Source organism: Kitasatospora sp. NPDC001660, from assembly GCF_053596725.1.
On sequence record NZ_JBSFGU010000036.1, the window covers coordinates 1 to 55795 of the forward strand.

50 protein-coding genes, 3 pseudogenes and 1 riboswitch (1 of these 54 cut by a window edge) are annotated in these 55795 nt (G+C 73.1%); of the genes and pseudogenes, 26 read left to right on the forward strand and 27 right to left on the reverse strand.

Annotated elements, in window-relative coordinates; genetic code table 11:
- Nucleotides 1-168 precede the first annotated feature (168 nt).
- Entirely contained in the window at nucleotides 169-1209 is a 1041-nt protein-coding gene (locus tag ACWCXH_RS29370; RefSeq protein WP_449804507.1) for a zinc-dependent alcohol dehydrogenase family protein, read from the reverse strand.
- 492 nt (nucleotides 1210-1701) lie between these two features.
- Between ACWCXH_RS29370 and ACWCXH_RS29375 the strand changes: the two genes are divergently transcribed.
- From ACWCXH_RS29375 to ACWCXH_RS29390, 4 genes are all read left to right on the forward strand, one after another.
- Nucleotides 1702-2073 carry an STAS domain-containing protein gene (locus ACWCXH_RS29375; RefSeq protein ID WP_449804508.1) on the forward strand — a complete coding sequence of 124 codons (372 nt, stop codon included), beginning with the start codon at nucleotides 1702-1704 and terminating at the stop codon, nucleotides 2071-2073.
- Between the two features lie 171 nt (nucleotides 2074-2244).
- Nucleotides 2245-6366, forward strand: coding sequence for a HAMP domain-containing protein (locus ACWCXH_RS29380; RefSeq protein WP_449804509.1), 4122 nt, complete (start codon nucleotides 2245-2247; stop codon nucleotides 6364-6366).
- Nucleotides 6363-8621, forward strand: coding sequence for a SpoIIE family protein phosphatase (locus tag ACWCXH_RS29385; RefSeq protein ID WP_449804510.1), 2259 nt, complete (start codon nucleotides 6363-6365; stop codon nucleotides 8619-8621). Before ACWCXH_RS29380 ends, ACWCXH_RS29385 begins: the two co-directional genes overlap by 4 nt.
- Nucleotides 8622-8822: 201 nt before the next feature.
- Nucleotides 8823-9248, forward strand: a complete 426-nt coding sequence (locus ACWCXH_RS29390; RefSeq protein ID WP_449804511.1) for an ATP-binding protein — start codon at nucleotides 8823-8825, stop codon at nucleotides 9246-9248.
- A gap of 225 nt (nucleotides 9249-9473) precedes the next feature.
- Here ACWCXH_RS29390 and ACWCXH_RS29395 read toward each other — a convergent pair whose 3' ends face one another.
- Both ACWCXH_RS29395 and ACWCXH_RS29400 read right to left on the reverse strand, forming a co-directional pair.
- The gene (locus ACWCXH_RS29395) at nucleotides 9474-9629 is read right to left on the reverse strand and encodes a DUF6131 family protein (RefSeq protein ID WP_449804570.1); all 156 of its coding nucleotides are present in this window, start codon (nucleotides 9627-9629) and stop codon (nucleotides 9474-9476) included.
- A 109-nt stretch (nucleotides 9630-9738) separates the two neighbouring features.
- The gene (locus ACWCXH_RS29400) at nucleotides 9739-10005 is read right to left on the reverse strand and encodes a hypothetical protein (RefSeq protein ID WP_449804512.1); all 267 of its coding nucleotides are present in this window, start codon (nucleotides 10003-10005) and stop codon (nucleotides 9739-9741) included.
- A gap of 429 nt (nucleotides 10006-10434) precedes the next feature.
- Here ACWCXH_RS29400 and ACWCXH_RS29405 point away from each other — a divergent pair, with 429 nt between their 5' ends.
- Together ACWCXH_RS29405 and ACWCXH_RS29410 are read left to right on the forward strand one after the other, a co-directional pair.
- A complete protein-coding gene (locus ACWCXH_RS29405; protein WP_449804513.1) occupies nucleotides 10435-10689 on the forward strand; it encodes a hypothetical protein in 255 nt (84 codons plus the stop codon).
- Nucleotides 10690-10924: 235 nt separating this feature from the next.
- Nucleotides 10925-11269: a hypothetical protein gene (locus ACWCXH_RS29410; protein WP_449804514.1), complete on the forward strand. Its 345-nt coding sequence runs from the start codon at nucleotides 10925-10927 to the stop codon at nucleotides 11267-11269.
- Nucleotides 11270-11545: 276 nt separating this feature from the next.
- Here ACWCXH_RS29410 and ACWCXH_RS29415 read toward each other — a convergent pair whose 3' ends face one another.
- From ACWCXH_RS29415 to ACWCXH_RS29435, 5 genes are all read right to left on the reverse strand, one after another.
- Complete coding sequence (locus ACWCXH_RS29415; RefSeq protein WP_449804515.1) at nucleotides 11546-13258, reverse strand: putative Ig domain-containing protein; 1713 nt, start codon at nucleotides 13256-13258, stop codon at nucleotides 11546-11548.
- Nucleotides 13259-13458: 200 nt separating this feature from the next.
- Nucleotides 13459-14037, reverse strand: a complete 579-nt coding sequence (locus ACWCXH_RS29420) for a TetR/AcrR family transcriptional regulator (protein ID WP_449804516.1) — start codon at nucleotides 14035-14037, stop codon at nucleotides 13459-13461.
- Complete coding sequence (locus ACWCXH_RS29425) at nucleotides 14030-15016, reverse strand: NADP-dependent oxidoreductase (protein ID WP_449804517.1); 987 nt, start codon at nucleotides 15014-15016, stop codon at nucleotides 14030-14032. Before ACWCXH_RS29425 ends, ACWCXH_RS29420 begins: the two co-directional genes overlap by 8 nt.
- Nucleotides 15013-15465 (reverse strand): nuclear transport factor 2 family protein, encoded by a 453-nt coding sequence (locus ACWCXH_RS29430; protein ID WP_449804518.1) that lies wholly within the window; start codon nucleotides 15463-15465, stop codon nucleotides 15013-15015. Before ACWCXH_RS29430 ends, ACWCXH_RS29425 begins: the two co-directional genes overlap by 4 nt.
- Nucleotides 15466-15914: 449 nt before the next feature.
- Nucleotides 15915-17744: a glycoside hydrolase family 15 protein gene (locus tag ACWCXH_RS29435; RefSeq protein ID WP_449804519.1), complete on the reverse strand. Its 1830-nt coding sequence runs from the start codon at nucleotides 17742-17744 to the stop codon at nucleotides 15915-15917.
- A gap of 629 nt (nucleotides 17745-18373) precedes the next feature.
- Here ACWCXH_RS29435 and ACWCXH_RS29440 point away from each other — a divergent pair.
- Entirely contained in the window at nucleotides 18374-19036 is a 663-nt protein-coding gene (locus ACWCXH_RS29440) for a hypothetical protein (protein ID WP_449804520.1), read from the forward strand.
- Nucleotides 19037-19363: 327 nt separating this feature from the next.
- Here the strand turns inward: ACWCXH_RS29440 and ACWCXH_RS29445 are convergent, their stop codons facing one another.
- Together ACWCXH_RS29445 and ACWCXH_RS29450 are read right to left on the reverse strand one after the other, a co-directional pair.
- Nucleotides 19364-19786: an SsgA family sporulation/cell division regulator gene (locus ACWCXH_RS29445; RefSeq protein WP_449804521.1), complete on the reverse strand. Its 423-nt coding sequence runs from the start codon at nucleotides 19784-19786 to the stop codon at nucleotides 19364-19366.
- A 358-nt stretch (nucleotides 19787-20144) separates the two neighbouring features.
- On the reverse strand, nucleotides 20145-20312 hold the full coding sequence (locus ACWCXH_RS29450; protein WP_449804522.1) for a hydrophobic protein: 168 nt from the start codon (nucleotides 20310-20312) through the stop codon (nucleotides 20145-20147).
- A 142-nt stretch (nucleotides 20313-20454) separates the two neighbouring features.
- Between ACWCXH_RS29450 and ACWCXH_RS29455 the strand changes: the two genes are divergently transcribed.
- Both ACWCXH_RS29455 and ACWCXH_RS29460 read left to right on the forward strand, forming a co-directional pair.
- The gene (locus tag ACWCXH_RS29455; RefSeq protein ID WP_449804523.1) at nucleotides 20455-20925 is read left to right on the forward strand and encodes a helix-turn-helix transcriptional regulator; all 471 of its coding nucleotides are present in this window, start codon (nucleotides 20455-20457) and stop codon (nucleotides 20923-20925) included.
- A gap of 65 nt (nucleotides 20926-20990) precedes the next feature.
- Nucleotides 20991-21542 (forward strand): YceI family protein, encoded by a 552-nt coding sequence (locus tag ACWCXH_RS29460; protein WP_449804524.1) that lies wholly within the window; start codon nucleotides 20991-20993, stop codon nucleotides 21540-21542.
- A 64-nt stretch (nucleotides 21543-21606) separates the two neighbouring features.
- On the opposite strand, the gene ACWCXH_RS29465 is transcribed toward ACWCXH_RS29460, so the two are convergent.
- From ACWCXH_RS29465 to ACWCXH_RS29475, 3 genes are all read right to left on the reverse strand, one after another.
- Nucleotides 21607-22944 (reverse strand): NRAMP family divalent metal transporter, encoded by a 1338-nt coding sequence (locus ACWCXH_RS29465; protein WP_449804525.1) that lies wholly within the window; start codon nucleotides 22942-22944, stop codon nucleotides 21607-21609.
- On the reverse strand, nucleotides 22941-24308 hold the full coding sequence (locus ACWCXH_RS29470; protein WP_449804526.1) for a magnesium transporter MgtE N-terminal domain-containing protein: 1368 nt from the start codon (nucleotides 24306-24308) through the stop codon (nucleotides 22941-22943). The genes ACWCXH_RS29465 and ACWCXH_RS29470 overlap by 4 nt, the downstream gene beginning before the upstream one ends.
- A gap of 313 nt (nucleotides 24309-24621) precedes the next feature.
- A riboswitch (M-box (ykoK) riboswitch) is annotated at nucleotides 24622-24802 on the reverse strand.
- Nucleotides 24803-25407: 605 nt separating this feature from the next.
- Entirely contained in the window at nucleotides 25408-26139 is a 732-nt protein-coding gene (locus tag ACWCXH_RS29475; RefSeq protein WP_449804527.1) for a DUF7873 family protein, read from the reverse strand.
- A gap of 258 nt (nucleotides 26140-26397) precedes the next feature.
- Here ACWCXH_RS29475 and ACWCXH_RS29480 point away from each other — a divergent pair, with 258 nt between their 5' ends.
- Together ACWCXH_RS29480 and ACWCXH_RS29485 are read left to right on the forward strand one after the other, a co-directional pair.
- A complete protein-coding gene (locus ACWCXH_RS29480) occupies nucleotides 26398-26955 on the forward strand; it encodes a hypothetical protein (RefSeq protein WP_449804528.1) in 558 nt (185 codons plus the stop codon).
- A gap of 235 nt (nucleotides 26956-27190) precedes the next feature.
- Nucleotides 27191-28165 (forward strand): CapA family protein, encoded by a 975-nt coding sequence (locus tag ACWCXH_RS29485; protein WP_449804529.1) that lies wholly within the window; start codon nucleotides 27191-27193, stop codon nucleotides 28163-28165.
- Between the two features lie 64 nt (nucleotides 28166-28229).
- On the opposite strand, the gene ACWCXH_RS29490 is transcribed toward ACWCXH_RS29485, so the two are convergent.
- Complete coding sequence (locus ACWCXH_RS29490; RefSeq protein ID WP_449804530.1) at nucleotides 28230-28907, reverse strand: Tat pathway signal sequence domain protein; 678 nt, start codon at nucleotides 28905-28907, stop codon at nucleotides 28230-28232.
- A gap of 184 nt (nucleotides 28908-29091) precedes the next feature.
- Entirely contained in the window at nucleotides 29092-29502 is a 411-nt protein-coding gene (locus ACWCXH_RS29495; protein WP_449804531.1) for a PPOX class F420-dependent oxidoreductase, read from the reverse strand.
- A gap of 50 nt (nucleotides 29503-29552) precedes the next feature.
- Here ACWCXH_RS29495 and ACWCXH_RS29500 point away from each other — a divergent pair.
- A pseudogene (locus ACWCXH_RS29500) lies at nucleotides 29553-29699 on the forward strand (alpha/beta hydrolase); the annotation flags it as partial.
- A gap of 333 nt (nucleotides 29700-30032) precedes the next feature.
- Here the strand turns inward: ACWCXH_RS29500 and ACWCXH_RS29505 are convergent.
- The gene (locus tag ACWCXH_RS29505; protein WP_449804571.1) at nucleotides 30033-32756 is read right to left on the reverse strand and encodes an ATP-binding protein; all 2724 of its coding nucleotides are present in this window, start codon (nucleotides 32754-32756) and stop codon (nucleotides 30033-30035) included.
- 311 nt (nucleotides 32757-33067) lie between these two features.
- Nucleotides 33068-33835: an SDR family oxidoreductase gene (locus ACWCXH_RS29510; RefSeq protein ID WP_449804532.1), complete on the reverse strand. Its 768-nt coding sequence runs from the start codon at nucleotides 33833-33835 to the stop codon at nucleotides 33068-33070.
- 119 nt (nucleotides 33836-33954) lie between these two features.
- On the opposite strand from ACWCXH_RS29510, the gene ACWCXH_RS29515 reads away from it, so the two are divergent.
- Nucleotides 33955-34518 carry a TetR/AcrR family transcriptional regulator gene (locus ACWCXH_RS29515; protein WP_449804533.1) on the forward strand — a complete coding sequence of 188 codons (564 nt, stop codon included), beginning with the start codon at nucleotides 33955-33957 and terminating at the stop codon, nucleotides 34516-34518.
- Nucleotides 34519-34660: 142 nt separating this feature from the next.
- Here the strand turns inward: ACWCXH_RS29515 and ACWCXH_RS29520 are convergent, their stop codons facing one another.
- From ACWCXH_RS29520 to ACWCXH_RS29530, 3 genes are read right to left on the reverse strand one after another with little or no spacing between them, the layout of a single operon-like run.
- Nucleotides 34661-35506, reverse strand: a complete 846-nt coding sequence (locus ACWCXH_RS29520; protein ID WP_449804534.1) for a PhzF family phenazine biosynthesis protein — start codon at nucleotides 35504-35506, stop codon at nucleotides 34661-34663.
- Nucleotides 35506-35928, reverse strand: coding sequence for a DUF6924 domain-containing protein (locus tag ACWCXH_RS29525; RefSeq protein ID WP_449804535.1), 423 nt, complete (start codon nucleotides 35926-35928; stop codon nucleotides 35506-35508). The genes ACWCXH_RS29520 and ACWCXH_RS29525 overlap by 1 nt, the downstream gene beginning before the upstream one ends.
- A gap of 46 nt (nucleotides 35929-35974) precedes the next feature.
- On the reverse strand, nucleotides 35975-37009 hold the full coding sequence (locus ACWCXH_RS29530; RefSeq protein ID WP_449804536.1) for a class I SAM-dependent methyltransferase: 1035 nt from the start codon (nucleotides 37007-37009) through the stop codon (nucleotides 35975-35977).
- A gap of 224 nt (nucleotides 37010-37233) precedes the next feature.
- Between ACWCXH_RS29530 and ACWCXH_RS29535 the strand changes: the two are divergent.
- From ACWCXH_RS29535 to ACWCXH_RS29550, 4 genes and pseudogenes are all read left to right on the forward strand, one after another.
- A pseudogene (locus tag ACWCXH_RS29535) lies at nucleotides 37234-37803 on the forward strand (serine/threonine-protein kinase); the annotation flags it as partial.
- Nucleotides 37804-37961: 158 nt separating this feature from the next.
- Nucleotides 37962-38204, forward strand: a complete 243-nt coding sequence (locus tag ACWCXH_RS29540) for a hypothetical protein (protein ID WP_449804537.1) — start codon at nucleotides 37962-37964, stop codon at nucleotides 38202-38204.
- A gap of 25 nt (nucleotides 38205-38229) precedes the next feature.
- Nucleotides 38230-39081 (forward strand): hypothetical protein, encoded by an 852-nt coding sequence (locus ACWCXH_RS29545; protein WP_449804538.1) that lies wholly within the window; start codon nucleotides 38230-38232, stop codon nucleotides 39079-39081.
- Between the two features lie 135 nt (nucleotides 39082-39216).
- On the forward strand, nucleotides 39217-40293 hold the full coding sequence (locus ACWCXH_RS29550; RefSeq protein WP_449804539.1) for a hypothetical protein: 1077 nt from the start codon (nucleotides 39217-39219) through the stop codon (nucleotides 40291-40293).
- 133 nt (nucleotides 40294-40426) lie between these two features.
- On the opposite strand, the gene ACWCXH_RS29555 is transcribed toward ACWCXH_RS29550, so the two are convergent.
- Nucleotides 40427-40861 (reverse strand): MarR family winged helix-turn-helix transcriptional regulator, encoded by a 435-nt coding sequence (locus tag ACWCXH_RS29555; protein ID WP_449804540.1) that lies wholly within the window; start codon nucleotides 40859-40861, stop codon nucleotides 40427-40429.
- A gap of 107 nt (nucleotides 40862-40968) precedes the next feature.
- On the opposite strand from ACWCXH_RS29555, the gene ACWCXH_RS29560 reads away from it, so the two are divergent.
- Nucleotides 40969-41880, forward strand: coding sequence for an MBL fold metallo-hydrolase (locus tag ACWCXH_RS29560; protein WP_449804541.1), 912 nt, complete (start codon nucleotides 40969-40971; stop codon nucleotides 41878-41880).
- Between the two features lie 73 nt (nucleotides 41881-41953).
- On the opposite strand, the gene ACWCXH_RS29565 is transcribed toward ACWCXH_RS29560, so the two are convergent.
- A complete protein-coding gene (locus ACWCXH_RS29565; RefSeq protein WP_449804542.1) occupies nucleotides 41954-42133 on the reverse strand; it encodes a hypothetical protein in 180 nt (59 codons plus the stop codon).
- Between the two features lie 183 nt (nucleotides 42134-42316).
- On the opposite strand from ACWCXH_RS29565, the gene ACWCXH_RS29570 reads away from it, so the two are divergent.
- The 3 genes from ACWCXH_RS29570 (at nucleotide 42317) to ACWCXH_RS29580 (ending at nucleotide 45773) form a co-directional block, all read left to right on the forward strand.
- Complete coding sequence (locus tag ACWCXH_RS29570) at nucleotides 42317-43558, forward strand: glycosyltransferase (protein WP_449804543.1); 1242 nt, start codon at nucleotides 42317-42319, stop codon at nucleotides 43556-43558.
- A 317-nt stretch (nucleotides 43559-43875) separates the two neighbouring features.
- Nucleotides 43876-44412 carry a DUF2716 domain-containing protein gene (locus ACWCXH_RS29575; protein ID WP_449804544.1) on the forward strand — a complete coding sequence of 179 codons (537 nt, stop codon included), beginning with the start codon at nucleotides 43876-43878 and terminating at the stop codon, nucleotides 44410-44412.
- A 95-nt stretch (nucleotides 44413-44507) separates the two neighbouring features.
- Nucleotides 44508-45773: an APC family permease gene (locus tag ACWCXH_RS29580; RefSeq protein WP_449804545.1), complete on the forward strand. Its 1266-nt coding sequence runs from the start codon at nucleotides 44508-44510 to the stop codon at nucleotides 45771-45773.
- Here the strand turns inward: ACWCXH_RS29580 and ACWCXH_RS29585 are convergent.
- From ACWCXH_RS29585 to ACWCXH_RS29600, 4 genes are all read right to left on the reverse strand, one after another.
- Nucleotides 45754-46260, reverse strand: a complete 507-nt coding sequence (locus ACWCXH_RS29585) for an FBP domain-containing protein (RefSeq protein ID WP_449804546.1) — start codon at nucleotides 46258-46260, stop codon at nucleotides 45754-45756. The genes ACWCXH_RS29580 and ACWCXH_RS29585 overlap by 20 nt on opposite strands.
- 299 nt (nucleotides 46261-46559) lie before the next feature.
- Complete coding sequence (locus ACWCXH_RS29590; RefSeq protein WP_449804547.1) at nucleotides 46560-48038, reverse strand: S1 family peptidase; 1479 nt, start codon at nucleotides 48036-48038, stop codon at nucleotides 46560-46562.
- Nucleotides 48039-48095: 57 nt separating this feature from the next.
- Entirely contained in the window at nucleotides 48096-48587 is a 492-nt protein-coding gene (locus ACWCXH_RS29595; protein WP_449804548.1) for a hypothetical protein, read from the reverse strand.
- A gap of 65 nt (nucleotides 48588-48652) precedes the next feature.
- A complete protein-coding gene (locus ACWCXH_RS29600; RefSeq protein ID WP_449804549.1) occupies nucleotides 48653-49144 on the reverse strand; it encodes a hypothetical protein in 492 nt (163 codons plus the stop codon).
- A gap of 399 nt (nucleotides 49145-49543) precedes the next feature.
- On the opposite strand from ACWCXH_RS29600, the pseudogene ACWCXH_RS29605 reads away from it, so the two are divergent.
- Nucleotides 49544-49819 (forward strand): annotated as a pseudogene (locus ACWCXH_RS29605) (hypothetical protein); the annotation flags it as partial.
- 94 nt (nucleotides 49820-49913) lie between these two features.
- On the opposite strand, the gene ACWCXH_RS29610 reads toward ACWCXH_RS29605, so the two are convergent.
- Entirely contained in the window at nucleotides 49914-50885 is a 972-nt protein-coding gene (locus ACWCXH_RS29610; RefSeq protein WP_449804550.1) for a LysR family transcriptional regulator, read from the reverse strand.
- A 71-nt stretch (nucleotides 50886-50956) separates the two neighbouring features.
- Here ACWCXH_RS29610 and ACWCXH_RS29615 point away from each other — a divergent pair, with 71 nt between their 5' ends.
- The 4 genes from ACWCXH_RS29615 to ACWCXH_RS29630 all read left to right on the forward strand — a co-directional run.
- Complete coding sequence (locus ACWCXH_RS29615; RefSeq protein WP_449804551.1) at nucleotides 50957-51604, forward strand: maleylpyruvate isomerase family mycothiol-dependent enzyme; 648 nt, start codon at nucleotides 50957-50959, stop codon at nucleotides 51602-51604.
- A 145-nt stretch (nucleotides 51605-51749) separates the two neighbouring features.
- Entirely contained in the window at nucleotides 51750-53273 is a 1524-nt protein-coding gene (locus tag ACWCXH_RS29620) for an AMP-binding protein (RefSeq protein WP_449804552.1), read from the forward strand.
- 324 nt (nucleotides 53274-53597) lie between these two features.
- Nucleotides 53598-54905: an MFS transporter gene (locus ACWCXH_RS29625; protein ID WP_449804553.1), complete on the forward strand. Its 1308-nt coding sequence runs from the start codon at nucleotides 53598-53600 to the stop codon at nucleotides 54903-54905.
- 41 nt (nucleotides 54906-54946) lie between these two features.
- Nucleotides 54947-55795, forward strand: the 5' portion of a protein-coding gene (locus ACWCXH_RS29630; RefSeq protein WP_449804554.1) for a non-ribosomal peptide synthetase. 435 nt of this gene lie beyond the right edge of the window; 849 of the gene's 1284 nt are visible here — the first part of the coding sequence; the start codon lies at nucleotides 54947-54949; its stop codon lies off the right edge, out of view.

A 55795-nucleotide genomic window follows, 5' to 3' on the forward strand; every position in this document is an offset into this window, starting at 1 on the left:
CGACATCTCGAAGCGTGGAGAACGGCCGCCTCCGCTGTCTCGGGAAGAACCGCAGATCAGCAGGTCGGGTGACCTGCGAGGTTAAACGTCAAGCTGAGCTTGTCGGCCGACTCCACGGACCACCGGCCGTGGCCGCGCCGGCGCTGCCGGTGTGCGGGCCGCCCGCGACTACTCCGCGACCAGCACCGCCACCCCCGTCACGCGGTCCGCGGCGAGGTCCGCGAGTGCCGAGTTCGCCTCGCGCAGGGGGTAGCGGCGGACGTGCACCGCCGGGCGGGCGCGGGCGGCCTCCGTCAGGTACGCCTGTCCGTCGGCCCGGGTGTTGGCGGTGACGCTGCGCAGCGTGCGCTCCTGGAAGAGGTGCCGCTGGTAGTCGAGCGCGGGGATGTCGCTGAGGTGGATGCCCGCCACCGCGAGCGTGCCGCCGCGGTCCAGCGCCGCGAGGGCGACCGGCACCAGTTCGCCGGCCGGGGCGAAGAGGATGGCGGCGTCCAGCGGCTCCGGTGGCGGGTCGTACGAGTCGCCGGCGAAGCCGGCCCCGAGCTCCAGCGCCAGCCGCCGCGCGTCCTCGCCCCGCGTGAACACGTGCACCCGGGCTCCCCGGGCGAGGGCGAGTTGGGCGGTCAGGTGCGCGGACGCGCCGAAGCCGTAGATGCCCAGGAGCCCGCCCGCCGGCAGTTCGGCCCGCTCCAGGGCCCGGTAGCCGATGATCCCGGCACACAGCAGCGGGGCGAGCTCCTCGGCGGGCGGGCCCTCGGGCAGCCGGTAGGCGAACCGGGCGTCCGCCGTCACGTGCCCGGCGTAGCCGCCGTGCCGGTCCCAGCCGGTGTAGCGCGAATCCGGGCAGAGGTTCTCCCGTCCGGTCCGGCAGTAGGCGCAGTCGCCGCACGTGCGGGCCAGCCAGGCCACCCCGGCCCGGTCCCCGACCGAGAACCCATCGACGGCGGGACCGGCCGCCCGAACGCGCCCGACCACCTCGTGCCCCGGTGTGCACCTCGCCAGCCTGGGCGCGAGGTCCCCCTCCGCGAGGTGCAGGTCGGTGCGGCACACCCCGCACGCCTCCACCTCCACCAGGATCTCCCGCGGCCCGGGGGCGGACAGGGTGCGCCGCTCCCACACCAACGGCGCCGGGCTTGCCGTGCCGACGGGACCCGGGTGCGCCACTACCCAGGCCTCGGTTTCCCGCGGTACCCGTCGTGCTGTGTTCACCGTGACCTCCTGCGCGCCGGCCGGGTTTCCCCGGGTCCGGGACGCCCGGCCGGCGGGTTGGTGGCTGCGGGCCGTGTCCGTTCGGCCAGGAGGTCCGCGCTCCTGGCCAGGGTGCCCAAGCGGCTCGGTGGTCGGCGGACAGGGTGGCCGTGACCACCGGTCGTACCTCGATCATGCCCTCGACGGCGCAGGGCCGCTCGACCACGTTGCCGAAGTCGGCGCAGAGCCTGCGACCGTGGCCGGAAGTCGTGGGGCCTGCGCGTCCGTGAGGACGTTTCCGGCCTCTCGTATCGGAAAGTCGCGCTGCGGGGGCTTCGTCAGGGAGGAGGAACGTCGTGTCCCCGAAGGGGTTCCCGATCACGCCCTGGAACGGCTGCGCGACCGGGACGTCGGGCACGTCTTCGGACACCCGGGCGATGGCATCAACGGGCTGCTCTCGGCCCGGGCCGGGTGCGATCCATCTGCTGCACGGCACGAAAGGAGCCCGAAGTCATGACACACCACCCGCCGAAGCCCCCGAACGGCGCTGTTGACCAGGCAGGGGGGGTCACCGTGCACGCCGAGCCCTGGGCCGAGGGCATCGTCGTCGCCGTGTACGGCGACCTCGACCTCGACTCTCTCGCAGCCCTGCGTGCCGCCCTGGATCCGGCACTGTCCGTGCCCGGCACCGTGGTCGTGATCGACTGCGCCGGGCTGGAGTTCTGCGACTCGACCGGACTGAACGCCCTGCTCCGCGCCCAGGCCCGTGCGGTGCCCGACGGGAGCCGGATCGAACTGGCCCGGCCGCGGCCGCTGATCCTGCGGATGCTCGAACTCACCGGCGCCGTCGACGCCTTCCCCATCCGCGACACCGTGCCCGGATGAGGAGCCCCCACGGCGGCCTGCTCGCCCGGTCGCCGGGCCGAGCACCCGTCCTGCCTGTCACCCTCTGCCGTCCGGTGGCACAGTGGGAGCAGGGCGGCTCCCGCCGCCCTCGGGGCCGGGGTGGCCCGTCGGCGCACTCCGACCGTGCGGCCGATCCGGACGGTGGAACGCATGGACGAGCACCCCGTGACCGGCGCGCAGCCGGCGGACCCGGCCGAGCAGGCGCTTCGGCCACTCCTCGCCGGGCTGACCGCCGTGCGCGACGGGGACTTCCGCATCCGCCTCACCCCCGAGGGGCCCGGTGTCCTCGGGGAGATCGCCACGGTCTTCAACGGCATGGCCGACCAGCTCGCCCGCCTGACCTCCGAGGTGACCCGGGTGGCCCGGGAGGTCGGTACCGACGGGCGGCTCGGCGGCCAGGCGCAGGTGCCGGACGCGACCGGGACGTGGCTGGACCTCACCGAGTCGGTGAACGCGATGGCCGGCAACCTGACCTGGCAGGTGCGCAACATCGCCCAGGTGACCACGGCGGTGGCCCGCGGCGACCTCACCCAGAAGATCGAGGTGGACGCGCGCGGGGAGATCCTGGAGCTCAAGAACACCGTCAACACGATGGTGGACCAGCTGTCGGCGTTCGCGGACGAGGTGACGCGGGTGGCCCGGGAGGTCGGCACCGAGGGGCGGCTCGGGGGCCAGGCCCGGGTCGAGGGCGTCGCCGGGACGTGGCGCGACCTGACCGACTCGGTGAACTTCATGGCGGGCAACCTCACCGCCCAGGTGCGCAACATCGCCCAGGTCGCCACGGCCGTCGCCGAGGGCGACCTGACCCGCAAGATCGACGTGGCTGCGCGCGGGGAGATCCTGGAGCTGAAGACGACCATCAACACGATGGTGGACCAGCTGTCGGCGTTCGCGGACGAGGTGACCCGGGTGGCCCGGGAGGTCGGCACCGAAGGGCGCCTGGGCGGCCAGGCGGACGTGCGGGACGTGTCCGGGACGTGGCGCGACCTCACGGACTCGGTGAACTTCATGGCGGACAACCTCACCGCCCAGGTCCGGTCGATCGCCGAGGTGACGACGGCCGTCGCCGAGGGCGACCTGACCCAGAAGATCCGGGTCGACGCGCGCGGCGAGATCCTGGAGCTGAAGACGACCATCAACACGATGGTGGACCAGCTGTCGGCGTTCGCGGACGAGGTGACCCGGGTGGCCCGGGAGGTCGGCACCGCCGGGAACCTCGGCGGGCAGGCCACCGTCCGGGGCGTCTCCGGCACCTGGAAGGACCTCACCGACAATGTCAACGTGATGGCCTCCAACCTCACCGGCCAGGTCCGCTCGATGTCCGAGGTGGCGACCGCCGTCGCGCGGGGCGACCTGTCCAGGAAGATCACCGTGGAGGCCAAGGGCGAGGTCGCGGCCCTCGCGGCCGCGATCAACACCATGGTCGACACGCTGTCGGCGTTCGCGGACGAGGTGACCCGGGTCGCGCGCGAGGTCGGCACCGAGGGCATCCTCGGCGGGCAGGCCACCGTCCGGGGCGTCTCCGGCACCTGGAAGGCCCTCACCGACAACGTCAACTTCATGGCGCACAACCTCACCAGCCAGGTGCGCAACATCGCCCAGGTCACCACCGCCGTCGCCGAGGGCGACCTCACCCGCAAGATCGACGTCGACGCGCGCGGCGAGATCCTGGAGCTGAAGACCACCATCAACACGATGGTCGACCAGCTGGGTTCCTTCGCCGACGAGGTGACGCGGGTCGCGCGGGAGGTCGGCACCGAGGGGCGCCTGGGCGGCCAGGCCCGCGTCGAGGGCGTCTCCGGCACCTGGAAGCGGCTCACCGAGAACGTCAACGAACTGGCCGGCAACCTCACCCGGCAGGTCCGGGCGATCGCCGAGGTCACCAGCGCCGTCGCGGCCGGCGACCTCACCCGCTCGATCAGCGTCGACGCCTCCGGCGAGGTCGCCGACCTCAAGGACAACATCAACGCCATGGTCGAGTCCCTGCGCGAGACCGTTCGGGCCAACCAGGAGCAGGACTGGCTGAAGACCAACCTGGCCCACTTCTCCGCCGCCATCCAGGGCCGCCGGGACATCCGGGCCGTCGCCGAGATGATCACCGACGAGCTGACGCCGCTGGTCGGTGCGCAGTACGGCTCCTTCTTCCTCGCCGAGGAGCACGACGGCGGCACCGAGCTGGCCCTGATCAGCGCCTACGGCCGCCCGGTGGACGAACTCGCGGACCGGCGGCTGAAGTTGGGCGAATCCCTAGTCGGTCAGGCCGCCCGCAGCCGGCAGATCATCACCGTCGACGACCTGCCGCCCGGCTACGCCACCATCGCCTCCGGCGTGGGCGCCACCGACGCCCGCTCACTCGTCGTGCTGCCCATCGCGCTGGAGGAATGGCTGATCGGCGTCATGGAGTTCGCCTCCGTCCACCCGTTCACCCAGGTCCACCGCGACTTCCTGGAGCGGTTCGCCGAGGCCTGCGGCGTCAACATCGGCACCCTGCTCGCCAATGCCCGCACCGACGAACTGCTCGGCGAGTCCCAGCGGCTCACCGCAGAACTCCAGGCCCGCTCCGACGAGTTGCAGGAAGGGCAGGAGGAACTGCGGCGCTTCAACGCGGAGTTGGAGGAACAGGCCGCCCTGCTCGCCCAGCGCAACCGTGACATCGAGGCCAAGAACCTGGAGATCGAACAGGCCCGCCAGGAACTGGAGGAACGCGCAAGGCAGTTGAGCCTCGCCTCGATGTACAAGTCCGAGTTCCTGGCCAACATGAGCCACGAACTGCGCACCCCGCTCAACAGCCTCCTCATCCTCGCCCAGTTGCTCGCCCAGAACGCCACCGGCAACCTCACCCCCAAGCAGGTCGAGTACGCCGGCGTCATCCACTCCGCCGGCACCGACCTGCTCCAGCTCATCAACGACATCCTCGACCTCTCCAAGGTCGAAGCCGGCAAGATGGAACTGACCCCCGAACCCTTCGCCGTACGGGAGTTGCTGGAGTACGTCGAATCCACCTTCAAGCCCCTCGCCGACCAGAAGGGCCTCGCCTTCGAAATCGCCGTCGACCGCGCCGTCCCGGACCGGCTCGTCACCGACCAGGCACGGCTGCGCCAGGTGCTGCGCAACCTCCTCTCCAACGCCGTCAAGTTCACCGACGCCGGCCGGGTCGACCTGCGCATCGAGCCCGCCGAGGGCCCCGGCCTGCCCCCCGAACTCGGCCGGACGGAACGGATGGTGGCCTTCCACGTCGAGGACACCGGGATCGGTATCGAACCCGCCCACCTGGAGAGCATCTTCGGCGCCTTCCAGCAGGCCGACGGCACCACCAGCCGGCGCTACGGCGGCACCGGCCTCGGCCTGTCGATCAGCCGCGAGCTCGCCCGGCTGCTCGGCGGCACCCTCACCGTCCGCTCCATCACCGGAGCGGGCAGCCGCTTCACCCTCTACCTGCCCCTCGACCGGCCGGCGCGGCCGGACGGCGCACCGGAACCCGAGCCGCACGTCCTGGTGGTCGAGCCCGCCCCGCCCGCGCTGCTCACCCTCCTCACCCGCGCCGCCGTGGCCGCCCTCGGCGACCCGGCACCGCCCGTACGGGTGAGCAGTGCCGGGGACGGCGCGGCACTGCGGGACGCCCTGGCGAACGGCCCCTACCGCTGCGTCGTGCTCGACCTCGCCGCCTGCGGCGACCTCGCGCCCGCCCTGCTGGACGGCCTCGCGGACGGCACCCCCGTCCTCGGGTACCACGGCGGCGGCGGTCCGTCGGAGACCGCGTTCGGGGGCCTCGAACTCGCCCGCGGGCTGGACAACCTCCGGCAGCGCGTCATCAACCTGCTGGGCGGCCCCCACCACGCCGCCTCGGCCGTCGAGCCGCGGCCCGGACCGGCGGCCGCGCCCCCGGACGACACCCTCGTCGGTCGGACCGTCCTGATCGTCGACGACGACGTCCGCAACGTCTTCGCGCTCGCCGCCGCCCTGGAACAACACGGTCTGACCGTCCTGCACGCCGCTGAGGGCCGCGCCGGGCTCGACCTGCTGCACGCCCACCCCGAGACCGACCTGGTCATGATGGACGTGATGATGCCCGGACTCGACGGCTACGCCACGATCGCCGCCATCCGCGCCGACGACCGTTTCGCCCGCCTGCCGGTCGTCGCCGTCACGGCCAAGGCGATGCCCGGGGACCAGGACAAGAGCCTGGCCGCCGGCGCCGACGACCACGTCTCCAAGCCCGTTGACGTCCCTGACCTGCTCGACCGGCTGCGCCACTGGCTGGACACGCCATGACCGCCGGGCACGAGCACCCGGACCCCACCGCCAGGGCCCTCGCCGAAACCGTCCGCCGGCTCCAGGACGCGGCCGACCGGGGCCGGGACGAGGCCCGCACCCGCGCCGTCGTCGACCTCGCCACCGGCATCCTCAGCGAACGGCTCGGCATCCTCCCGGCCGAGGCCGCCGTCCACCTCGCCCGGCTCGCCGGGGAGGCGGGCGTGCCGGTCGCGGCACTGGCCGCCGACATCGCAGGGCTGCCCGAGGCCGGGCCCGCCACACCCGCCGCGCCCCTGAACGTCACCGCGGCCGTCATTCCCGCGCTCGCCACCGTTCCCGACCTCCAACGCGGCGCCGAAACCGTGCTGGACCAGGCGGGCGGGACGCTCGGCGCCCGTGCCGTCGCCGTCTGGCAGCGGCTGCCCGGCGGCGCGCTCGCCCTCGCCGCGCACGCCGGGCTGTCCGCCGCCGAGGCCGCCGCCTGGAGCCGGGTTCCTCCCGGTGTGACCACCCCGGCGCACCGGGTCGTCGCAGGGGAGGGCGACCTGTGGCCCGGCGATCCGGGGACGGCGGACCCCTCGGTCGGTGCCGGCTCGGCACGGGCCGTCCTCGCGCTGCACGACGCGGGCCGCCGCCGGGGCGCACTCGAAGTCCTGTGGCCGGAGCCCGCCCCCGTGCTCGGCGGGCCCCAGCGCCGTCAACTCGGCACGATCGCCGACCTCTTCGCGACCCTCCTCACCGATGAGTACCCTCCCGCACCGGCCGACGACACCGCCGTGCTCCTGGAGGGACTGCTCGGCTCCGCGCTGCTGCTGGAGCCCGTCCTCCGGGACGGACAGCTCGTGGACTTCACGCTGCTGCGGGTCAACGCGCGCTTCCGCGACCCGCTCGGCCGCCCCCGCGAGGCGCTGGAAGGCACCTCGCTGCTGGAGACGTACCCGGTCGCCTGCGCCACCGGCCTCTTCGAGCGGCTCCTGCAGGTGCACGGGACGGGCACCCCGCTGCCCGCCGAGCGCGTGGCGCTGGACTTCCAGCAGGGCGGGTCCGCCATCCCGGCCACCATGCTGCTCGCGATCGCCCCGCTCGGCGGGCGGCTGCTGGTCGAGTGGCAGCAGGAGCCCGAATGGGCCGACGAGGCCGAGCAGGCCGCCCTGCTGCACCAGGCGCAGCGGCTCGCCGGGGTGGCCGGGTTCGAGGAGCGGCCGGCCGGCGGCCGGGTCCGCTGGAGCGACGGACTGCGCGAGCTCTTCGGGCTGCCGCCCGAGGCCGACCCCGTCCCGCTGGAGCAGCTCGCCCGACACGCCCACCCGGACGACGCGCCCGCCGTGCGGCGCCTGCTGGACACCGTCCGGCACCGCCACCGGACGGCGGCTGCGGTCGTCCGGCTGACCCGCCCGGACGGCACCCACCGCTACACCCGGGTGGTCGCCGAGCCCGTCCTGGACGACAAGGGCAGGCTCATCGCCGTCCGCGGTGCCTACCACGACGTCTCCGTCCAGCGCCGCACGGAGGTCGCGCTCGGCGCCACCCGGGAGCGCCTGGCCGACAGCGAGCAGGAGTCGGCCGAACGCGAGCAGCTGGCCCTGCGGCTCCAGCAGGCCATCCTGCCCGCCGCGCCGCCCCCGCTCGGGGCCACCGGTCTGCACGCCGCCGTCCGCTACCGTCCGGCCGCCCAGCGCGATCGGGTGGGCGGGGACTGGTACGACGTCCTGCCACTGCCCGACAAGTGCGTGCTGCTCGCGGTCGGGGACGTGGCCGGGCACGGCGTCGGCGCGGCCACCGGCATGGTCGCCCTGCGGCACGCGCTGCGCGGGCTCGCCGTCACCGGCGCCGGGCCCGGCCGACTACTGGAGTGGGTCAACACCGTGGCCCTGCGCGAGCCCGGCCAGGTCACCGCCACGGTGGTCTGCGTCCTGCTGGACCCGGCGGCCGGCGAGCTGCGCTGGGCCAGGGCCGGCCACCTGCCGCCGATCCGGCTCGGCCGGGACGGCGCCGAGATCCTGCCGCTGCCGCACGGTGTGCTGCTCGGCGCCCTGGAGGACGCGCAGTACGAGGAGCACACCGCCCGGCTGGCCCCGGGCGACGTCCTGCTGCTCTACACCGACGGCCTGGTCGAGCGCCGGGACCGCCCGGTCGAGGAGTCCGTCGACCAGCTGCTCCAGGCCGCCGGAGCCCCAGGCCCGGACCTGGAGCAGTACCTGGACCGCCTGCTGGAGCTCAGCCCGGCCGACACCGACGACGACACCTGCCTGGTCGCCGTCCAGGTCGAGTGAGGCCCGCACCGCGTTGCGTGAACCCGGTTCGCCGGGTGCCGTTCGCGGTCCGCCGGCGCGACGCGGACGGCCCGGTTCCCCGTCGCGGAGCGTTAGGGCCGGGCCAGCCCGGGTAGGCGCGATGCTGTGGGGGGCGACCGGCCCGGGGCCGACGATGACGGACGCCCGGAAGACGGGGGAGGACGAGGGAGGATCAACCGCATGAACGGGGCCCGGATCCCCTCGACGCGTCCCGCCCCCACGGAGCTGTCGGCGCGGTGGTTGGCACTGGCGGCCAGGCCCGGGGCCGTCGCCGAGGCGCGTGCTTTCACCAGCGACTTCCTGGCCGACGTGACCGATCCGATCGCGGTCGCCGACGCCGTGTTGCTGGTCTCCGAGCTCGTCGGGAACGTCAGGCGGCACACCCGCGGGGCAGGGGTGCTGCTGCTGATCCGTACGCCCGGTCTGCTGCGGATCGAGGTCAGCGACTCCAGCCCGCATCCGCCGCGGCCGCGGCCGCCGCACGGTCCGAGCGAGTCGGGGGGCCTCGGGCTGCTCCTGCTGGGCCGGCTCGCCCTGCAGTGGGGATGGCGGCGACTGGCGACGGGCAAGACGGTCTGGTGCGACCTGCGGCTGCCCGTCAGCTGACCGGCGCCCGCGGGCTGCCCGTCAGCTGACCGGCGCCCGCGCACGGCGGGCCGATGCGTCGGCCCGCCGGATTCGTTGCGTCGTTGCGTCGGCCGGATCGTTGAATCGTCGTGTCGGCCCGCCGGATCGTGATGAGTCGCCCCGAGTCCGCGGCAGGCGCTCGCGCGGGACATGCCTGGACGGACCGGCTTGAGGCCGAGCGCGGTGCCGGTCACCTGCGTCCGATCACCAGTAGTGGGGTCGGCCCCCGACGGCGTGTCCCACGCTCCCGAGGACCCACAGGATGAGTCCGATGACGGCGAGGATGATTCCGATTGTCCACAGGATGCCGATGCCGGTGACGAAACCGACGATCAGCAGGATGACTCCGAGGACGATCATGGTGGCCTCCTTCACGGTGCGATCCTTTGTCCGGCGTCTGCCCGGACAGCCGCAGGTAAACCACCGGAAGAGCCCGCTTCGGAATCGGGCCGGGCACACTGGCACGTGGTCACAGCGCGTGCAGGGCCCGCTCGCATTCCTGGCACCGCTGGTCGGCCAGTGGGGGCGGGTACCAGGGCTCGCCGGGCCGGGTCGGCCGGTAGTGCGTGTGCTCCATGGGGCCGGTTTCCACCCCGCACAGCGTGTAAGGCTGCGGGTCCTCGGGCACGTCGGGATCGGCCCCGGCGGCGTGGACCGCGATCACGGCGGGTTCAACACCCTCCGCACCGATGGCGCCCTCGGGCTCCAGTTCGAAGAGCACGATGATCGATCCCATGCACCGAGCCTGGGATACCGCCGACGGGCCCACACCCGGAAGTGGGCCGTTCGGGGCGAGAACAACTCGTCCGTCCCTGGGCTTCTCGGGTGCATGAAGCCCGGGACGCAGCAGTGGACCTCGCCAGGCGTCGGGGATCGGTGCTGATGGGGGCGCCGCCGTCCTCGGCGTCGGTGACGTGGCCGAGCCTGGCGCGGTCGTCGCCTTCCGAGGGTGCGAGACGGGTCATGAGCCGGTCGCCGATGGCGCCGTGCCGGTATTTCTCGCCCGGCGGGGGCCGGATCGCGCCTGCGGACGGCCGCGAGGATCGCATCCGGCGAAGCCTGGTGGCATGCTCTGATGATCGCACTTCGTAGACGACGGGAGTCCGCTGATGGTTGTGCCGCCCGTGCGGGACAGGGACCCGGGCGGGTTGTGGTGAGGGGCTGGGTGGTCGGGGCAGTCGGCGAACCGGGCGGGCCGGAGCGGTTGCTGGTGGTGCTCGTCGACGGTCGGAGGCTGGTCACCGGGGAGCTTTCCGGTCAGGAGCGGGCGGAGCTGGGGGCACCGGTCGCCGGGCGGCTTCGGGAGCCGCATCCGGGTGCGCGGTCGATGGTGCGCTGGCTGCATCCGGTGCTGGCCGTGGTCGTCGAGCTGGAGTCGGGCCGGGTGAGCCGGATCGCGTTGGCCGCGTCGAGTGCGTGATTCACCGGTGGTGGACCCGCGGTCGTGTTCCGATCTGCCGCCGCGGCGCGAAGCGCCGTCAGCCCGGGGCCGCGGCGCTGTCGGCGTGGCGGGGGAGCGCTGCGGGCCGGGGCAGGCGGGCGGTGAGCCGACGTTCACCCGATCGCCCGGCGTCCACCGTGCGGGGGCCTTGCCGGACCGCGCCCGGTAGGTGCGCCCGGGGGCGGGTGGCGGCGGGTGGACGTAGGTTGCGGTCATGACCAGTGACGAGACGACGATCCCGGCCGTCGGGGTGCGCCCGCTGGACGAGGTGTTCGACGCGATCGAGGCGGCCAACCAACGCCCGCAGCCGTGGACCGGCTTCGACCACGGACTCCTGGGCGCCTACCGGTGGGCCGCCGGGGCCCAGGTCGCGGCGCCCGTCACCGCTGCCGCCGCACTCGGGGCCGCCGGGCCCTGCCGGGCACAGCTGCTGGCCGAGTGCCAGGCCGCTGCCGTCCGCCTGCGCGATGTCCTGGCGGCGAGTACGGACGCCGCGTACGCGCTCGGCGCCTACCAGGCGCTGGCCTGGCTCTGCGGACACCACGAAGACCGTCCCTGACCAGCACCCCCCAGGACGGCGGCCAGCCCGCCCCGCGACGCCGGCCGCACTGTCCGCCCGCCAAGGACCGGCAAGGAGGCGACGACCCGTGTCGCCGATTCCCTCCTGGACCGGCTGGTCAACACCGGCCACCAGGTCGTGATGAACAGCCCCGGTTACCGTCGACACTCGGCAGGAGGACGAAACCGCCCTGCTGCCGGAGCGGGCGGTTCCAGGTTCAGATGACACGCACGCCGGTTGACCTCCCCCGCGCGGGGGAGGTCAACCGGCGTTGGTTCACGCCACGTTGACGGCGGTGTCGTCGAGGACGAAGGAGGTCTGCTTGGTGTAGTCCTCGGAGCCGGTGAACTTGAGGGTCACCGTCTTGCCGGCGTAGGCGGACAGGTCGAAGCTGTGCTGCTGGTAGCCGGTGGCCGCGTTGACGTTGGAGTAGGTCGCCAGGGCGGTGCCGTTCGCGGTCACGGCCAGCGTGTCGAAGGCGGTGGTAGCGCTCGCGGCGGTGTCGATGTGCAGCCAGAAGCTGAAGGTGTAGGTGCCGCAGCCGGCCGGCAGGGTCACCGTCTGGGAGAGCGTGTCGGTGTTGGTGGTGCCGTACCCGTCGAGCCAGGCGTCGTACGTGCCGGAGTGCGGCGGCTCGTTGGAGCTGCTGTTGATGGTGCTGGTGCCGCTGGTGTTGGTCTCCGTCCAGCCGGCCGTCGAACCGGCCTCGAAGCCGGGGTTGGTGAGCAACTGGGCCGCGGTGCAGCTGCCGCTGCCGGCGGGCTGGACGGTCCAGGTGAAGGTGACGGAGGAGGACGGCCCGGTGGAGTCGGTCGCGGTGGCCGTCACGGAGTAGGTCCCGGCCGTGGTCGGGGTGCCGCTGATCAGGCCGGTCGTGGTGTTGACGCTCAGGCCGGCGGGCAGGCCGGACGCGGCGTAGCTCAGGCTGCCGCCGGCGGTGTCGGTGGCGGAGAGCTGGAGGCTGGTGGCGGTTGCGGCGGTGGCCGTGCGGGCGCCGGGGTTGGTGAGGGTGACGCTGCCGGTGGTGGTGCCGCCGCTGCCGGCGGCGAGCCAGGCGGTGGCGTTGAGGCCGAGCGCGGCGTCGGTGCCGGCCGGGTCGTTCCAGCCGTCGTAGACGGTCTTGCCGGGTTCGCCCGTGCCGTCGTCGATGGCCGAGCTGTCGCCCCAGAGGGCGACCCGGCCCTTGCCGAAGGTGCTGGTGGCGAAGAAGGCGCCGGTGGTGCCCGAGGAGCCGGTGCGGTAGACGATGCCCTTGACGGAGGGGTTGTCGGCGGGCTTCAGGGTGAAGGTGGTGCCGTTGCGGATGATGCTGCCGGTGACGGTGCCGAAGGGGCCGTGCAGGACGGGGTCGGTGGCGTCGTTGACGGCGGTCGGGTTGTCGGTCTGGATGTTGAGCAGGTCGACCGAGAGCCCGAACGGGTCGTTGCTGTTGACCGAGTTGGTGGTCATCAGGTCGTTGATGATGGCGGGGGAGTCCCAGCCGTCGTTGTTGCGGTCGCTGCCGGTGTGGTCGGAGATCAGGAACAGCCCGCCGCCGTTCTTGACGAACGTCATGACCGCGGTCTTCTCGGCGTCGCTCAGCCGGACGTTCGGCTCGGGCAGGACGAACTCGTCGAAGTTGGCGAGGTCCAGCGCTCCGCCGGTGCCGTAGGTGATGGTGGAGCCGCTCGGCAGGGTCTTGAGGCTGTACTGGCCGGTCTTCTGGAGAGCGACGCCCCAGCTGGAGATGGCGCCGGTCCAGTCGGTCTCGGACTGCGGGTCGGCGTTCTCGCCGAGCGGGTCGGGCTGGCTGGTGCTGATGATCCAGTCCGCGTTGCCGGCGGTCTCCGCCTTGCTGTTGTCGAACAGGACGCGGTGCTGCGTGGTCGTGGCGGTGGACGTCACGGTTGCCGCGGCGGCCCGGTGGGGTGCGGCGCTCGCGCCGGCGAGCACAGTCAGGACGGCGGCGCCCAGGGCGAGCGGGCGGAGGGCATCAGTGCGTCTGAGCATGAGTCAATGTCCTTGTTCCGTGGGGGTGCAGGGGGCGGTGCTACGCGCGTAGGTGCGCGGGACACCGTCCCATGATGGGGTAAGCGGGGCTTGAACGGAACACGACTATTTGGAACATCACACCGCTACTCCTCCCGCGCTCCTCCCCGGCGGCGGACGATCCGGACAACTGCGGCACCGTCAGACCGCAGAAATTCCGGTCACACCGCCATCAGCCGGTGTGCGAGCTGGCGCAGGCGGGTGGCGGGGCCGCCGGACGGGTAGATCCCGCCGACGGCGAATGCGCCGACGATGGCGACGTGAAGCTGGTCGGCCAGGAGGGCGCTGTCGGCGACGTCGAGGCGCTGTGTGAGTTCGTGGAGTCTGCGGCCGAGCTCCCGCTCGTGCTGGAGGCAGCGCCGGCGGATGTCGGCCTTGTCCGCGTCGAACTCCGCGGCGGTGTTGACGAACGCACAACCCCGGTAGCCGTCCCGGGTGGCGAGCTCCTCGATCCAGGCGAGCTGGGCCTCCAGTTCGGCCCGTGGATCACCGGGGTGTGCGGCGGCCCGAGCGTCCCATCGCTGCCAGAAGTCGTCATCGCGCCGCTGGAGGACGGCGAGGATCAGGTCGTCCTTGCTGGGAAACCATCGGTACAGGCTGGCCTTCGCCATGCCGGAGCGGCGCACGACTTCGTCGACGCCGACCGCGTGCGTGCCGTTCTCGTAGAAGAGCCGAGCCGCCGTGTCGACCAGATGGTCGCGCACGGCGATCCCGCGCAACTGCTTGGGTTTGTCAGTCACGGTCGAGTTCCTCGGTGTGCATCACGATGGCGGCCTTGCCGAAGCCACGTCGATCCGACACCCACTGTTGTGCCTCAGCCGCATGGGCCAGCTCGTACTCGGCGCCGATGACGACCCGGAGTCGGCCGGCGTCGACGAGGGACGCGATGGCACCGAGTCCTTGGGGATCGGGCTCGACGAGGCACGAGGCGACGCGGATCCCGCGGTCGGCTGCATCGGCGGTGTGCGTGGGGATCGACCAGGCGGTCGCGAGGGCGATCGACCCGCCGGGGGTGACGCGGTCGAAGAGCGAACGGCCGAGTTCACCGCCGACGAGATCGATGACGGCGTCGAACGGCCCCGTCGAGGCGATCCGTTCGGGCTCGGTGTAGTCCACGCACGTGTGAGCTCCCAGGGCGAGGAGCGTCGCGTGGTGACCCGGCCGCGCGAGCGCGACGACCTCGGCACCCCGGGCGGTGGCGACCTGAACGGCGAGGTGCCCGACCCCGCCCGACGCTCCGCTGACCAGGACCCGATCGCCCGGCCCGACGTGCGCGGCGTCGAGCATCTGCCCCGCGGTCAGCGCCGCCATGGGCAGGCACCCGGCCTCGTTGAACGAAGCCGAGGCCGGCATCGCCACGACCTGGTGGGCGGGGACGGTCATGTACTCGGCGTACGTGCCGGCGGGGTAGGGGAACCAGGCGAGCCCGAAGACCCGGTCGCCGACCGCGTGGCGGGTGACGCCGTACCCCACGGCATCGACGACACCGGCGACATCCCAGCCGGGAACGAACGGCAGCCGCATCGACTGCTCGTAACCGGCCTTCCGACCGGTATGCATGTCAATGGGGTTCACGCTGGTGGCGCGGACCCGGATCCTCACCTCGCCGGCCATCGGCTCGGGCCGATCGACCCGTGCGATCCGCAGCGGCGAGCCCCACTCGACGTGCTGCGCCGCCCTCATGGTCGCGGTGCCGGGTCGGCGAGCTCCGACGATCATGACCCCACCACGAGGTCGGTCGCCGCGACGCCGCACTGCCGTGCGAGGGCCGCGACATCGAAGTGGAAGCTCTCCCACAGCACTTGGCCCTCCCGGAAGTGGAAGAGGATGAACGCGTTCAGCCGGGCCGACTCGCCGTTGGGTACGGCGCCGCCGGCGGTGAACGCCGGCGTGAGGCTGATGTGCCCCCAGCAGCACAGCGTTTGCCCGTCCAGTGCGTAGCCGTCCAGGTCCACCCGGTAGTCCGGCGCGAAGGCGAACCAGTTCTCCAGGGCCTTCGTGATCGCGGGCCCCTCGTGGCGCGAGCCGAGGGTGGGTGACTCCAGCACGGCTTCAGGGTGGTAGATCGCCATGGCGGCCTGGACATCCTGGCGGCTCTTGACGGTGGCCAGCCGCCGGACGATGTCGATCGCGCATTCTCGCGTCATCGGTTCCTCAAGCGTCGCCACGGGTGTCTCCTGGCGAGGTAACACGACGGATCGGTCTTCATTCATGCGGCCCTTTCTAATCGAGACAGATCTGTCTCGTCAATGGTGGGGCCTGGCAGTCCACTCCGCATCGGAACCGACGGGTGGTCACCGGCCGGTGCCGGGCTGCCGACCGTCTCGTGCGGCGCCGCTGTCGGCGCACCCGCGCGCATGACGTTCGCACATGGAGCCTGTGGCGAACCGTTGTTGGACTGCCGAACAGGGCGCTTCACGGCCTGACGGTCACGAGGGATCCGCGCTCGGCGCCCGCGACGGGCCCTCGGGCCGACCGTCGGTCGTGAGCGGAATGGACACCGCCCACTGCGGGGACGGCGTCATCATCGAGCTCTGCACCCTCGACACCGAGGTCCGCTCACCGTCCTGACCGCGTGGGCTGTTCCTCGCCCCGCCCTCTGGACGGCGCTGCCGCGTCAGCCGAGCGCGCGGTCGAGGTTGAAGGCGGCGCTGATCAGCGAGAGGTGGGTGAAGGCCTGGGGGAAGTTGCCGAGCTGTTCGCCGGTGGGGCCGATCTCCTCGGCGAACAGACCGAGGTGGTTGGCGTAGGTGAGCATCTTCTCGAAGGCGAGCCGGGCCTCCTCCAGCCGGCCCGCGCGGGCCAGTGCCTCCACGTACCAGAAGGAGCAGATCGAGAAGGTGCCCTCCGAGCCGCGCAGGCCGTCCGGGCTGGTGGTCGGGTCGTAGCGGTAGACCAGCGAGTCGGAGACCAGGTCCGTGGTGAGCGCGTCCAGGGTGGAGAGCCACTTGGGGTCGGTGGGCGAGATGAACTTGGCCATCGGCATCATCAGCAGCGAGGCGTCCAGCTCACCGTCGTCCAGGGACTGGACGAACGCCCCCCGCTCGGCCGACCAGCCGCGCTGCATGATCTGCCGGTAGATCGCGTCACGGGACTGCCGCCAGCGGGGCAGGTCGGCCGGCAGGCCACGGCGGTTGGCCATCCGGATCGCCCGCTCCAGCGCCACCCAGCACATCAGCCGCGAGTACACGAAGTTCCTGCGGCCCGCACGGGTCTCCCAGATTCCCTCGTCGGGCTGGTCCCAGTGCTCGCAGAGCCAGTCCGCCACCGCGCCGATGTCCTCCCAGCCCTCGCTGCTGATCGGCTGCCCCCACTTGTCGTACAGGTAGATGGAGTCGATCATGGCTCCGTAGATGTCCAGCTGGAGCTGGCCGGTGGCGGCGTTGCCGACCCGCACCGGTGCGGAGCCCAGGTGGCCCTCCAGGTGCGGCAGCTCGTACTCGGGCAGCTCGCAGCGCCCGTCGATGCCGTACATGATCTGCAGCGGGCCGGTCGCCGTGGTGCTGCGCATGCGCTCGCAGAGGAACCCCATGAACGCCTCGGCCTCCGAGGTGAAGCCGAGGCGCAGCAGGGCGTAGACGCAGAAGGCGGCGTCGCGGACCCACACGTACCGGTAGTCCCAGTTGCGCTCGCCGCCGACCTGCTCGGGCAGGCTGGTGGTGGGTGCGGCGACGATCGCGCCGGTCGGCGCGTAGGTGAGCAGCTTCAGGACCAGCGCGGAGCGGTGCACCATCTCCCTCCACCGCCCGTGGTAGCGCGACCCGGCCAGCCAGCGGCGCCAGAACCGGACGGTCGCCTCGAACTGTGCCTCCGCCTCGGCGCGCGGACACGACCGGGCCGGGATGTCGTCGCCCACTTGATCGAGGGCGAACACGACGGACTCGCCCTCAAGGAGCTTGAAGTGCGACCACACGTCCAGGCCGTCGCTCTCCAGGGGTGCGGTGGCGGTCAGCGCGAGCGTCAGGGACGGGGAGCGGAACACCGCCTCGTGCCCTTCGAGGTGCGTGGTGTGCGCTTCGGCGCCGTAGCCGAAGCGAGGGGCGATCCGCGCCCTGAACGGGAGGACTCCCCGGACGCAGATCACCCGCCGGATCAGCCGGTGCCGGGCCACCTCGGGGGCCTCGTCGACCACGGGCATGAAGTCCTGGATCTCCGCCACCCCGTCCGCGGCGAAGAACCGCGTGATCAGGACGTTCGTGTCGGGGAAGTAGAACTGCCGGCTGCGTGTCGGGACCTCGACGGCCAGCTCGAACGATCCGCCCCGGTCGGCGTCGAGGAGGGACCCGAACACACTGGGCGCATCGAAGCGCGGACAGCAGTACCAGTCGACGGTGCCGTTCGTGCCGACCAGGGCGGCCGTCCGCAGATCGCCGATCAGGCCGTGCTCGGAGATCGGTAGGTAGCGGCCGTTGTCCGCAGGCTCGAAACCAGTCGTGTCGAACGCCATGTCGGCCTCCTCGCCGCTGTTGTGCGGACCTGGAGATGAAGCGTTCCTTTCATGCTAGATCGCCATTGGCGCGGGGGTCGGCTCCCGACGAGGTGGGGCGGGACGGGGCCTCGGCCGGGAGAGCACGGACGGTGACCTCCGGGTGGAGATCATCGGTGAGGTGGCCACCGTCACTCGGCTCCCGAGGGAGGCAGCCGACACCCCTGTTTGCAGGCCGTGCCGCTGCCGTGGCGGAGCGTCAACGGTCAGCTGTCGCCATCGCCTCGCGAACGGTTCCGAGGCAGGGATCGCAGTACCGGTCCGGCATCGCCGGTCCGGAACCGTCCGTGGCCGGAACGACACGGTGGGACGGTTCGAGGAACCTCCCGCAGAGCGAAGCCGTCGTGTCGTCCTTGGCCACCACGTGCCACACCACGGCGGGCGGGGACACCGCCGGGTCGAACTCGGCCCACATCTCGTACACGGCAGAACCTCCGGATCGCTGGGGCGCGGTCGATCCATGTAAACCCGTGATGCTCCGATCGGCCACCCGGCCGGGTGCACCGGGATGGTTGCGGGGTGCGGCCGGGTCCTTCCCGGCCGCGCGCCTGCCCGCTCCGCTGCTCCCCGCGAGGAGGCCCCGGACGAGCATGGTGAAGGAGTCGGTCGACGTCGACGTGCCGCCGCACACCGTCTACAACCAGTGGTGGTCACCCCGTCGGGCCGTGCGGAGGACGGCCGGCGCGGACGGATCACTCCGAGTTGAGCCCCGGCTCGCCCGCGGTACGGCGGCCCCGGTCCCCGCGACCGGGGCCGCGCCGCGCCGCCCGTCCGAGGTCACCCGCACCGGCCCGATTGGCCCCGGGTGCACGGGGTACGCGCGCGGCATGGAGGACTACGGACCCCCGGCGGACGACCTGTCCGGCGGCATTTCCGAGACGCTCGACCTCTGCGATCTGTGCGGCCGGGCCGTTGCCCACGGCGACCTGCTCAGCGCGCTCGTGCCGGACTCGTCCGCGCTGCACGCCACCGACCCGGAGCTCGACGGCGAGCGGGTGCTGACGGCCTGCACCGTCGACCACCTGGCAGCCCTGACCGAGCAGTACCGCCACCGTCCGTTCGTCCCCGAGGAGCAGTGGGCCGGCAAGGTCTGCCGGGCGCTCGCCGACTATGACGACGCCGTCCCGCTCAGCATGGTCGCCGCGCTGAGCGGTCTTTCCGTGCGACAAGCCGCGCGAGGCGTCGAATGGCACAACGCCCGGGCCCGCGAATGGCGGGCGCGGTACGGAGATCCGGGTGACGACCGACAGTGAGGGACCGGCCATGAAGAAGGCCAAGCGTTACCGCCTTGTCGCGACCGGGCCCCGGGCGTTGTGCCCGGGGCGCCGGCCGTCCGCACCGGGGATGCTCCCGGCGTCGCGGAGCGACACGTCCACAGCTTCCCGGAGTCGCGGCCGCTGACCGCCTTCGAGGGCGGCCGGGGCCGAAAGCCCTTGTTCGGCCTTGCCGCGACGCGCCGTCCGCAGACCTTGCGTCAGATGCGCAGGTGCTCGGCAGCCTCCGAACATCGACGAAGTGTCCCGTTCCTTTGTGGTGGGGGCACGTTCACCTGCCGACGGTTCGCGCAGGGCCGCGTCGGCTCAGTCGGAGGCGAGGAGCCGGGCGAGGGCGGCGTCGATGTCGAGGTGGCCGGACTCCGAGCCCTCGGGCACCAGCGCGAAGGAGTCCGAGAGGAAGGCGGTGACGACGTCCTCGGGGGCGCTGAGCACGGCCTTGCCGGTAGGCCCCCGCAGGGTGATGAGGACCTCGCCCTCCGGCCCCGGGCGGACCTTCACGTCACCGTTCCCGGCGGGACCGTGGCGGCCCTCGTTCAGCAGCTCGCGGCTGAAGTACCAGCACACCCGGGTGTCGCGGTCCGTGCACGCGCACGGAGCCAGCGGGAATGCCAGGCACGCCGCGTACGGAAGGCTCGTGTCGAAGCGGAGTTCCGCGTCGACCGGGACGTCGGGCAGCGCACTGTCGGGGAACGTGACGGGCATCGGGCGGACCGTGGACATCTGCATCGAATCGGCCTCCTGCGATCGCAACGCACCACCCCGGGGCGGGGCGGTGTACGTGAAGGTGCCTACCCGGTGCGTCGACAGGCAGCCAGCAGGAGCGAAATCTCCACAACTCCCTTGCACGGCACGGTAATCGGAAGGCCAGCCGGTGGCGTCCTGGAGGCAGGCCCGGGCGAAGTGCGGCAGGTCGGCGAGCATCAGCGAGGTGAGGCCGGAACGGACCGGCCCGGTCGCCGGGCTGCCCGCCACCGGGCTCGTGGCCGCGCTCTCGGTGCGGCGCGGACCCGACGGGCCCGGTGGCGGGCAGTTCGGGCCGGGGCCGGTCACGGCCGGGCCCGGCGGGGAATATCACCGGCGGTGATCACCATCGGTACCAGCGGCCGCGGCCTCCGCCACTGCCCGAGGCGAACACGAAACCGAGGATCCAGATGACCAGGACGGCCAGCGCGATCCACCACAGGATGTGGATGGCGAAGCCGGCGCCGCCCAGGATGAGTGCCAGCAGCAGGACGAGGATGAGTAGCAGCATGGGACTTGCCCCCTCGTGGGGTAGCGGGACGTTCGGACCCCGCGTGTGCCCGGCCCGGGCCGTTCCATGCCCGGCTCGCACGAATTCGTTTTCGTGTATTTGGTGACGCCCTCAACGGAATGCCGAGACCTATGCTGGGTGGGTGGAGGAACAACCGTCGCCCGGGCGTCGCTGGACGTTCCTGACCAACCACGCTCGCGTGCTGGTGCAGATCGCCCGTGACCCCGGGATGAGGGTTCGCGACATCGCCGCGCGGTGCCTGCTGACCGAGCGCGCCGTCCAGCGGATCATCGTCGATCTCGAAGAGGCGGGATACCTCGCCCACCACCGGGTGGGCCGGGCCAACCAGTACCGCGTCATCGACGGCAAGCAACTGCGCCATCCCGCCGACAGCGGTCCGACCCTGGCGGAGCTGCTGGCCGTTCTGCTGCGCGGGCAGGGTGACTGCGCCGGACGAGCGGGCGCTCCGTCAGCACCCGCTGAGCGTCGGCGGTCAGCCGTCGGCCAAGGCGCGGTCGAGGAGGGGGAGCAGGCGCGCGCGGTTTCGACGGCCCCTCCACGGGGCCGGATCTTCCGCGCGTCCGGGCCGGAGGGCGGGCCGCAGAGGCCTTAGCGTGATCCGCGAACGACCCGGGCGGACCGTCTCCCGGGTCAGGGACCCACGGAGGCACACCGGTCATGAGCACCGAAATCGCCGAGCTCACCGGGGACTACGTCCTCGACCCCGCCCACAGCAGGATCGGCTTCGTGGCGCGCCACGCCATGGTGACGAAGGTCCGTGGTGCGTTCCACACGTTCGAGGGCACCGCCCACCTGGACGGTGCGGACCCGTCCCGCTCGACCGCGCAGGTGGTGATCAAGTCCGAGAGCATCGACACCGGCGTCGATCAGCGCGACCAGCACCTGCGCACCAACGACTTCCTGGACGCGCCGAACTTCCCCGACATCACCTTCCGCACCACCGCGGTGGAGGCGGCCGGCGGCGACTCCTACCGGGTCACCGGCGACCTCACCATCAAGGCGACCACCCGCCAGGTCACCATCGACTTCGAGTACACGGGCAACGCCGTCGACCCGTACGGCAATCTGCGGGTGGGCCTGGAGGGCTCGGTGACGATCAGCCGCAAGGACTTCGGCGTCACCTGGAACGCGGCTCTGGAGGGCGGCGGAGTCCTGGTGGGCGACAAGGTCGTGCTGGAGTTCGACGTCTCGGCGATCAAGCAGAAGTGACGGCCTCCTGAGACGCCAGCGGGCACGCCGACCGCGGTCGGCGTGCCCGGTGGGGCGGGTGGGTTCACCCGATGCCGAACCAGCCGAGAACGGTCTGGACCAGCAGGATCGTCGACATCGCGGCCACGCCGACCACCGCGACGGTGGCCACGACGCGGTAACGGGGGCTGTTGGCCGCGTCGCCGAGGACGGAGCGGCGGTTGGTGAGGACGAGGAGGTAGACCAGGACGATCGGGCTGATCAGGCCCTGGAGGACCTGGGTGCCGATCAGCAGCTGGATGAGGTCCACCGGGGTCAGCGCCACGATGGCGCCGAGCGCGATCTGCGCGGTGAACAGCCCGAGGAACAGCGGCGCGTCGCGGAAGCTGCGGGAGACCGAACGCTCGACGCCGGCGGCCTCGCCGATCGCGTAGCTGGCCGAGAGCGGCACCACGGCGCCGGCCAGGGCGGAGGCGCCGATCAGGCCGAAGGCGAACAGCAGCTCGGCGCCGTGCCCGGCGACCGGCTTGAGGGCCTCGGCGGCCTCGGCGGCGGACTCCAGCGGGCCGGTGCCGCCGATCGCGGAGGCGGTGGCGATGATGATCGTCAGGCTGATCACGCAGGCGAACACCGCTCCGAGCACGGCGTCGGCCCGGATCAGCTTGTAGTCGGCCGGTTTGGCGCCGCGGTCGACGACGCCGGCCGCCGCGTAGAACTGCATGTAGGGGCTGACGGTCGTGCCGATCAGCGCGACGGCCAGCAGGATGAAGTCCTTGCTGGGCTCCAGGTGCGGGACGACCAGGTGCTCGCCGACCTGACCCCAGTCAGGGTGGCCCATGATCATGGCGACGGGGTAGGCGAAGAACGCCAGCGACATCACCAGGAAGATGCGCTCGGCCCACTTGTACGAGCCGAACAGCACCAGCGACCACAGCAGGACGGCGGCCGGCGGGATGACCGCCCACTTGGGCACGCCGAGCAGCTCGAAGGCGGCGCCGATCCCGGCGAACTCGCTGACGACCAGGCCGGTGTTGGCGAGCAGCAGGCAGAAGACGGCGAGGGCGGTGAGGCGGAGGCTGAACTGCTCGCGGATGAGCGCGCCCAGGCCCTTGCCGGTGTGGGCGCCGAGCCGGACGGCCATCTCCTGCACCATCACCAGGGCGATGGTGACCAGCACCATGAAGAACAGCGTGCCGTAGGTGAACTGGGAGCCGGCGCTGGCGTACGTGGCGATGCCGGCGGCGTCGTTGCCGGCGTTGGCGGCGACCAGGCCGGGGCCCGCCACCATCGCGACGGCGGCGAGCCGGCGCAGGCCCTTTCGGCGCCCGGGCCCGGGCGCGGACGTCCCGGGGTCGGACGGCGACGGCGCCGACGTGGCCGCCGGGGGGCCGGCGTCCGGGCGGGTGTCGAGGTCGCGGGTCACTTGAGGAGCCTCCGGAAGTGCAGGCGCCCGCGCTCGGGCAGCAGCGAGTCGAGGATGTCGTCGGCCAGGACCCGGCCGAGGGGGCGGTCGGTGTCGTCGACCACGAGCAGGGAGGTGGCCCGGGCCGCGACCAGGTGGTGGGCGGCCTCGGCGAGACGGGTGTCCGGCCGGACGGTCACGGGCGGGCCGAACTGGGCCCGCCAGGCGACCAGGTCGGCGACCACGGTGGTGTCCTCGGCGACGGTGAGGTCGAACAGCGGGATGTCGCCGACCAGCACGCCGTCGTCGTCGAGGACGGTCACCGCGTCGAGGTCGGTGCGGTGCTCGGCCTGCGCGGCCAGCTCCGCCCGTACCTGGGCGACGGTGTCCGCGCGGCCGGCGGTGACCAGCAGGGTGGTCATCGCGCCGCCGGCGGTGCCCTCGCGGTGGGTGAGCAGGGAGCGCAGCTCGGCCGCCTCGGGCTCGGGCATCCGGGCCAGCAGGTTCTCGCGCTCGCCCGGCTTGAGGTCGCGCAGGGCGTCGGCGGCCTCGTCGGGCTCCATCTCGTCGACCAGGCGGGCGGCGTGCTCGGGTGGCGCCTCGCGCAGGAGGTTCTCCAGCTCGGCGGGCTCCATCTCCTCCAGCGCGTCCGCCGCGTGCTCGGGCTCCAGCCAGCCCAGCAGCTGCTGGCGCTCGTGGCGGCCGAGGTCCTCCAGGATGTCGGCGAGGTCGGCCGGGCGCAGCCGGTGCAGCGCGGAGCGGGAGGCGCGCAGCCGCACCTCGGCGGGGCCGTGGGTGGCCTGCTCGCCGAACGGGGCTATCGACTGCCAGTCCAGGACGCTGTCCGGGGTCGGGCGGACCTGCCAGCGGCGGGGGCCGAGCCGGCGCAGCAGGGTGGGGAGCGAGACGTCGACACCGACCAGGACGGTGCGGGCGGCCAGCGGGGCGAGGTAGAGGTCGGCGGCGCGGGTGACCTGGACGCCGTCGACGTCGACGAGCTGGTGGTCCATCACGTCGCGGGCGAGCAGCACCTCGCCGGGCCTGCGGTTGAAGTCGCGCAGGTCGACGCGGGAGGTGCGCAGCCGGACCTGGCCGGTGAGGATCCGGTCGACGGCGTCGGCGGCGATGAAGGCGCGGCGGCGGCCTATGCGGATGATCAGGCCGGTGACGGGCGGGTAGGGCTCCGGTCCGTAGAGGCGGGCGACCACGTCGACGACGCGGCCCACCTCCTCGCCGGCCTGGTTGGCGACCGGGCCGCCGACCAGCCCGGCGAGGGAGACGAGTGAGGACCGGACGGCCTTGGTGACGGTGGTGCGGCGCTCGGCGGCGTCGGTGCGGTCGCGAAGACGCGCCGTGGCGGACGAGAACAGCGTGGTGGAAGCCACGGAGAAGACCCCCTCGCCCCGGCAGGACGGGGCATCGGGCCGCCCGGTGGCATGCCATCGCCAACCCTGACCGCGGGGCCGGCTCCGGGCACGCGCCGGGGCCTCCCACGCCACGGGGGACGGGAGGGCGGAGCGCAGCGGACCGGTGTCGGTCAGGGAAGGAAGGGGCGCCTCGGGCGGCAGGAGAACGGCGAGGACGACACGGGGAAAGGCCGACTATGGCCAGGACTTCCGTCCATCACGCCCCCCTCCCGATCTCGGCCGCGATCCGGTGCCGCGGCAGCATGGCAGGGGCGGACCGACGTCACCGCCCGGCGCACCCCAGACTCGTCAGAGCTTTGGCACTCCACGGCGTGTCCCCGGTCGGGTCCGGCGGGGAAGCCACTTGGGGTCACCCCTTGGGCCGGGGAGACCTGTCCTGATCCGGAGCGTCTCTCGACGGGTGGGATCAGTGGCCTGTGTCCGTGAAGACGCCTCACCGAACGAGGTGTCTTTTCGAATCCTTGACAGGATAGGGCCTTGTCATCCCCCCAGCACAACCCTTGACCTGAGCTTGACCCCGCCCCGACCTGCGGGGGAGCCGCCGGGCGCACACCGGGGCGCGGCGGGAGCGACCCGGCCGGCCCTTGCTCCCCTCCGCCAGCGGCCGACCCGACCGGAAACGCGAGAGGACCCGGGAGCGTAGCCTGCCCCCGGGCCCCTGTTTGCCGCCCAATTGCGCACACCGGCACGTTTAAGGGTTGCGGATCAGATTGAAATCGACGCGTTCTGCCTTTGAACTACCGTGCCACGGAGCGGCACAGACGGGACTTGAACCCGCATTCGTCGACATGCGTCCACACCCGGTCGATCCGGCGTTCGGCGGCGAATGCTGAGACTGGAGCGAGAGTCTGAGCTTGATGGGGCCCGCCTCTGCCTGGCTTGGGCTACCCCGGCCGGTGGTGCCGGGGGGAGGATTTGAACCTCCACTGTGACCCCTGGTCAGCTTCAACATCAGTGTCAGCTTTTCGCACCGCGCAGCAGCCCCCATCCGGTCTCCCGGAGGGTTCTCGGCGCGCCCGGTGCACCCGCCCGGCTCCCCGGACGGGCGATCATGAGGCTACCGGAACAGGTAGCCGAAGACGGCGTCGCCCACCCGCTGGTCGGTGACCTCGACGGCGTTGGCCTCCTCGCGGGCGAACTTGACGGCCTGCTGGAGCTTCTCCACCCGCTCGGCCAGCTCGTTCACCCGGCGGGCCGGCAGCGCGCCGGAGAACTTCACCGTGGTCCAGTAGCCGACCGCGATGTCCTCGTAGTAGACCTCGACCTGGGCCGGGTGCTTCTCGGTGGCCTCGGCCTTGACGTGGTTGCGCGGCACCTTCTTGGTCCGGATGGTGCGCACCGGCTCGGTCTTCCAGGAGTCGGTGGACGGGTCGAGGTTCCACGATTCGGAGGCGTCCAGCACCGGGAGCTTCTTCACGAACGTGAACAGGTCGGTGAGCTGCTTCTCCAGGAAGAGCAGGTAGGGCACGGGCACCTGGGCGAGCAGCACCTGGCCGTCCACCACCACGTCCGCGCGGGCGTCGATGTTGGCCCAGTCCTTGGTGGCCGTCACGTCGAACAGCCGCGTGAGGGTGGCCGCGGTGGACCGCAGGATGTCCTCGGCCTTCAGCTGCACCCGGGTCGACTCCGGCGGCAGTTGCTCGCCCTCCTCGTCCTTGGGCTGGTAGGTGCGGGAGATCCCGGCCAGCAGCGCGGGCTTCTGCAGGTCCTGGTGGGCCTGGGTCAGCTCCTGGAAGGACTTGGACTTGACGCCCTTTTCAACGGCGATGATCTGGTTCAGCTTTGCCACGGCGAGGACGCTACCAGTCCCGAACTGAAGTGCGACACTCAATTCCTGACGGGGCGGACGTTCCCCTCGGGAATCCCGTGCCCGGGAGGCCGGACTGTCGACGGGCTGCCGCCAGGCCTCCGTACGCGGCCCGGCGGCCGTCGCCCGCAGCGCGCGCCCTCGCCCCGGTGCTCGCCGGACTGCCCGAAGCAGCGCCGCGCCGGACGAAGATCATCTGGGCGTAGTCTCGTCGCGGACGACAAGGCAAGAGAGGGAGACATGGGCCAGAAGATCATCCGGTTCTCGGACCTGACCGGCAAGCACGTGGAGGACGACGACGACCTGGTACGCATCGTGGTCCGCCGGCACCCGGACCTGGCGGACGGGCCCGTCGAGATCGAGGCGCTCGCCGGCGAGCTGGACGCGGTGGAGGAACTGGCGCTCGACCTGGTGACGATCGAGCTGCACCACCCGGGCTCGGACGAGCCCCGGACGGTCGTGATGGAGGCCGGGGCATTCAACCGACTGGCCTCGGCGGCGCCGATGGCCGAGGTGCTGCGCGGCGCCGCGCCGGTCGGCCGGTCGCGCCCGGGCCAGAGCGCGGCGCCGGACGGCTCCCGGGAGCGGGTGAACTACGCGAGCCTGGACCACGCCGGCAAGCCGCACAAGGGCCGCACCACCGACGCCGAGAAGCAGCTCGTCCAGCAGCACCTGGAGGAGATCAACGAACGCCTGGCCACCGAGGGCATCCGGAAGATCGACCTGGCCAACGCGGACCACGTCTCCCGCTACGGCCTGGAGGCCCTGGCCCGGGCGATCGGCGTGACCCAGGAGTGACGGAACCGACTCCGGGCCTCCACGCTCGCCGCCGCGGACGCGCGGAGGCCGGAGGTGTCACGAGCCTCCCGGAACTTCGGCGCGGCGAGAGGCGCACCCGCGAGATTCCTTAGGGTGACGACGCGCCTACCCAGTCGTGTCGCCGGACAAGAGACCGTTTCCGGAGCTTCGCCGGGCCGGGTTTGCCCCCGGCGGCGCGCGGGTCGAGTCTGGAGGAGCGGCAGGGGACAGGACGATGGCGCTCACGGTGGCTCTGGCCGGCGACACGATGCTCGGGCGAGGTGTCGCCGAGGAACTGCGGCGTTCGTCGGCGCCCGGCACACTGCTGTCCGCAGAGGTGCGGGACACGCTCGCGGAGGCCGATCTCGTCGTGCTCAACCTGGAGTGCTGCGTCTCCGGCCGGGGTGAGCGCTGGCCGGACCCGTTCAAGGCGTACTTCTTCCGCGCTCCGCCCTCTGCCGCCGCCGTCCTGGCCGAGCTGGGGGTGGACTGCGTGACGCTGGCCAACAACCACGCCCTCGACTACGGCTTCGACGCCCTCGCCGACACCCGTGACCTGCTGGAGCGGGCGGGCGTGCGGGCGGTCGGTGCCGGGCGGGACGTGTCGGCGGCCCGGGAGTGCGCCGTGCTGGAGGCGGCCGGGACGCGGTTGGCGGTCGTGGGCGTCACCGATCACCCGGAGGACTACGCGGCGGGCGAGCGGCGTCCGGGCGTCGCGTGGGCCGACCTCCGCAGCGGCGTGCCCCACTGGCTCACCACCCTCGTGGCCCGGGCTGCCCGGAGCGCGGACGCCGTGCTGGTCACCCCGCACTGGGGGCCCAACATGACCTCCCGCCCGCCGCCGCACGTCCGCGCGGCGGCCCGCGGACTCCTGGCCGCGGGGGCGACCCTGGTCGCCGGGCACTCGGCCCACGTCTTCCACGGCGTCGCCGACCACCTCCTCTACGACCTGGGCGACTTCGTCGACGACTACGCCGTGGACCCGGCGCTGCGCAACGACCTCGGGCTGCTCTTCCTGCTGACCCTGGACGGTGCTCCCCTGGCGGCGGTCGGGCTGGAGGCCGTGCCGCTGCGCCTCGACTACTGCCACACCCGCCTCGCCCGGGGCGCGGAGTGGGAGTGGATCCGCGACCGATTCACCACCGCCTGCGCCGAGTTGGGCACCACCGTGGGCGAGCGGGCAGGCCGGCTGACCGTCGACTGGACGTGACGCGGGCCGGCGCCGGAGCGCTGACGGCCGGGTTGGACCGTCAGCGCCTCGGGCCGGGGTCGGGTCAGTTCACGTAGACCGTGGGGCTGCCGGGGGCGGTGGTGTCGGTGACGGGGCCGAAGGTGGCGGAGAAGTAGCCGTCGCCCGGGCAGAGGGAGGAGCCGTCGCTCTTGGCGAAGTGCTCGTTGGTGAAGGTCAGGCCGTGGGCGCCGTTGTCGGCGTTGCCGGTGAACGCGCCGCTGAGCTGATAGGTGCAGGTGATGGTGCCGAACCAGGTGTCGAGCACGGCGCTGGCCTGGATCGGCCCGGCGGTTCCGGCGGTGAGGGTGAGCGGGAGGCCGGCGCCGTCGTCGACGGAGAGGGTGAAGGGGAGGTTGCCGACGGTCAGGCTTTCGACGTTCGTGACACCGGTGACGTTGCTGGTGCACGAGTCGAAGGTCAGCCCGGTGAGGGACTCCGTCGCCGTGCCGGGTGCCCCCGGGTTGGTCAGGACGGTGGCCGAGAGCTGGGAGGTGGCGCAGGTGACGCCGGTGGTGCTGGTCGCGGTCGAGTAGAAGGTGGCGCTGGTGTTCGCGGCGAGCGGCGCGGCGAGCGCGTCGCCCGCGGCGACGGCGGTGGTGCCCGCGCTGTCCGTGGTCAACACGGCGGCGGCGTCGGGCACATGGATCGCGGACGCGGGGGCCGCGCCCAGGACGACCGCGGCGACGGCGGTGGTGGCGGCGAGGTGGCGGCGAAGACGCATGGGAAAGCCTCTTCCTCGGTGAGGGGGATCGAGAAGACGAACTTTCGCTGCCGCCGGAGGGTGGGGATCCGGGCGGCTGACTACGTTCTAGGCCGGTGTTCGTGCACCGTCAAGGCAGTGCGCGAAAGTTGCTGACTTTTCGTCAGCAAGAGCCGGGTCCGGCGGCGACGCATCCGGCCCTGCGTCACCCGATGTCGCGGGCGGCGGACCCCCGCTCCTCCAGGTTCCAGGTGACGACCCTCCGGGGGTGGACGCGGATGATGTCCCGGCTGAAGTGGTCGGGTGCCACAGGGGGCAGGTCGACGGCCAGCACCTCGGCCTGGCCTCTGATCTCGACCCCGCGCCCCCACCCGCCCGCGACCGGGTCATCGGCCGGAGCCAGGTCGTCGACCAGCACGGAAACCTCGGGGTGGGCCTGCGCGTTGCGGTACTTCTGGCTGCGGGCCATGGCGGGCCCGCCGATGTCGATGGTGCCGTCGCCGTTGAGCCTGAAGCCCACCGGGCGGACCTGCGGACGGCCGTCGGGGCCGATGGTGGCCAGTCGGGCCAGTGGCTGGGCGGTGAGGTACTCGCGCTCCCTCTCGGTGAAGATCATGCGGGCAACCCTAGAAGTTCAAGCGCGGTTGAGGTCAAGGCCGGCGGCGCCTCGCCGCCCAACTGCCCGGCGGGATGCTGCTCACCTACCGGGGCCTGGGCCACGCCGCCTACCGCCGCAGCAACGCGTGCATCACCGGGGCCGTCGACGCCTACCTCGTCGAGCCCGCCCCGATGCGGCCCGGGGCGAGTTGTTGACCGCCCGCCCGCTGTGGAGGTGCCGTCACGGACGACCGCGGCGCGGCGCACCCCGCCCGGAGCCCGGATGCTCGTTTGCGCTCGCCCCGGGCCCGGATCAGAGGAGATGATCGCCGATCAGGTGCCCCGGCCGCATCGGGAAGGTGGGCGGTCAGCGCATGGCCACGCGCGCCCTGCGGGCGGCGCGGCCGTGGACGCCGTTGCGGCCGTAGCGGTGGATCGGCGGGCCGCCGGGTCGTCTGCTACGCGGGCGACGACGCCGACGCCCGGACGCGGGGTGCGGGTCCCGGCCGGGTGGGCCGGTGGCCTGGTTGTCCGCCCGCCGGTACCCGCTCAACCCGTCGGGCTCGCGTGCAGGAGGTTCCGGGCGCGGGTGGCCAGGCCGTCGGCGGCGCAGTGGGTGGCCAGCTCCAGGCCGCGGGCGAGCGCGGTGCGGGCGGCTGGAGTGGCGCCCAGCGCCTCCCCGAGGTCGACCAGGGCGATCGCGTGCTCGTAGCGGGCGGGGGAGCGTTCCAGGTGGTGGACGGCCTCCGTGAGCAACTCGGCTGCGCGGGGCCGCTCGTGCACTGCCGCGCAGAGCCGCAGGGCGCTGCCGACGGCCGAGTCCGTCCCGGATTCCCGAGCCCGGCGGACGGATTCGGCGGCGAGGTCGCGAGCCCGGTCCGGCTGGTCGGGGGCCACCGCGCGTGCCAGGTGCGCCAGCCACGGCGCCCACACCGTGTTGCGCCACCCGCGCGCGTCCAGGGCCGCGCCCGCGGCGGCCAGGACGGCCGCCGCGCCCGGCGCGTCGCCCCGGGCCAGGAGCAGGCGCCCGTACAGGGTGGGTGCGTCGGGCAGGACCATCACCGTCGGGTACGGCGGGCCGAAGGCGTGGTCGCGCGCGAGCTCCAGGGCTTCGGTGAGCCGGCCTCGTGCGGCCAGGGTCTCGGCCAGCGCCCCGACCGCGTCCCAGTGCAGCGGAATGCCCGGGCCGATCCGCTCGGCGATGCGCAGGGCCCGGCGCAGGTGGTCCTCCGCTGCGGCGAGGGCGCCGCAGCGGAAGCGGAGCATGCCGGTCAGCAGGTGGGCGAAGCCGAGGTGGCCGCCGCTCCAACCGGCGATCTCGTAGGCGCGGACCGCCTCGGTGAACAGTTCCTCCGCCCGGTCGACCCGGTCGGCGTACAGGTAGCTGATGCCGAGGATGCCGGGCAGTTCGAAGCCCCAGGTGGTGTTGGTCCAGCCCAGGCTGCGGGGCAGGCGGCCGTTCGGCAGGGCGGACTCGGCCAGCGCGATCGCCTCCGTGCGGTCGGTGCCGCGCAGGGTGAGGTCCCAGCAGCGCAGGACGGCCACCGCGTGGATCAGGCCGTCCTGTTCGAACGCCCGGTCGCCGGTGACCGGTTCATCGGCTTTGCCGCTTTTGCCGTCCTCGTGGTCCGCGTGGGTGTCGGTGAAGGCCAGGCCGACCATGTCGAGCATCCGGGCGAACTCGGCGAGCCGCCGGGAGCGGCCGGGGCCGTCCTCCTCCTCGGACCGGAACGCGGCGAACATGAAGTGGGCGACCTCCAGGCGCAGGCGGCCCGGACCGGGCGACGTGCGGGCGGCCTCCTCGGCGCAGACCGCGGCGGCCTCGCCGAGCCGGTTGCTGTGGGCGAGGGCCTGGGCGAGCCGGACGGTGGCGTCCACCCGCAGTTCGGGGCCGAGACCGTACGGGTCGGCGAGCGCCAGGCGCAGCTGGTTGACGGTGGTCGCGGGGTCGGTGAGCAGCGCCGAGCAGCCGAGTTCGTAGAGCACCGCGGCCCGGTCCTCGTCGGCGGGCGGCTCGCTGATGGCGCGGCGCAGGCAGCGCTGGGCCGCCTCCGGAGCGCCGATGGCCAGGTGTTCGCGGGCCGCCCGGCGCAGTTGGCCGACGAGGTCGCCGTCCCCCTCGGGCAGGATCTCCAGCAGGTGTCGGGATGCGGTGAGCAGGCCGAGCCCGGCGTTCTGGATCTCGACGGCGGCGACTCCGTGCATCCCGGTGCGGGTGGCGGGCGGCATCGACCGGTAGACCGAGGTGGCGACCAGGGGGTGGACGAACTCCAGTCGGCCTCCCGGCGTGGTGGTCAGCACCCGGTGCCGGCGCAGCTCCCGGACGGACTGGGCGGCGGTCTCCGGGCCCTGGGCGCAGATGGCGGCGGCGAGGGCGGGACGGATGTCGGTGCCCAGCATCGACGCCGCCCAGGCGAAGTGCAGCGCGGTCGGGCCGAGTTTGTCGAGCCAGTGCCGCAGCGTCATGCCCCTCGCGTTCGCGGCGAGTTCGCCGAGCTGGCCGATGCTCTCCTCGACCGGGTCGAGCCGCAGGTCGAGCACCTCGCGCAGCAGGGCCGTGGTCTCGTACGGGTTCCCGGCGGTGACGGCCCAGACGTGGCGGCAGAAGGCGTCCTCCGCCTGCGCACCGAGGGCGGCCCGGACCAGGTGCGCCACCGAGGCGGGCTGGAGCGGGCGCAGTTCGTGCCTGCGGTCGGCCGCGGCGACGAGGCCGCGCTGCACCGGCAGAGCGTCGTCGGGGAACTCGTCGCGGCAGGCGAGCACCAGCAGGGCCGGCAACTCCCGCGCGCGCACCGCGAAGCCCGCCAGCCAGCCGAGCGACTCCGGGTCGGCCCAGTGCAGGTCGTCGACGATGACGGCCACCGGCGGGCGGTGCTGGACGAGGCGGGTGACGACGAAGTCCAGGCCGTCCCGCACTCCCTGCGGGTCGAGCTGCCCGCCGGGCGGCATCAGCCCCACGACCGGGCCGACGACGTTCTCCCACGGCCCGAAGACCCGTGCCCGCTCCTCGTCGGGCAGGGCCGCCAGCACCGGCCGCACCAACTGGCGCACGACGTGGAACGGTTCGTGGCGCTGCCGCTCGCCGCCCCGGGCGAACAGCACCGTGCACCCGGCGCGTTTCGCCGCCCGCCGCACCTCGCCCAGCATCGCGGTCTTGCCCAGCCCGGCCGCGCCGGTGTAGAGCAGCAGCTCCCCGGTCCCGGCGCCGGCAGGCCGGGTGAGCGCCTCGATCGCCCGCCCGGCCGACCGGATCTCGGCCTCGCGCTCGTGCAGCCGGTCCGTGCCGTCGCCGATCCCGCCGATCCCGCCGTCGCCTCCGGGCCGGGCTTCCTCTGCGGCCACCGGCGCCTCCAATTCTCCGTGCCACAGTCGTCGTTGCCGAGGCCCGAGGCTACTGCCGAACGAACGGCTCCGGTACGGAGTTGACAAAGCGGCCCGTCAGCCCGTTCGTTGGGCCGGTGGGCGGCGGCCGGCCGGTGCCGGGCGAGTGCCGCGCCGCCCGCGCCGCACGAACCGGCCGACGCATGACGCGCGGGGGGCGTCGGCTCTCGCAGAGGGCGTCGGGTTCCGCGCCCCGGCGGTTCTCAGCCCTGCGCGGTCGGCCGGACGACGAGGTCGTTGATGTCGACCGCGGCCGGCTGGGCGATCGCGAAGGCGATCGCCTCCCCGACCGCCTCCGGCGGGATGGCGAACTTCTCCTTCGACGCGGCGAGTTCCGCGCGCACCCGGTCGTCCGGGACGGAGTCGATGAAGCCGGTCCGGACGAATCCGGGGGACACGACGGTGACCCGCACGCTGTCCCCGGCCTCCTGCCGCAGGCCCTCGGAGAGGGTGCGCACCGCGTTCTTGGTCGCGGCGTAGACGGCCTGGTTGGGCACGACCCGCAGGCCCGCGGTGGAGACGACGTTGACGAAGTGCCCGCCGCCCTGCGCCCGGAAGGCCGGCAGGGCGGCGGCGATGCCGTACAGCACGCCCTTGAGGTTGACGTCGACCATCGCCTCCCAGTCCTCGACGCGCAGGTCGTCGAGCGGGGAGACGGGCCCGATGCCCGCGTTGCTGACGAGCGCGTCCAGACGGCCGAACCGTTCACGCGCGAGCGCCACGAGCGCGGCGAGGTCGGCGCGGCGCGTGACGTCCACGGCGGCCCAGGCCGCCTGACCGCCGCTCTCCGTGATGCGGGCCGCGAGGTTCCGCAGGTGCTCGGTGCGCCGGGCGCCGAGCACGACCTTCGCCCCGCGCCCGGCGAGCAGCAGGGCGGTGGCCTCGCCGATTCCGCTGCTGGCGCCGGTGATGGCGACGACCTTCCCGTCGATTCCGGGCGTGGTGACCCCGGATGCAGTGACTCCGGACATGGTGACTCCGGGCATGGTGAACCCCCTACACTCGAACCGGACATGTGTCCGGTACTGCGGACAGACTACCGGACACGTGTCCGCTTTGGTGGCGAGGACGACGACAGGGAAGGCCCGCAATGACCCAGGACCCCCACGCGGCACGGCGGACGGACGCCGAACGCAACCGCGCGCGCATCCTCGACGTCGCGCGCGACGCGCTCGCGCGCTCCGGCGACGTCACCATGAAGTCGATCGCCCAGCGGGCGGGCGTCGGGCAGGGCACGCTCTACCGCCACTTCCCCACCCGCGAAGCCCTCGTCCTCGCGGTCTACCGGCACGACGTCGGCGAACTCGTCGACTCCGTGACGGAATTGCTCGCCGAGCACGAACCGTGGGACGCGCTGCGGGTGTGGTTCGACCGGCTGGCCGCCTTCGGCCGGGTCAAACACGGCCTCGCCGAGGTCCTGCACGCGGCCACCCGGCAGGACCTCTCCGCCGAGTACTACCAACCGGTCGTCGACGCGATCGACCGGTTGCTGAACGCCGGCCGGCGGGCCGGGCAGGTGCGCGCCGACGTGGACGGCCCCGACGTCCTGCTCCTGGTGAGCTTCCTGTGGCGCGCCGACCGGGACGAAGACTGGCACCGCCGAGCCCACCACCTGCTGCGCGTCGTCCTCGACGGCCTGCGCGCCACCCACTGAGCCCTCCATGCACAGTCCCTGGTGGGTCTGGAGGTGGTGGATGGTGGCCCAGTGGGCGATGAGGCGGTAGGGGCCGTGGTTGAGGAGGGCCCATCCGCTGAGCACGTCCACGGGCCGCGGGTGTCGGGCTCCGGACGAAGGCTCAGCGTCGGACGGTTCGCGTGGTCGTCGCCTCGCCGCCGAGGTGGATGCGGCCGGTTCGGTCGACGGTGGCCGTGATGGTGGACGGGCTGGCGAGGTGGTCGCCCATGTCGACGCTGAGGTGGGCGGTGCCGTCGTGGGCGGTCCGGGCGGCGTGGGCGGCGAGGCAGGCGGTGCTGTTGGCGTTGGCGATGTCCTCGGGGACGCCGATGGACGGGGCGAACATCCGGGCCGCCGTCCAGCCGTGCCCGTCCGGTACGGCGTAGGCGTAGCAGCCGAGCAGGGCGTGGCGGTCGCAGGCTGCTCGCAGGCGGAGGAAGTCCGGTGTGATGGCGGCGAGTTCGGTGCGGGTCGGGACGGGGAGGAGGAGCCTCGGACGGCCGTTGGAGGCTACGACGGCGGCCCGGGGCGCGTCGTTCAGGCCGAGGGCTTCCGCGATCGTCCTCAACTCGGCTGCCCGGGCGGGCCGCAGGCTCACCGGGCCGGGGTCGAACGACGCCGTGAGGGTGGCCCCGCGGCGGGTGGCCCGGCCCTCGAACGTGCGGCTCGCCGTGTGCAGGACGGTGCGGAATTCGTCGCCGCCCGCCCGTTCGGCGAGCAGGGCGAGGGCGGCGACGGTGCCGTGGCCGCAGGCGGGCAGTTCGCCTCGGGCGGTGAAGAACCGGAGTGCGTGGCCGGTGCCGGCCGAGCGCACGAAGACGGCGTGGGACGTCCCCGACTCCCCGGGGATCCGGCGTCGTTCGTCGTCCGTGAACGGCCCGTCGTCGAGGACGGCGGTCGGGCTGCCGCCCCGGCCCCGCCGCCGGCACGCGTCGATGACGGCTGTCGGGAACCGTGTGGCGGCCATCAGCCGTCCTCGAAGTCCCGGAACGTTCCCGACGCGTCCACGGCGTCGGCGAAATCGGCGAAGTCCAGGTTGGCGATCGACAGGTTCGCGGAGACGTCGGCGTACCAGCGGGGCGGGACCCGGAACGTCCGGCCGGGTTCGTCGTACAGGTCGACGGCCAGGAGGGGGTGCTCCTCGTCGGTCATGGTGATCGTGTCCGCGAGGAACAGGTGGCAGATCTTGTCGTCCTCGTCTGCGGCCGCGTCCGCGGCGACCAGCGCTTGGAGGCCGACGCCGCTGAACGCGGGATCGCTGACGTACGTCGCGGTGCGGTCCTCGGAGCTCCTGTCGATCGTCGTGCGCACCACCTCCCATGCGGCGTCGCTGCTGAAGTCGGTGCGCAGGACGAGCGAGGTCAGGTCGTCGGGTCGGGGCAGTGCCATGCGGCCGATCCTGCCACCCGTCCGGCCGGACTCGATGGACGGGGGGTCACTTCGTCCGGTGCTCGGCCACCGCGACGACCGCCACCCTCGGGACCTCCGCGACGTAACCGTCGGACACCGGGCGGACCAGGGGACGGGTGGGGGCGGCCAGGGGGGTGCAGAGACCGGCGAGGTGGGCGGTGTGGTCGAAGGCGGTGACCAGGACATCCCAGGCCTTCTTGGTGCCGAGGCCGGTGAAATGGTGGGTCAGGGCGAAGGCCTCGGCGACGTGGGCGACCATGGCGGCCTTCGCCTCGTCCGGGGAGGCCGCGCGGACGGTGAAGGGGTCGTAGACGTCGAGCAGGCGTACCGCGACGGGGTGGGGAGCGAACAGGTCGAGCAACTCGGTGCGGGTGAAGTGCGAGTGGTGGTGGCGGACGGCGGCGTGGGGGTCGACGACGGTCCGGAAGAAGGCTGCCGTCGGGCTGTGGGGCTCGAAGTCGTGCAGCACGACCCGGCCGCCGGGCCGCAGCACCCGGACGGCCTCGGCGACCGCGCCGGGCCGGTCGTCGGGCGGGATGTGGTGGGTGCCGTACGCCAGCAGCACGGCGTCCACTGTGCGGTCGGCCAGCAACAGCCGGTCGGCGGCCTGCCGTACGGCGGGCAGCCCGTGGGCGAGCGCGGCGGCCACCAGGGGGCCGGAGGGGTCGCCGGTGAGCAGGGCGAGCCCGCTCGGCGCTTGCCCGGGGCGGACGGCGGCGGCGCGCGCGAGGTGGCCGTCACCGCCGAGCACGTCCAGGACCAGCGTCTCCTTGGCGTCCGCTCCGGGACGGCCGGCCGCCAGGTGAAGGAGTCGGCGGGCACCGGTCCACCGTGCCAGCGGGTCCTGGTGGGCGCCCCAACAGGAGTCGCGCCGGCAGGAGTCGCCGTGGCCGGTGCCGTCGGGGGCATCCTCGTCCGGCTGGGAGCAGAGCCGACGCATCGTGCCGGCGGACGCGAGGCGTCTCGGGTCGAGGGTCCGGTGCCACCGCGGATGACGGGCGGCGAGGTGCCCGAGGTACTGCTCCAGGGTCATCGCGGGCAGGTAGGACGGCGCGGACACGGGCAGCTCCTCTGGCAGGCTCGGCTCAACCTCCATGCTGCCCAGTGGGACGGCGGACATTCACCGCGTTCACCGGCGCGCGGAGCGCCCGTCAGTGGCTTTCGAGGCGGCCCGAGCGGGGGCGTCGATCCACGTCATCGGCGGTGCGGTTAGGCTGACTCCGTCTTTGCTGACTCCGTTGTGGCGACAGGGAGTCAAGGGGTGCCGACGGGTGCCGAGGGCGGATGCCCGGGGACGGGGGACACGTGACGTTGCTGGAGAACGATCCGCGCGAGATCGGCGGATACCGGCTGGAGGGGCGGCTCGGCGCGGGCGGGATGGGCGTCGTGTCCCGCGCGCGGTCGGTGTCCGGGCGGCAGGTGGCGCTCAAGGTGATCCGGCCCGAGCTGGCGGGGGACGGCGAGTTCCGGGCCAGGTTCCGGCACGAGGTCGAGGCCGCCCGCCTGGTGAGCGGCGCGTTCACCGCGCCCGTCGTGGACGCGGATCCGGACGCCCCGGCCCCCTGGCTCGCCACGCTGTACATCCCGGGGCCGTCCCTGGCCGAACGGGTCGCCGCGCAGGGGCCGTTGGGACCGGCCGAGGTGCGGCGGCTGGCGACCGGGCTCGCGGAGGCGCTGCGGGACATCCACCGCGCCGGGCTGGTGCACCGGGACCTCAAGCCCGGCAACGTCCTGCTCGCCGACGACGGCCCGCGCGTGATCGACTTCGGCATCGCCCGCGCCCTGGAGGGCACCCGGCTCACCAGCACGGGAGTCGCCGTCGGCACGCCGCCGTTCATGGCGCCGGAGCAGTTCCGCCACGGCGACACCGCCTTCCTGCCCCTGGACGACGCCGACGGCCTGCGGGCCGCCAAGCTGTCCGCCGGCTCCGGCCCGGTGGCCGCGACGGCGGAGTCGGCCACCGCCGCCGTGGTCGCCGCCAGGTCCACCGGCTCGGCCACCTGACGGTCGACGTGGACTACGTGAACCCGGGCCCCGGCGTCTACCCGCTCGTCCAGGTCGGCTACGCGGTGTTCTGCGCCACCACCGCCCCGGACAACCGCGGCAATCGCCCCGCTCAGGCCCTGGCCGGCCTCGTGTCCCACGCGGTGAGCGACGCCGGCCACCCCCGCGCGACCCAGCTGGGCTACGTCCCGCTGCCACCCGCCCTCGCCCAGCAGGTCACCGACGCACTGCACGGCCTGTCGGCCGGCTGACCCGACGCGGGGGAGAGGGACGGACATGCGCCATCCGGTACGGGAATGGCTCGACGAAGCATGGGCACGGACGCGGCTCGTCCGGGTGATCGAGGGCGGGGAAGAGGATCGACCGCTCTCCGAGCGGGACGTGCTCGGGTGGGTCGAGGGCCCGGACGAACTGGCGGAGCTTCGCGTCCTCACGTCGGCGGGCGGCTTCACCGGGGACATCTGCCGGTGTCCGGGCAGCCTGACGCTGAGTCTCCACGACGCCGATGGTGAACCGGTGGGGCGGGGAACCATCCACGGCGACGACGTCGCCTGGGAGCGTGCCAGGTTCCGGGACAACCTCACGGTCGCGGACCCGGTCGGCCTGACGCTGTTCCTGACGAAGCACGGACCGTCCCGCCGCCTTCTGCACCTCAACTCGAAGCTGTCGTACGCCATGGGGCTCCGTGAGGGGCGACCGCAGACCCGGCAGGCCGGCCACGGGCGGTACGGTTCCCGGGAGTTGGCGCGCCGACAGGTCCCCGTTTCCCTCCGGCGGGCACTCGCCGAGGTGTCCGGGACGGACGCCGGCAAGCTGCCGGAGGCCGAGGTGAGCGGGTTCCGGGAGCAACTGGCCGCCGACCACCCGGATCCCGTCGGCCGGTCCGAGGCGCTGCTGCGCTGGTTGGGCGTTCTGCCGTACCCCGTCGAGGCCGAGTCGGGTGAGGGCGTTCTGGTGAGTCGGCTGCTGGAGGGCCTGGATCCGGTTCTGTGCGCGGCCGTCCTGCCGCAGCCGCTGGAGGACGAGGTCGCGCTCGGCCTCCTGCGGTGGGCGTGGCACCAGCGGGGCGCGGATCTCGCCGATCTCGTCGATCTCGTCGAACCCACCGTCCGGGCCGTGCTGGGCTGATCGCTCAGGAAGGCGTGTGCCCCCACGGGCGGTTCCGTCAACTGTCATCCGGCGGGCCGCCATGCACACGTTGTCGTGGCCCGAACGGGAATCGGTACTCTCCGAATTCGGCGGCCTGTGGCGCAGGATGGCCGGATGAAGCAGATCTTGCGCGCGGCGGGCGACGTGCTCGGCACCGGGCTCACCGAGCCCGTCGACCTCGGGGGCAGCAAGCGCAGCGCCGTGCTGCGCTGCCGGACGGCGTCCGGCGGGAGCGTGATCGTCAAGGCGTTCAAGGGCGGGCGGGACGCGGTGCGCCGCTTCGCGTCCGAGGCCGCCGGGCTCTCGCTCGGGCTGGGCGGACCGGAGTTGCTCGCCGTGGACCCCATCGTGCCGCTGCTGGTGATGGCGGACCTGGGCGCCGCACCGACGTTGGCGGACGTGCTGCTCGGGGACGATCCGAAGGCCGCCGAGGAGGGGCTGTCGGCCTGGGCGCGCGGGCTCGGGCGGCTGGGCGCCGGATCCGTGCACCGGCGGGCCGAATTCGACCGGCTGGTGGCGGAGTCCGGCCCGGGGGTGCCGCCGGCCGAGCCGTGGATCCAGCAGACCGCCGCCGAACTGCTGCCTCTGCTGGAAGAGGCCGGGATCGCGGTGCCGTCCGACCTGGCCGGGGAGCTGGCGCGGATCGGCACGGCGGGTGGGGAGGAGTATCCCGCGTTCACGCCGGGCGACACCTGCCCCGACAACAACCTGCTCACCCCCGATGGCCTGCGGCTGATCGACTTCGAGGCGGCCTGTTACCAGTCGGTCTTCCTGACCGCCGCCTACTGCCGGATGCCCTTCTCCACCTGCTGGTGCGTCTTCCGACTCCCGCCGGGGCAGGCGGAGGTGATCGAGAACGCCTACCGCGCCGAGATCGTCGCGGCCTACCCGGCGCTCGCCGAGGACGCCGTGTGGGAAGCCGGGATGCAACAGGCGCTCGCGGCGTGGACGGTCGCCGTCACCGTGTGGGTGCTCCCGCGCACCGCGGAGGACAAGCCCCTCCACCCCACCCGGCGACCCTGCCCGACGGCGCGGCAACTGCTGCGCCACCGCTGGGAGATGGCGAGCGGGCTGACGGACTTCCCGGCGCTCGCGGAGACGGCGGAGCGGCTGCTGCGGTACGTCGCGGGGGAGTGGGACGTCGCACCGCTGCCGGGATATCCCGCGTTCGGCGGCGGTCGGGTGTCCTGACGAACGGACTTCCCGATCGTTCCTCCAGTGGCGAGGTCCCCGCCTCGACACCCTCGTCATCAGCGGGCCGGAGGACCCGCCCGCCAGGTGACGGCACGAGGCGGCGTCGGCGACTCGGGTCGAGGGCGCCGCGCTACGACCGGGTGATGATCTGCTCCATCAGGCCGTGGAGCGCGCGCTGTTCCTGCGGGGTGAGGGCGGCCAACGGGGAGTCCACGGCGAGGAGTTCGAGGAGGCGGTCGCGCAGGGCGGTGCCCTCGGTGGTGAGGACGAGGTGCTTGGCGCGGCGGTCGGTGGGGTGCGGGTGGCGCCCGATGAGGCCCTGCTTTTCGAGCTTGTCGACGACGAAGGTGGCGTTGGACGGCTCGCAGCTCATGCGTTCGGCGAGCTCGCGCATGGTCATCGGCCCGGTCATCTCCCGCAGCGCGGTCGCCTGTGCCTCGGTGAGGCCGAGGGTGGCGGCGCGCTCGCGCACGTGCTCGCCGATCCGCTGGGCCAGTCCGTTGACCATGCCGCAGAGCTGCCGCTCGGCAATGGCCTGCGGTTCCTGGGCCCGGGACGTCGTCATGCCCTCACCCTAGCAAGTCCGTCCAGCCAGAATATTTCGAGCTTGAATGATTCGAACTTGATGCTTATGGTGATCTTCGTCGCCGCGGGAAGCGCGGCGCCATGCCGATGACCGGCCATCAGGGGAGAGGGATCACTGTGGACTTGAGGACGAAGCAGAACGAGCGGCTGAGCCGGCCGGCGGGCGTCCGCTCGATACGGCTGGGTGACACCAAGGTGTCGTACGTGCCGGACGGCGACGTGCGGCTCCGGCCGCTCGCCATGCTTCCGGACACCACCGACGCCGTCTGGGCCGCGCACCCGGAGTACCTGGACGCCACCGGCCACCTCGTCGGGAGCGTCGGCGCTCTGCTCGTGGAGCACGGCGACCGCGCGCTGCTGATCGACGCGGGCTTCGGCCCGCAGACGCTGGAGGCCCCGGACGGCCCGCTCGGCGTGATCCAGGGCGGCGCACTCCTGGACAACCTGGCCGAACTCGGCCGCGGCCCCGAGGACGTCGAGGCGGTGGCCTTCACCCATCTCCACACCGACCACCTCGGCTGGGCCTGCCACCCTGCCCCCGGCGGCGGCCGGCCCGCCTTCGCCCACGCCGACTACCTGATCGCCGAGCCGGAGTGGGAGGGACGGGACCTCCTGGCGGCCCAGGGCATGGCCGAGCAGGTCGCGGCCCTCGCGCCGCACGTACGGACGATCGCGGACGGGCAGGAGGTCTTCCCCGGCGTGCACGTGCGGATCAGCCCCGGCCACACGGTCGGGCACGCCGAGTACGTCATCACCGGGGGCGGGCGGCGACTGATCGCCTTCGGCGACGCGGTGCACTCACCGATCCAGATCGACCACCCCGGCTGGTCCTCGGGCTTCGACCACGACCTCGCCCGGACCGCCGACCACCGCCGCCGCCTCGTCGCCGAGTTGGCCGAGCCCGGCACGATCGGCTTCGGCGTGCACTTCGCCGACGTCGTGTTCGGACGCGTCCAGCAGGACGGGAACGGCCCGGCCTGGCAGCCCGTGGACGCGTGACGCACAAGGGAGGTCCCCGAGCCTCGGGGCTCGGGGACCTCCGGGTTCTCGCGGCTTTATCGAGGGGGACGCTTCACGTCCGGGGATTTCGATGGGCCCAGGTCTCGCGCGTGATCGCGTATTCGACGTCGCCCTGCTCGGCGCCCTCGATGTACTCCGGCCACTCCTCGAAGAAAGTGCGGATCAGCGACAGCCCGTCCGCGGCGGTGAAGCGGCGGAGCGTCATGCGCTCGGTGCGGAGGAGGACGTTCACGGCGGCGATTCGAGCACGGGCGTCCGGCCCTGGGCAACTACTTTAAAAAACAGGAAAGGCAAGGAGAAAGCTCTCCCTGCCGCTATCAGAATACAACGCCCCGGGGGGCTTGCGGCAAGGCCCCCGTTGTGCCGCACAATCGTCGGCCTGAAGGCCTTGACCTGCGGAAACGGGAGCCGAAAAATGCGCGCGTTGTTGACGAGCTGGGGATCGCGCGGAGACGTCGAACCGCTGGTGGCGCTGGCGGTGGAATTGCAGAACCTCGGGGCGGAGGCGGCGGTCTGTGCGCCGCCGGACGAGGACTTCGTGGCGCTCCTGGAGCGGACCGGCGTGCCGCTGGTGCCGCTCGGCCCGACGGTGAAGTCGATCGTCTCCAACCCGAAGCCGCCGACGGCGCAGGACGCGTTCCGGCTCGCCCCGGCGCTGGTCGAGGCGCGGTTCGAGACCCTCGCCGCGGCGGCGGAGGGCGGGTGTGACGTGTTGCTCGCGACCGGGCTGATGCCGGCGGGCGTGCGGGACGTGGCGGAGGAGCTGGGCATCCCGTACGTGTTCGCGTGCTTCCACATCGCCGGGATGCCCTCGCGGCACTTCCGTCCCGGTCGGCGCCCGGGCCCGCCGTCGTCGGAGGACGAGACCGACCTCCGGGTGCTGTGGAAGGAGGACGGCGAGCGCGTGAACGGCCTGTACCGCGAGGCGCTCAACCGTGGACGGGCGGCGATCGGGCTGCCGCCGGTGGACAACGTCCGTGATCACGTCTTCGGCGAGCGGCCCTGGCTGGCGGCCGACCCGACGCTGTGCCCGTCGGAGGGCATGACGGACCTGGAGCTGCTGCAGACCGGGGCGTGGATCCTGCCGGACGACCGTCCGCTGCCGGACGACCTGGAGGCGTTCCTGGACTCCGGCGAGCCGCCGGTGTACGTGGGCTTCGGGAGCATGGCGTCGTACGCGCCGAAGGACGTCGCCCGGGTCGCGATCGAGGCGAGTCGCGCGCACGGGCGTCGGGTGGTCGTCGGGAGCGGGTGGGCCGGGCTGGGGCTGGTCGACGATGGAGAGGACTGCTTCGTGGTGGGCGAGGTCAACCAGCAGGTGCTGTTCCGGCGGGTGGCGGCCGTCGTGCACCACGGTGGCGCGGGCACGACGACGACGGCGTCCCGGGCGGGAGCGCCGCAGGTGATCGTTCCGCTGATTGCGGACCAGCCGTACTGGGCGTCGCGGGTGGCCGAGCTGGGGATCGGCGTGGCGCACGCGGGACCGGCGCCGACGGTCGAGTCGCTGTCGGCGGCGCTGGAGGTGGTCCTGACGTCGGAGACCCGTGAACGGGCGAAGGTTGTGGCGCGCACGATCCGGACGGACGGGGCGACGGTGGCCGCGAAGCTGCTCTTCGAGGCGGCCGGCCAACCTGTACAAGGCCCGACTGTCGGGTGAGTGTCGGGTCAGAGAGTGCGCGTGAGGGAGATGAAGGCCTCGCCTCGGGCAAGATCGACCGCCGGGCCGTCGCCGCCGCGGCGGTCCGAATCCGTCGCCGAATGGCGACTCGTGAAGTGCGGCCAGGAGCCGGCGAGTTACGGATTCCTGGCCGCCGTCGTCCCAGTCGGCCCACGGTCGTCGCGACGGACCACCCCATGGGTTGTTCGCCGACCGGCGGAGTCCACTGACCAGGTGGTATGAGCAGAGGCGGCGGTGAGGCCCCGACAGCTGCGGGGGTGGTAACACGGGCGACAGACCTTGATAAGTTCACCCCCATGACCACCGAGGCCCTGCGGCGACTCAACGACCCTGAGCACGGCGAGATCTGGAACCGTTTCCAGGCCGCGTTCGACTTCCGACCCGACACGTCCGTCATTCCCGGCATCTCGGAGCCCACGCCGTCGGTGACGTGGAGCCTCGAATCGCTGGACGACGACCCGGGGTACCGGAAGCTCGACCGCCTCGTCGGCGTGGTGCAGGACGGCCTCGCCCGATGTTGCCGGCCCGGCGAGTCGCTCTGGCTCCTGGACCAGCCGCACACGTCCTACCGCCTCCGCCCGGACCTCGTGCCGGCCGACGCGTCCAAGCCCCGCGTCGTCGAGGGGCAGGCGTGGCAGGGCTGGCCGCTCAGCCCGTACCCGGACGGGAACTACTCCGTCCAGCTCGCCGAGGACCTCCGCTTCGGCATCTTCGGGCACCCGTCGGAGAAGTCCATCTGCGTGTTCGGCGCCGACCTGCTCGACGCGGTCGCCGAAGAGGTCGGCGGGCTGCTCCCGCACGTCATCCGCCGCGACGGCCGACCCGTTCGCTGACGGGGCGACGGGCCTGAGCCGAGGCCGGGTGCGAGGTCCGTTTCCCAGGCTGGGGTAGGGTGCCCCGGCATCGGAGATCGACACGGGAGCCAGCCATGGGACAGCCACCGGCCGCGAACGCCTCGGGTGGACTGAGGCGTCAGCTGGGGGTGTTCGACGCCGTCGTCGTCGGGCTGGGGTCGATGATCGGGGCGGGCATCTTCGCCGCCCTGGCGCCCGCCGCAGGGGCGGCCGGGTCCGGGCTGCTGCTCGGGCTGGCGCTCGCGGCGGTCGTGGCGTACTGCAACGCGACCTCGTCCGCGCGGCTGGCCGCCCGGTACCCGCAGTCGGGCGGGACGTACGTGTACGGGCGCGAGCGGCTGGGGGAGTTCTGGGGCTACCTGGCCGGGTGGGGGTTCGTCGTCGGCAAGACCGCGTCGTGCGCGGCGATGGCACTGACCGTGGGCGGCTACGTCTGGCCGGGCCGGGAGCACGCGGTGGCGGTGGCGGCCGTCGTGGCGCTGACGGCGGTGAACTACGCCGGCGTGCAGAAGTCCGCGTGGCTCACCCGGGCGATCGTCGCCGTGGTGCTCGCGGTGCTCGCGGCCGTCGTGGTGGCGGCTCTGACGTCGGGTGATGCGGACGCGGCCCGGCTGGACGTCGGCGCCGACGCGTCGTTCCACGGGGTGTTGCAGGCCGCGGGCCTCCTGTTCTTCGCCTTCGCCGGCTACGCGCGGATCGCCACCCTCGGGGAGGAGGTCCGCGACCCGGCCCGCACGATTCCGCGGGCGATCCCGCTCGCCCTCGGCATCACGCTCGTCGTGTACGCGCTCGTCGCCGTTGCCGTCCTGGCCGTCCTCGGGCCCGAGCGGCTGGCGGCCGCCGCCGCGCCGCTGTCCGAGGCGGTGCGGGTGGCGGGCGCCGACGGGCTGGCCCCGGTGGTGCGCGTGGGTGCGGCGGTGGCGGCGCTCGGTTCGCTGCTGGCGCTGATCCTCGGGGTGTCCCGGACGACGCTCGCGATGGCCCGGGACCGCCACCTGCCGCACGCGCTGGCGGCGGTCCACCCGCGTTTCCAGGTACCGCACCGGGCCGAACTCGCCGTCGGCGCGGTGGTGGCCGTCGCGGCGGCGACGGTGGACCTGCGCGGGGCGATCGGGTTCTCGTCCTTCGGCGTGCTGGCCTATTACGCGATCGCGAACGCCTCCGCGTGGACGCTGACGCGGGCCGAGGGGCGCCCGCCGCTGGTCGTTCCCGCGCTCGGCCTGGCCGGCTGCCTGGCCCTGGCGTTCGCGCTGCCACTGTCGTCGGTGGCCACCGGCGCCGCCGTCCTGGCGGCGGGCGCCGTCGCGTACGCCGTCGGTACTACCCGGCGGAGTCGGTGAGAACCTTGGCGAGGAACGCGTCGAGGTTGCCCACCGTGCGGGCGATCTGCTCCTCCACGGGCAGCGACTCGTTGGGGCGGGTGACCAGCGTGGACTTCTTCAACCCGCGCACGTACAGCGAGCACGCGAGGTCGGCGCAGATGTAGCTGCCGACGGAGTCGCCCTCGCGCCCGGCGGCACCGGCCCGGCGGGCGGCCAGCAGTGCGACGCCGGAGCCGGCGTGGGCGGTGACGCACAACGAGCACACGTTGCTCTTGGTGAGGCTTCGGCGCACCGACGGCACCTGCAGGGTGACGCCGACGAGTTCGCCGCCGCTGTGGGCCACCAGGTAGGCGCGGTCGGGCGCACCCGGATCCCGCCAGCCGAGGAAGTCCAGCTGCTCCCAGGGGAGTTCGGCCAGCCCCCGGGGGAGGTTGAGCCGGCGGGCCTCGCCTTTGGAGCAGTTGACGAAGGATCCGCGGATCTCGTTCTCGTTCAGGGGTTGCATGGCACGGAAGCTAACACCCGTCTGCGCACGGTGTCGCGGCAGTTTCCGCCGGGCTCGCGTGGAGTCGCTCCGGTTCCCCTCCCGTTCCATTGATCGGCAAGGAGCGCTGAACCCGGGGCGTGACGTACGGCAGCCGTCCGCCACCGCGTGCCCCACTGCGCCCCCGGGGTCCCCGCCGGCTGGACGATCACGGGCACCGTCACCCAGGGCGGCCGCACCTACCAGTACCTCCGGTACGCCTGAGCAAGCGGACGGCCCCGCCCGCCCGGGGGGCGAGGCGGGGCCGCACGGGTGCTGGTTCAGCGGCCGGTGACCACCACGGCCTGGGTGGCGCGACCGTCGCCGTTCCAGTCACCAGTGACCGGCAGCATGCCCGTGTCGCCGTAGGGGACCTTGGAGACGCTCCCGTCGGCGGCGCGGAAGTAGAACGTGCTGTTGCCCGGCCGGTAGACACCGACCTGGGTGGTGCCGCTGCCGTTCCAGTCCCCGGCGATCGGCAGGTCGCCGGAGTCTCCGAGGGGGATGGTGATGTCGGCGTTGCCCCCGTGGTTGGAGTTCACCAGGTAGAAGGTGTTGGTGGCGGGGTTGAACAGGCCGGGCGTGTCGTAGCCCTTGTGGGTCCAGTCGCCGGCCACCGGCTTCCAGTTGCCGCCGTCGCCGAGGACGAACGACGTCACCGAGCCGTCGTGGTGGCGCAGGTAGAAGGTGGCGTTGGCGGGCCGGTAGACGCCGATCTCGGTGGTGCGCCCGCCGTCCCAGCGGCCGACCACCGGCTGGTCGCCGGGGTCGCCGAAGTAGATGTCCCGGGTGCTGGTGGAGCTGCCGGCGTCGTCGGTCAGGAAGAAGTGGGCGGTGGTGGGGTCGTAGGCGCCCGCGGTGTCACCGCCGGGGCCGCCGCTCCAGTTGCCGGCCAGCGGGATCATCGGCGCGTTGCCGTAGTCGAACGCCGCCCGGGTCGCGAAGCTCGACATCGCGTCGTCGGACTGGAACCAGCGCAGCGTCCCGGGCGTGGGCGCGGGCAGCGGACGGGCCGTCACCGACTTCACCCATGCGCCGAGGTCGTCGACGCGCACGTCGTAGGCGCCGGTGCGGGTCTCGGTGCTGCCGAGGCAGCCGCCCTGCCAGGAGCGGGAGGCGACGGCCGCCAGTTCGGCCTTGCCGTTGGTCTCGCGGATGACGGGGGCGCCGGTGTCGCCCTTGCACACGGCGGCGCCGTTCACACCGGTGGTGTCGATGCCGGTCGCCTGCACCGCGTCCAGGCTGAAGACGCCCGTGTGCGCCCGGGTGGGCACCCAGTCGTCCTTGGTGCGGCCGTAGCCGGCCACGCGCAGCGTCTGGCCGGTCATCGGCGCGGCCGTCGCCAGCGGCAGCACGGCGACGCCCTGCACCGGAGAGGCAAGGCGGGCCAGCACCAGGTCGCGGTCCTGACGCGGCGCCAGTTCCACCACGTCGCGCACCCGCCCGGCCGTGTCGGTGCGCCCGATGGTGGCGGTGGTCTTCCACTTCGGCGCTCCGGCCTGGAGGGTGCCGGGCTGGGCGGGGTCGTCGGAGAAGCAGGACGCCGCGGTCAGCACCCAGTAGGGGTCCACCAGCGTGCCGGTGCAGGCGCGCACGGAGTCGCCGATGGTCAGCTTGGCGGTGTAGGCGTACGAGCCGTCGGCGGCCTGGTCGCCGACGACGGCGCCGGCCGGGGTGCCGGAGAAGGTCGTGAGCGCGCCGACGGCCGCAGCCGCCGCCAGCACGCCGGCCCGTCGCCGGGTGGAGGTGGTACGAAGCATTCTGTGAGCTCCCGTCAGCAAGTCAGTGATTCAGGAAGGAAAATGGGGCCGGTGTGGTCAGCCGGTGACGCGCAGCTCGACCACCGTGGTCGGGCTCTGGCCGAGGCCTTCGCCGACGGCCTGGAAGCCGTCCTTGGGCACGTCCAGGCTCTGGGTGGTGCCGTCGGCGGTGAGGCTGGCGTGCAGTGCGCGGCCGTTGGTCTGCACGGCGAACACGTCGGGCAGTTGCAGGGTGAGGAAACCGCTCGTGGCGGTCGCGGTGAAGCAGACCTTGTTGTCGGGGTTGTCCGGCGCGCGGGTCCACAGCTGGATCTGGGAGGACTTGGTGCAGTCGGTCAGCGTGACGCCGCCGTCGCCGCGCAGCAGCTTGACGCGGGTGACCGCGTCCGCGCCCGGGTAGGCGAAGTCCTCGACGGCCGCAGGTGGTTCGGAGGAGCCGCCCGGGGGCGGGGGCGGTGTGGTGTCGGCCGCGGCGAGTGCGTTCAGGCCGAGGACGCCTGCGGCGGCGACGGTGAGGACCGCGGTCCAGTTGCGTATGCGGTGCTTCATTGGGTGATCCCGTGTCGGGTCGGTGGGTGGTCGAGCAGCGGTTGTTCGGCGGGCCGGCGGGGCCGTCAGCCGGTGATGCGCAGCTCGACGAGCATGGTGGGCTTCTGGCCGAGGGCCTCGCCGACCGGGGTGGCGCTGTTCTTGGCGACGTCGACGCTCTGTCCGATGCCCTCGGAGGTGAGGTTGGCGCGCACGGCCTTGTCACCGGTCTGGATCATGAAGGTCTGCGGGAGCTCCAGGGCCAGGTAGCCGGTGGTGCCGGTGACGCGGAAGCACACGCCGGGGCCGCCGCTGGGGCTGGGGACGGCGCGGCTCCACAGCTGGATCTGAGTGGCGGTGTTGCAGTCCGCCAGGACGATGTGACCGTCGCCACGGACGAGCTTGAGCTGCGGGTAGGGGGACGTGCCGGGGTAGGAGAAGTCCTCCACGGCGGGCGGCGCGGCGGCGCTGCTTCCCGCGGATGCGGTGCTGTCGGCGGAGGCCAGTGTGGCGACGCCGACCGTGGTCGTGACAGTCACGGCGCCCGCGACCAGCCAACGGAATATGGCGCTCTTCATCTCGCATTCCTCTCAAGGCGTTTGAAGGCTCCGACCGGACGGGCCGGTTCCCTCGCGTAGAGGGCCGGCGGGTCCGGAAACGGAGTGGCTCGATGCGCGGGAAGCGGACGAAGCAGTTGGCTGCCCGTCATTTTGCGTCCCCCCTGACGCATTTGCGAGCCGCAGTCTAGAGCATTGCCGGAGCAGGAATCGCCGACGGGGTGCCCGTTTGTGTCGCGCTGCAATGAGCCGCATTTGCGGACATGGGGGCATTGGTTGCTCTTTGCCCGACTTTGCCGAGGCGCTGACCTGGGGTGGAGTCGATCGATCGAGGTGGCGCCACGTCAGGTCGGGTGCGTTCGACCGATTTCTGGCGATCGATCATGTGTGGCTGTGCTCGGCGGCCGAACTGTGCCCGGAATGATCTCGGAGGGGTCTCTGGTGGATGGATTGATTGTCCGGCCCAGGCGGCGAAGGCGGGGTGGGCATTCGATATCCGCGGTGCTCAGCCTGCGCCTTCTGCCGCTGGCCTTGGTGGCCGGTCTGGTGGGGAGCACGCCCGCAATTGCGGCGGATCCCGTGCCCGGTCACGCGGTGGTTCCGCTGACCGAGCGCGGCCAGGTCGTCGCGTTCTGGCAGGACGGCGGGCCTGCGGTCAAGGCCGCGGCCGAGGCGGCCCTGCTGAGCTCGGAACCCGACGCCGTGCACAAGGATCTGCGGCGGTCCTCCATTACGGAGGACCGCCGCAGGCGTTGGCAGTTCTGTGGCATCGCCGATGATCAGCCGGTCGTCACGCGGGTATCACCCCGCCCGGAGCCGGGTTCGTCACGGGCGCGTACGCCCTTCGCAGGTGGGCGAGGAAGGCGGCCGTCGGGGGTGCGGGTGGGCGGTCGGTGGGGTGGACGAGCGCGATCCGGGCGAGGGGGACCGGGGACGTCAGGGGGCGGATGAGCAGGTCGGTCTCGTGGGCCGGCGCGGGGAGGACGGCCACGCCCATGCCGTGGGCGGCCAGTTCGACGAGATGGGCCGGGGCGGCGGCCTCGACGGCGATGGCCGGGGTGGTGCCGGCCTCGGCGCAGGCGCGTTCCAGGGCGGCGCGCAGGCCGGTGCCGCGCGGGGTGCTGACCAGGGCGTGGCCCGCGAGTTCGGCGACCGGGAGCGGGCCGTCGCCGGCCAGCGGGTGATCGTGGGGGAGAGCCGCGGCGAGGGGGATCTCCAGGACCGGATTCAGGGCGAGGCCGGCCAGGGTGTCCCAGCCGTCGTCGTCGGGGCGGCCGCTCGCGGGGGCGGGGAGTCCGGCGACGGCGAGGTCGAGGCGGCCGGCGCGGAGTTCGGCGAGCAGGTGGCCGGTGGTGTCCTCGGTGAGGGAGAGGTCGATGCCGGGGTGCTCCCGGCGGAACGCGGCGAGCGTCGTCGCGAGACCGGGCAGTGCCGGGAGGGCGCCGGAGGTGGAGAGGGCGGCGCCGGCAACCGTCCCGAGCCGGACGCGCCCGCGCCGCAGGCCGCCGAACTCCTGCGCCGCGCGCCGTGCGGCCTCGGCCGCGGCGAGGGCGGCCCGGGCGTGCGGGAGGACGGCCGCGCCGGCCGGGGTCAGCCCGACGCGGCGGCCGGAGCGGTCGAGCAGCTGCTGGCCCAGCTCCTTCTCCAGCTGCCGGATCTGCGCGCTGACGCCGGGTTGGCTGAGGTGCAGCAGTTCGGCCGCCCGGGTGAAACTGCCCTCCCGGGCCACGGTGACGAAGTAGATGAGCTGCCGGAGTTCCATAACCGTCGATTATCGCGGGAAGAAGATCCAGGTCTTGGACGTGCGGACGGTTGCGCGCGCAGGCTGGGGGCATGCAAACCGTGTTGCGACACCAGGGTCCCGAGTGGCTGCGCGAGCAGATCGCGGCCGAGCGCCGGGAACTCGCCGACGTGCTCGACTCCCTGACCGCCGACCAGTGGAACTCGCCGTCGCTGTGCGCCGGTTGGACGGTCCGTGAGGTCGCCGCCCACATGAGTACCGGCTTCCGCCACTCCACCGCCCGGACGCTGCTGGACCTCGTCCGCGCGGGCGGGTCGATCCACCGCATGGCGGACCGGGTGGCCCGCCGGGACGCCGCCGCCCTGACCGAGGACCGGATCGCGGCCGCGCTCCGCGACAACGCCGGGCACCCGTGGCGCCCGCCGGTCGGCGGCCGGATCGCCGGCCTGGCGCACGACGCCGTCCACGGCCTCGACATCACCGTGGCGCTCGGCCTGCCGGCCCGCCTCCCGCTCCCGCGCGTCACCGCGCTGCTGGACGCGATCACCCCACGTGGCCTGCGTTTCTTCGGCGCGAGCCTCGACGGCGTCCGCCTGCGGGCCGTCGACGCGGACTGGCACTACGGCGACGGCGCGGACCTCGTCGAGGGCCGCGCCCAGGAGCTCCTGCTCCTCGCCTACGGCCGCCGGGTGCCCGCCGGCCTGCTGTCCGGCCCCGGCGCGGCGCGGTTCGTCCGGTGACCCGGATCCCCAGGGCGACCGGAGACGGTGGTCGAACTCCCGGAAACCTTCAGGGACATGGCGTTATGGTGCGATTGCACAGCGTTGAAGGAATCGAGAAGGCCCTGAGGACCACCCCGCGGAAGAACGTGAGGAAGCAGCAGTCATGGACCAGCCGGACTTCGTCAGTGCCCCCGAACTGATCCTGGGCGCCCTGGCCGCCGACCCCACCCGCCGGGCGATCACCACCGCCGACGGTGCGGACATCACGGCCGGCGACTTCGTCGCCGCCACCTACCGCCTCGCCCGCGAACTCGCCGACCGCGGCGCGGCGCGCGGTGTCACCGTCACCCTGCTCACCGGCAACACCGCCGAGGCGATGAGCGCCCGCTACGCCGCGAGCCTCGCGGGCGCGCGCCTGGTCAGCCTGTACGAGGGCATGAGCGCCCCGACGATGGCCGAGATCGTGACGAGCGTCGACACGGTCGTGCTGCTCGTCGACGCCGAACGGTACGCGGTGGCCGAGGAGTTGCTGCCCCTGGTCGACGTCCCGACGGTCCTCGCGCTCGGGCCCGGCGGCGTCGGCGAGGACGTCGTGGCCGCTTCCGCCCGGCAGCCGGCCGATCCGCCGGCCGTCCGGATCGGCCCGGACGACGACTGGGGCATCCGCCACACCGGCGGCACCACCGGCATCCCCAAGGGCATCCGCAGCCTGCACGGTCCCTACCGGCGGATGTTCGACGCGTCGCCGTACGGGAGCGGCACCGCGCCCCGGTTCCTCGCCGCCACCTCGCTCGCCCACCTCGCCGGGGTGTTCACCGACCTCGCGCTCTACCACGGAGGTTCGGTCGTCCTCCAGCGCTCGTTCGACCCGGGCGACGTGCTGGCGGCGGTCGAGCGCGAGCGCATCACCGACCTGTGGGTGCTGCCGCCGCTGCTCTACCGGCTGCTCGACCACCCGGCCATCGGCCGCACCGACCTGTCGAGCCTGGCCCGGGTCCTCTACGGCGGCTGTGCGGCCTCGCCGACGCGGATCCGCGAGGCGCTCAAGGTGTTCGGCCCGGTGCTGGTGAGCGGCTACGGGCAGTCGGAGGCGCAGAACATCGCGGTCCTCCTCCCGCACGAGCACGACCGCGTCGGGCACGGCGGCCAGATCTCGGTGGGCCGCCCCCTCCCGGGCGTCGAGGTGGCCATCCGGGCGGCCGACGGCACCGAGCTGCCGGTGGGGGAGCAGGGCGAGATCCACGTCCGCTCGGCCACGGTCATGGCCGGCTACTGGAAGCTGCCCGACCTCACCGCCGAGGTGCTGCGCGACGGCTGGCTCGACACCGGGGACATCGGCTACCTCGACGAGGACGGCTACCTCTACCTCGCCGACCGGCTCAAGGACGTGATCATCGTCGTCGGCGGGCACGTCTACCCGTCCGACGTCGAGGACCTCCTGCTCACCCACCCCGCGATCGCCCAGTGCGCGGTCTTCGGCGTGCGCGACCGCCAGGAGGTCGAGCACGTCCACGTCGCCGTCGTCGCCGCGCCGGGGAAGCGGCCGGAGCTCGACGAGGTGCGCGAGTTCGTGACGGCGCGCAAGGGCCGGATGTACGCGCCGGAGGCCCTGCACGTGGTGGACGAGATCCCGCTGACGTCGGTGGGCAAGCCCGACAAGAAGCGGCTGCGCGCCGTGGTCGTTTGAACGGAAACCGGAGGTGGGTCGGTTCACGCGGAGATGGCCAAACGTCAGAACATCACTGAAATCCGGCCAAGTTGAGCGCATTCGTCCGATGGCTGGAAAGGGCGCGTCCGTATAGCGGAACGAGGTCCGGACGCGACGCGCCGGGGGCGGCCGGTCGGCCGAAGGGCCGGTTTCTCCTGGGCAGCGGGCCGTCGGCGTGCCCGCGGGGCGGATACGCGCGTCAACGCCGGTCAGGGAGGTGGCGGGATCGGGTCGGCACTCGCTTCGTCCGGAAACGAACCCGTCGGTTGCCCAGCGTCGAATCGGTGACCGAGAGTCGTACTGATGAACGAGAAGAGCAAGACGCCCTCCCCTCCCCGCAGTCGCCTCCTCGGTCACCGTGACTTCCGGCTCCTGCTCTCGGGCGCCGCCGCGGCCCAGACGGGCAGTCAGGTGACCCTGGTCGCCCTCCCCCTGGTCGCCGTGGTGGTGCTGGACGCCGACCCGTTCCAGGTCGGCCTGCTCACCGCCGCCGAGACCGCCGCCTTCCTGCTGGTCGGCCTGCCCGCCGGGGCCTGGCTCGACCGGATGCGCAAGCTGCCGGTGCTGATCCGCGCCGACCTCGTGCGCTGCGCGGCCGTCGGGTCCATTCCGCCGGCCGCCGCGCTCGGCGTGCTGACGATGGCCCAGCTCTACGTGGTGGCGCTGGTCACCGGCGTGGCGACGGTCTTCTTCGATGTCGCCCACCAGTCCTTCCTGCCGACCGTCCTGCCGCGCGAGCACCTCGTGGGCGGGAACGGCGCGCTGGAGACCGTCCGCTCCTCGGCCCAGATCGCCGGGCCCGGGCTCGGCGGCGGACTCGTCCAACTGCTCGGCGCGCCGCTCGCGATCGTCGCCGACGCGTTCGGCTACCTGGCCTCCGCCCTGCTGCTCACCCGGATCCGGGCCGAGGAGCCCCGGCCGGAGCCGGCGCCCGGGCGGTCGCTGCGCGCCGAGGTGGGCGAGGGCGTGCGGTTCGTGCTCGGGCACCCGCTGCTGCGGGTGATCGCCGCCGCCACCGCAGTCTCCAACCTGTTCGCCGCCGTGCTCATGGCCGTGCAGACCGTCTTCTGGGTGCGCGTGCTCGACCTCCCGCCCGGTGCCATCGGCGTGCTGCTGTCGGCCTCCGCCGTCGGCGGCCTCGCCGGGGCGCTGTGCGCCGGGCCGCTGGCCCGCGGCGTCGGACAGGCCCGGCTGATCTGGCTCGCCCCGGTCGTGACCGGGCCGTTCGCCGTGCTGTGGCCACTGACCGGCGGCGGCGCGGGCGTCGTGCTGTTCGGCGCCGGCTCGGCCGTGGTGCTGTTCGGCGCGGTCGCCTACAACGTCGCCCAGGTGAGCTTCCGCCAGTCCGTCTGCCCGCCCGACCTGCTCGGCCGGATGAACGCCACCATGCGCTTCCTCGTCTGGGGCACGCTGCCGCTCGGCGCGCTCACCGGCGGCGCCGTCGCCGACACGGCCGGCCCGCGCACCGCGCTGTGGCTCTGCGCGGCGGGCTTCCTGCTCGTGCCCGTGCCGCTGCTGCTCTCGCCGCTGCGCCGCATGCGCGACCTGCCGGCGGCGGAAGGGCCCGAGGCGTCCGACGCGCCCGAGGCGGCCGTGAGCCCCACGCCCTGAACCCGAACCGAGACCGAGACCCGGAGACCGGAGACCGTCCCGTGCACGCCAGCAGCACCGCCACCGGTGCCCCCAGCATCACCGCCGCCTACCTCGCCCGCTACCGCACCCTCGCCGCCGACGCGCCGGGGACCCTCCTCCCGCTGACCGGCGCCCAGCGGCGCTTCCTGATCACCCGCCGCCTCACGCCCGGCGGCCGCCCCGAGACCGTACCGGTATTCTTCGCCTACCCGCGCGGCACCGTCGACCTGCCCCGGCTGCGGCGCGCCGCCATCACCGTGGCCGCCCGGCACCCGGCGCTCTGCGGCGCCTTCGCGAACGTGCGCGCCACCCCCGTGCTGCGCGTCGGCGGTCCGTCGGCCGAGGCCGCCCGGGTGGCCGTCGCCCCCGGCGGCTCCGCCCGCGAGGCGCTGCGCGAGGCTCTCCTCGACTGGCCGGCCGACGGACCCGCACTGCGCCTGCTGGTGGTCGAGGAGCCGGACGGCGACGAGGAGTTGCTCGCCGTCGCGCTCGACCACGCGGCCTGCGACGAGCAGTCACTCGGCGCCGTCACGGCCGAACTGGAGGACGCCTACGCGGCGGACGCCGAGCCCGCCACCGGCCCCGAGGAGGCCGCCCTCGCCGCCTACCACGAGGCCGTCGAGCGCCAGCTCGCCGCCGAGGACGCCGCGTCCACCTCCGCCGCGCACGCCCACTGGGGCGAGCGGCTCGGCGGCCTCACCACCACGGCCGCAGGCGCGGCGTACTCCACCGGCATGCTCACCGAGCGCGTGCCCGGCGCCTCCCGCGGCTCGGTCTTCCCCGCCCTGCTGGACGCCGTCGCCGTGGCCGCCCACCGCCTGTACGGCACCGACGGCCCGCTCGCCCTCGGCTACCCGTGGGGCGGCCGT

Coding starts and splice junctions, on each gene's coding strand:
- ACWCXH_RS29375 (WP_449804508.1), top strand. CDS start 1,702: ATGACACACCACCCGCCGAAGCCCCCGAACGGCGCTGTTGACCAGGCA.
- ACWCXH_RS29380 (WP_449804509.1), top strand. CDS start 2,245: ATGGACGAGCACCCCGTGACCGGCGCGCAGCCGGCGGACCCGGCCGAG.
- ACWCXH_RS29385 (WP_449804510.1), top strand. CDS start 6,363: ATGACCGCCGGGCACGAGCACCCGGACCCCACCGCCAGGGCCCTCGCC.
- ACWCXH_RS29390 (WP_449804511.1), top strand. CDS start 8,823: ATGAACGGGGCCCGGATCCCCTCGACGCGTCCCGCCCCCACGGAGCTG.
- ACWCXH_RS29395 (WP_449804570.1), bottom strand. CDS start 9,629: ATGATCGTCCTCGGAGTCATCCTGCTGATCGTCGGTTTCGTCACCGGC.
- ACWCXH_RS29400 (WP_449804512.1), bottom strand. CDS start 10,005: ATGGGATCGATCATCGTGCTCTTCGAACTGGAGCCCGAGGGCGCCATC.
- ACWCXH_RS29410 (WP_449804514.1), top strand. CDS start 10,925: ATGACCAGTGACGAGACGACGATCCCGGCCGTCGGGGTGCGCCCGCTG.
- ACWCXH_RS29415 (WP_449804515.1), bottom strand. CDS start 13,258: ATGCTCAGACGCACTGATGCCCTCCGCCCGCTCGCCCTGGGCGCCGCC.
- ACWCXH_RS29425 (WP_449804517.1), bottom strand. CDS start 15,016: ATGATCGTCGGAGCTCGCCGACCCGGCACCGCGACCATGAGGGCGGCG.
- ACWCXH_RS29435 (WP_449804519.1), bottom strand. CDS start 17,744: ATGGCGTTCGACACGACTGGTTTCGAGCCTGCGGACAACGGCCGCTAC.
- ACWCXH_RS29440 (WP_449804520.1), top strand. CDS start 18,374: ATGGTGAAGGAGTCGGTCGACGTCGACGTGCCGCCGCACACCGTCTAC.
- ACWCXH_RS29445 (WP_449804521.1), bottom strand. CDS start 19,786: ATGCAGATGTCCACGGTCCGCCCGATGCCCGTCACGTTCCCCGACAGT.
- ACWCXH_RS29450 (WP_449804522.1), bottom strand. CDS start 20,312: ATGCTGCTACTCATCCTCGTCCTGCTGCTGGCACTCATCCTGGGCGGC.
- ACWCXH_RS29460 (WP_449804524.1), top strand. CDS start 20,991: ATGAGCACCGAAATCGCCGAGCTCACCGGGGACTACGTCCTCGACCCC.
- ACWCXH_RS29480 (WP_449804528.1), top strand. CDS start 26,398: ATGGGCCAGAAGATCATCCGGTTCTCGGACCTGACCGGCAAGCACGTG.
- ACWCXH_RS29485 (WP_449804529.1), top strand. CDS start 27,191: ATGGCGCTCACGGTGGCTCTGGCCGGCGACACGATGCTCGGGCGAGGT.
- ACWCXH_RS29490 (WP_449804530.1), bottom strand. CDS start 28,907: ATGCGTCTTCGCCGCCACCTCGCCGCCACCACCGCCGTCGCCGCGGTC.
- ACWCXH_RS29495 (WP_449804531.1), bottom strand. CDS start 29,502: ATGATCTTCACCGAGAGGGAGCGCGAGTACCTCACCGCCCAGCCACTG.
- ACWCXH_RS29510 (WP_449804532.1), bottom strand. CDS start 33,835: ATGTCCGGAGTCACTGCATCCGGGGTCACCACGCCCGGAATCGACGGG.
- ACWCXH_RS29515 (WP_449804533.1), top strand. CDS start 33,955: ATGACCCAGGACCCCCACGCGGCACGGCGGACGGACGCCGAACGCAAC.
- ACWCXH_RS29520 (WP_449804534.1), bottom strand. CDS start 35,506: ATGGCCGCCACACGGTTCCCGACAGCCGTCATCGACGCGTGCCGGCGG.
- ACWCXH_RS29525 (WP_449804535.1), bottom strand. CDS start 35,928: ATGGCACTGCCCCGACCCGACGACCTGACCTCGCTCGTCCTGCGCACC.
- ACWCXH_RS29545 (WP_449804538.1), top strand. CDS start 38,230: ATGCGCCATCCGGTACGGGAATGGCTCGACGAAGCATGGGCACGGACG.
- ACWCXH_RS29550 (WP_449804539.1), top strand. CDS start 39,217: ATGAAGCAGATCTTGCGCGCGGCGGGCGACGTGCTCGGCACCGGGCTC.
- ACWCXH_RS29555 (WP_449804540.1), bottom strand. CDS start 40,861: ATGACGACGTCCCGGGCCCAGGAACCGCAGGCCATTGCCGAGCGGCAG.
- ACWCXH_RS29560 (WP_449804541.1), top strand. CDS start 40,969: ATGACCGGCCATCAGGGGAGAGGGATCACTGTGGACTTGAGGACGAAG.
- ACWCXH_RS29570 (WP_449804543.1), top strand. CDS start 42,317: ATGCGCGCGTTGTTGACGAGCTGGGGATCGCGCGGAGACGTCGAACCG.
- ACWCXH_RS29575 (WP_449804544.1), top strand. CDS start 43,876: ATGACCACCGAGGCCCTGCGGCGACTCAACGACCCTGAGCACGGCGAG.
- ACWCXH_RS29580 (WP_449804545.1), top strand. CDS start 44,508: ATGGGACAGCCACCGGCCGCGAACGCCTCGGGTGGACTGAGGCGTCAG.
- ACWCXH_RS29585 (WP_449804546.1), bottom strand. CDS start 46,260: ATGCAACCCCTGAACGAGAACGAGATCCGCGGATCCTTCGTCAACTGC.
- ACWCXH_RS29590 (WP_449804547.1), bottom strand. CDS start 48,038: ATGCTTCGTACCACCTCCACCCGGCGACGGGCCGGCGTGCTGGCGGCG.
- ACWCXH_RS29595 (WP_449804548.1), bottom strand. CDS start 48,587: ATGAAGCACCGCATACGCAACTGGACCGCGGTCCTCACCGTCGCCGCC.
- ACWCXH_RS29600 (WP_449804549.1), bottom strand. CDS start 49,144: ATGAAGAGCGCCATATTCCGTTGGCTGGTCGCGGGCGCCGTGACTGTC.
- ACWCXH_RS29610 (WP_449804550.1), bottom strand. CDS start 50,885: ATGGAACTCCGGCAGCTCATCTACTTCGTCACCGTGGCCCGGGAGGGC.
- ACWCXH_RS29615 (WP_449804551.1), top strand. CDS start 50,957: ATGCAAACCGTGTTGCGACACCAGGGTCCCGAGTGGCTGCGCGAGCAG.
- ACWCXH_RS29620 (WP_449804552.1), top strand. CDS start 51,750: ATGGACCAGCCGGACTTCGTCAGTGCCCCCGAACTGATCCTGGGCGCC.
- ACWCXH_RS29625 (WP_449804553.1), top strand. CDS start 53,598: ATGAACGAGAAGAGCAAGACGCCCTCCCCTCCCCGCAGTCGCCTCCTC.